Source organism: Rhizobium sp. CCGE 510 (assembly GCF_000292525.1).
GTDB lineage: Bacteria > Pseudomonadota > Alphaproteobacteria > Rhizobiales > Rhizobiaceae > Rhizobium.
Map to the genome: position 1 here is coordinate 616,054 of NZ_AEYF01000044.1, position 54,457 is coordinate 670,510.

Below are 54,457 nucleotides of genomic sequence, written 5' to 3' on the forward strand. Positions count from 1 at the left end.
CGACGGCGACCACCGGCTTTCGCGGCCGAGCGATATCGCCCTTCTCCTTGGTGCCGTCAGAGGTATCATCCGTTCATCGACAAATGTGCAGATGCCGGTTTGAACGGCACCGGCCGATCAATCCCCCCGAAATCAGTCTCCGACCCGTTGCATTTTAACCATGTCGGCGGGTCGCAAGGTGCTCCCAAGAAGTAACGATTGACTCTTCTCGGCCCTCTCCATTAACACTTTGTTAATAAATAAGGGGCGATGCAAGGAAAGAGCGGGCGTGCGGATCAAGGGTATCTTTGTGGCCATGATGGCCATGTTTGCGATGGCGACGGCCGCCATACCGGCCCCCAGCAGAAATGCTTCCATGGTGACAGGCAATGCCACCTCTCAGCCGATCGGCCACTATGATTTCTGTCAGATCCACCGCAGTGAATGCGGTGCAAACCGCAATTCTGGCCCGGTCGAGATGACACCGGCAAAGTGGTCGCTGGTGCGTGCGGTTAACGCCACGGTCAACCGCACGATCACGCCGATGACCGACAAGGAAATCTACGGCAAGGATGAGGTCTGGGCCTATCCGACCACTGCCGGCGACTGCGAGGATTTCGCGCTCCTGAAGCGCCGCATGCTGATCCAGCGTGGCTTTTCGGCTGCCGATCTGCTGATGACCGTCGTGCGCAAACCGGATGGTGAAGGCCATGCCGTGCTGACGTTGCGCACCGCCGAGGGCGATTTCGTGCTCGACAACCTCGCCGCCGACGTCAAGCCGTGGTTTGGAACGCCCTATTCCTTCGTCAAGCGCCAGTCGAGCTACAATGCTGGCCGCTGGGTCACCATCGAGAACGGCCGCGACGTTCTGGTCGGCGCGCTGCGGTAAGGGTGCAATAGAGAGTATGGAGAGGCCGGCGATTTGCCGGCCTTTTGCTTTTTGGGTCTCTCCGCTCGCACCAGGTCAATTTTTGGAGGAGAGGTGTCCCACTTACTTGCCTTTCGCTGCGCTCAAGGCGTTCGTCGCTATCGCTCCTCACCCCCCTCATCTGCCCTGGCGGGCATCTTCTCCCCGCTGGGGAGAAGCGGGAGCAAGACGTACGGTGGTCGTTCCGATAGCAAAGGTCTCAAGGGGAGCGAGGCGCTGCCACGACTCCGCTTCTCCCCAGCGGGGAGAAGATGCCGGCAGGCAGATGAGGGGGTGAGCGGCGAAGTCGCGAATGCACGGAGCGCAAGCGAAGGGCATGGAGCGCTTTTGATGCCGAGTATGACGCACCGTCTCCCGGCCCTTCGCTTCAAGCTCAGGGCGTTCGTCGCTGCAATCGATTCACTGGATCGATTGCTCGGGCTGCGCCCGACCGCTCCTCACCCATTCCCAATCAGGATCCCCGCACCGAGCACCAGGCCGCCGCCGAGCACCACCTGGAAGGCGGCGCGTAGGAAGGGTGTTTCCATGTAGCGGTTCTGGATGAAGGCGATGGCCCAGAGTTCGAAGAAGACGACGATCGCCGCGGTGATCGTTGCCGTCCAAAAATGCGGAATCAGATAGGGCAGCGCGTGGCCGAGGCCGCCGAGCGCCGTCATGATGCCGCAGGCAAGGCCGCGCTTGACCGGTGAGCCTCTGCCGGAGATCTTGCCGTCGTCGTGGGCGGCCTCGGTGAAGCCCATCGAGATGCCGGCGCCGACGGAAGCCGAAAGGCCGACAAGGAAGGTCTGCCAGGTATCCTGCGTGGCGAAGGCGGCGGCGAAGATCGGCGCCAGCGTCGAGACCGAGCCATCCATCAGCCCGGCAAGACCCGGCTGGACATAGGTCAGCACGAACTGCCGATGCACCGTCGCGTTCTCGTCATGCTTGACGTCTTCGGGCGTATGTTTGTCGCCCAGCATGCGGGCGATGTCCTCATGCCCCTGTTCGGCGAGGGCGAGATCACCGAGAAGCTCGCGCGTCGAGGCATCCGAGGTTCGCTTTGCCGCTTCGACATAGAAACGATAGGCCTGCTCCTCCATCGCCTCGGTTTCCCGCCGCATCGCATCGAGGGTAAGATTTGCCCTGAGCCAATCCGGCTTGCGTTCGTAGAAGCCCTCGACATGTTCGCGCCGGATCAGCGGAATGCGTTCGCCGAAACGCTGGCGATGGATTTCGAACAACGACTTGCGATGCGTGTCCTCGACCTCGGCCATATCCTCGAAGACTTTGGCGGAGGCCGGAAATTCGTTGCGCAATCGGTCGGCATAGGCGAGATAAATGCGGGCATCGTCTTCCTCGGAGGCGATCGCAAGCGCAAGAATCTCCTGCTCGGACAGCGATTCGAAAGATCGTTTCGAGGATCTGAAAAACCGCGCCAGCATGACTTTCTCCAAATTTAGAATTATTCTAAATCTAAAGAACGAAGCAATGACGGTCAAGTGCCTAGGATTGGTGAGGCGAACCGGCTGACAGATTGCCGCAATCGGCACCGACGAGTTTGGCACGCGGCCATGAAGGCCTATATGAGGGCTGCTGCATCACGCAGCGCCGGGATTATGATGGACAATGAGATTCAGGGACGCCCTGCCCATATTGCCGCGATCCGCGAAAGGGCGGAGGCCGAAATGCGGGAAATGGGCGTCGACGCGGCCTTCATCGACAGGTTGGTCGAGACTTTCTACGCCCGCGTACTTGCGCATCCCGATCTCGGCCCGGTGTTCGACGCCAGGCTCTCTGGCCGTTGGCCAGAGCATATGGCGAAGATGAAGAGCTTCTGGTCGGCGGTCGCCTTCCGCAGCGGCGCCTATGGCGGCAAGCCGGTGCAGGCGCATACGGGCGTCCAGAACCTGACGCCTGATCTCTTTCCGAAGTGGCTGTCGTTGTTTGCCGCGACGCTCGACGATATCGCCCCAACGCCGGAGGCCAAAGCCTGGTTCATGGCGACGGCGGAGCGGATCGCCAAAAGCCTGACTCTGTCGCTGTTCTACAATCCGGCGCTCGACGATCCCCAGCGCAAACCGGTCTGATCTCAATTATAGAGACGGCATCACCGGAAAACCGCTGACACTTTTAGAGCGCTTCGGCTTTTCATGGAAACGCAGAACCGCTCTACCTCTTGTTTTGACGCAATTCCGGACGGAAAAACCGCTTCGCACTTTTCCTGGAATTGCTCTAGCTCTTCGCCGCCGAGGCGGTGGCGCCGGCGCTGGCCGCCACCACCAGCGCCGTACCCAGTATCTGCAGCGCGGTCATTGGCTGAGCCAGGATCAGAAAACCGGCGAGCGCGCCGAGCGCCGGTTCGAGGCTCATCAGGATGCCGAAGGATGACGACGGCATGCGCCGCAGCGCCACCATCTCCAGCGCATAAGGCAAAAGCGGCACGAGGATGGCAAGGCCGAGAACCTCCGCCAGTCCCTTCAACGTGAAGGCGCCGCCTGTCTCGGCAAGGCCGAAGGGGGTTGCGACGAGGCCGGCAACGATCAGCGACATCGAGAGGCCCTCCAGCCCCTTGAAGGCGGCGCCGACCTTCTTCGTCAGCAGGATGTAGACCGCCCATCCCACAGCAGAGCCGAGGGCGAAGAGGACACCAGGGAGATTGCCGACCCAGCCTTCGCCGTCATGGGCGAGGAAAAGGATGCCGGCCGCAGCGATCAACGGCCAGAGCAGGCGCCAGGTCAGGCCGTAGCCGAAGACGGCGACCGAGAGCGGCCCGAGGAAATCGATGGCGATCGCCAGGCCGAGCGGCAGCCGCTGGATCGCCGCGAAGAAACAGAGGGTCATGGCGGCGGTCGTCGTGCCGAGCAACAAGGTCGCCCGCCACTGGGCGCTGCTATAACGCAGGAGGGAAGGCCTGACGACAACGGCCAGGATGATCGCCGCGAAAGCAAGCCGCAGCCAGGTGGCGCCGGCAACGCCATAGGTGGCAATGGCTGAGGAAGACAGCGCCGCGCCGAACTGGATCGAAGACATCGACATCAGGCACATCGCAACCCCGGCCGCCAGCCCGCCCGAAGACGACGGCATGCCTGGCTGCGCAATCAAGGCTGCGCCGTCCATCCCGGTCTCGATATTCTTGATGTCCATGTGGCTCCCGATCCTGCGGCGGTTCTACGCCGAAGACAGGGGAGAACCAAATTCAAACTTTTCATGCCGGGATCAAGAGCGCTGATGCGGCGCCAAGGAACGGCCGGCGAGCCCCTCATCGCCTGCCGGCACCTTCTCCCCGCAGGCGGGGCGAAGGGGGATAGCCGCAACCTCTCCGTCCCTCTCGCGCCTCTCGCAGGGCACGTCCCCTCTCCCCGTTTTTAACGGGGAAAGGGCTAGGGTGAGGGGCAGCCATCGGCGCGAACCGGCCAAGCAAAAGCTCGCACGCGATATCAGCGACGGCCGGAGAGGATCACCTCCTCGGCGTCTTCGAAGCTCATCTCGAAGACTTTCCTGCCGATCTCGAAGCTGAAACCGTTGCGGGCGAAAGCGGAGAGCTCCTTGGCCTTTCGCTTGTCGTCGAGTTCGACCCGGCGGAAAGGACCGAAGGCGCGCTTGCGGGCAAATATCGCGGCGGCATAGAGGTCGTCAGCCCCCTCGAGTGCCGTCTCGACCTTGTCGCTGGAGACGCCCTTTGCGGTCAGTTTCTGAGCGATCGCACGCTTCGATTTGCCGCCGCGCACGGCAGAGCGCGTGCTGATTTCGGCAAAGGCGTTATCGTCGAGCACTTTATTGTCATAGGCAAATTTGACGGCGAAATCGGCAACGGCCTTGAGTTGTGCCGCGCCGATATCCTCGAACTTCTCCTTGGCCTTGCGGGTGATGGCGTCAAAGAGCTGCTTTTCCGTCATCATCCGCCGCTCCAGGCGATAGATGGCGGAGTTGCGCGCCCAGCTCAGCATGCGTGGTGTCGGGATATCGGACGGAACGGTCTCTTCGGTCATCTCAGTGATCAGCTCTCGAGACCTTTCAGCACATTGGCAACGTTGAGGCCGATTTCCGGCACGCCGTAGCCGCCCTCCATGCAGACGAGCACCGGCAGGCCGGCGGCGGAGATCATCTCTCCCATGCGAATGAAGTCATCCGATTTCAGCTGGAAGAAGGAGATCGGATCGCGTTCGAAGGTATCGACGCCGAGCGCCACGACGATCGCCTCGGCGCCGAAGGCCTTGATACGGGCAAGCGCATCGGCAAGGGCCGAAGACCAGGCCTCCCAGGGCGTGCCCGGCGGCATCGGATAATTGCGGTTGGCGCCGGTGCCCGCCCCCTCGCCCTCCTCGTCGGCATGGCCAAGGAAATAAGGAAAGGCATGCATGGGATCGCCATGCAGCGAGGCGGTGAAGACGTCGCCTCTGTGATAGAAGAGATCCTGAGTGCCGTTGCCATGGTGGAAATCGACATCCAGCACCGCGACTTTCCTCGCACCATGGTCGAGCAGCCGCTGCGCCGCGACACCTGAATTGTTGATGAAGCAATAGCCGCCGAAGAGATCGATGCCGGCATGGTGGCCGGGCGGGCGGCAGAGCGCGAAGGCAAAGCGATTGCCGGCATTCAGCCAGTCGGCGCCGGTGATCGCGCAGCGCATGGAAGCGATCGCCGCCGCGTAGGAACCCTTGGTGATCGAGGTGTCGGCGGCATTGGCATAGTGGCCGATCGCGCCGACGATATTCTCGGGCACGCGCTGGCTGGTGCGGCGAACGGCGAAGGAATTGGCGATCGCCTCGCCGGTGAAACCGGCCGCCACCCAGCGGTCCCAAACGGTGGCGAGAAAATCCAGATAGGCGGGATCGTGCACCTTCAGCGCCGTTTCCAGTCCGTGCGGATCGGGTGCCACGACATCGGCAAAGCCGACCTGCTTGACCGCCGCCAGGATCCATTCGGCGCGAAACGGCGCCTCGAAGGGCGTCACCAGTTGGCCGGCATGCAGCTCGGTCTTGGCATCGCGCAGCTTGTGATCTTCGGAATAGATGACGCGCATTTCAGATCCTGCCTTTGATTGACAATGGAGATTTACACGGCTCGGCCCTGACAAAAAAGCGGTGCGGGCTCTTGATCGTCTGGAATAATGACGCCACCTTCGCCGATGTTTTGAGAACGAGGAATTTTTCCGCATGAAAGTGCTGATGGTCGATGTCGACGGCGTGCTAATTCATGGTCGTCCGGCCGACGGGCTGCCGCATTTCACCTATCTGGAGCGTGATCTCGGGCTGCGTGTCGAGCTGCTGCAGCAGGAATTCTTCCAGACCCACTGGGATGACATCATCGTCGGCCGCGAGCCGATGGAGCCACGGCTTGCCAGCGTGCTCGAAAAGATCGCACCGCATCTCAGCGCCGAGACGCTGATCGACTACTGGTTCGAAAACGATTCCCGTCTCGACCGCGCTCTGCTGGACGCGCTCGCCGCGCTGAGGCAAAGCGGTATCACTCTCTTTCTGGCGACCAACCAGGAGCATAGGCGGGCGGGCTATCTGATGGAGGAGGCCGGCCTTGACGCGCATTTCGACGGGATCATCTATTCCGCAGCGCTCGGACACCGCAAACCCTCGCCTGAGTTTTTCCGGCTGGCGACCGAGCGGGCCGGCGCCCTGCCCGGCGAGATCGCCTTCATCGACGATATGGCGGAAAATATCGACGCGGCGCGGCAGTTCGGCTGGAACGCGGCGCAATGGACGGCGGGTGCGACGCTTGGCGCCACACTTCCTGCCTTCGCCAGACCGGCCTGAGCGGCGCCGGCACACTCAGGCGATCTGTTTATAGAACAGCGTGGTGGCGCAGAAGCCGCCTTCCGGCCACAGCGCGTAATCGGGAATGACGCCGACACGCTGCCAGCCGAGGCGCGGATAGATCGCCTCGGCATCGCTGCCGGTTGCCGTGTCGAGCACCAGCAGGGTTTTGCCACGCTTTGCCGCCTCGCGCTCGGCGGCATCCATCAGCAGCCGGGCAAGGCCACGGCCGCGGGCGGAGCGGTGCACCAAGAGCTTCTTCAGATCGCCGCGGTGCGGCTGGTTCGGCATCTGCGCGGCGCCCACCTGCACCGTGCCGACGATCCGGCCCTCCAGTTCGGCGACCAGCAGCAGGTTGCCGCCGGTGGCGACCGCATCGGCGACATCGCGCCAATAGGGCTCGGCATCCTCTGGCCCATAGGGCTGCATGAAGCCGACCGAGGCGCCGCCCGCGACGCAATCGACAAGCACCTCTGAAAGGGCAGGGATGGCGGCGCGCGCCTCCTCGGCGGAAAGGGTACGAATGTCGACCATGCTGTTCTCCTGAAATGAGCTGTTAGCGGCCGCCGCGATCGAGCACGACGCAATAGCGCGCCGGGGCATGGCCGGGATTGTGGAAGACATGGCCCTCGCCGACGGGCATGAAGAGACAATCGCCGGGGCGCAGCCGATAGACCACCTCGCCCGCCGTCATCTCCAGCTCGCCGTCGAACAGCCATACATGCTGGGTCATGTCATGCGCGCTGGCATGCGGGGGAAAGCTGACGCGGGCGCCCGCGGGAAATTCGACTTCGACGATATCGACACCGGAGGCTGTGCCCGGCGCCGAGACCGACCGTCTGAGATAACCGGTCTCCGGGTCGCGCCAGACCTGTTGCTCCTGCCGGCGGGCAAGCGGCGAGGCCTGCTGTCCCTCCTCGGCAAAGAAGGCCGACAGCGACAGGCCGAGGGCAGCGCAGATTCTCGCCAGCAGCGAGGCGGTCGGGCTCGCCTCAGCCCGCTCGATACGCGAGATCATCGCCCGGCTGACCCCGGAAGCCGTGGCGAGATCGTCAAGGGTCAATCCTTTGTCCAGCCGCAGCTTGCGGATACGGATGCCGATCGCCTGTTCCAGTTGCTCTTCCATTTTCCGATCCCGATTCTATTATAAGAGAATTACATGATCCGATGATGGAATCAACCCCTGCTAGGCGGGCGGCGCCATCCTTGCTTTCGCCACAGCCTCGCCGATATATGGCAGCGCAATTCAGATGGGAGAGAGTGATGGACACCAGCACGCAGAGCACCGAACCGACGGCAAGCTTCACGGCCGCCGCCTGGGACAGGATCGCGCCGGTCATGGCCAAGATCGAGGTCTTGCCGCTTCTCACCCGCCTGTCCGACGGTACGCTACCGCCTGAAGTTTTCCGGCACTACATCCTCCAGGACGCGCTCTACCTGAAACATTATGCGCGCTGCCTGGCGATCGTCGCGGCCAAGGCGCCCGACAATGCGCAGGTGCTGCGCTTCCTCGGTTCGGCGCAGAAGGCGATCACCGTCGAGCAGGGCCTGCATGCCGGCTTCCTGACCCAGTTCGGCATCACCTCTGCGGATGTGACATCAGCCGAACCCTCGCCTGCCTGCTTTGCCTATACGAATTTTCTGCTCGCCACGGCCTATCACCGCTCCTACGCGGTGGCGCTTTCTTCCATCCTTCCCTGCTTCTGGATCTACTGGCACGTCGGCGAGGCGATCAAGAGCCGGCCGGCAATCGAGGGCAATGCCTTCCAGGCCTGGATCAACACCTATGGCGATCCGCAATTTGCCGCCGGTGCCCGCGAAGTGATCGCGCTGACCGACATTGCCGCCCGCGCCGCATCGCCGGTGGAGCGCGCCGAGATGAGCGATGTCTTCGTGCGCGCCTCGCAATATGAATGGATGTTCTGGGATTCGGCCTGGCGGCTGGAGACGTGGCCGGTCTGATCCGAGCCCGACCGGCTGACAAAATAGCGTAAACAGCGGGATAATTACCGCTTTGCGGCAGGGGGCGGCGCTGCTATATGGCGCGCATGAGCACCAATTCGACCATTCCGCTGTCCCATATCCGCAACTTTTCGATCGTGGCCCATATCGACCACGGCAAATCGACGCTGGCCGACCGGCTGATCCAGACGACGGGCGGCCTTGCCGAGCGCGAAATGTCCGAGCAGGTGCTCGACAATATGGATATCGAGCGCGAGCGCGGCATCACCATCAAGGCGCAGACCGTGCGCCTGCATTACCAGGCGAACAATGGCGAGAAATATATTCTCAACCTGATCGACACGCCCGGCCATGTCGACTTCGCTTATGAAGTCTCTCGGTCGCTGTCGGCCTGCGAGGGCTCGCTGCTCGTCGTCGACGCCAGCCAGGGCGTCGAGGCGCAGACGCTTGCCAATGTCTATCAGGCGATCGACAACAATCACGAGATCGTCACCGTCCTCAACAAGATCGACCTGCCGGCCGCCGAACCCGACCGCATCAAGGAGCAGATCGAGGAAGTGATCGGCATCGATGCTTCGGAGGCCGTGCTGATCTCGGCCAAAACCGGTCTCGGCATTCCCGACGTGCTGGAGGCGATCGTCCACAAGCTGCCGGCGCCGAAGAGCCCCGGCGGCGATAAAGCGCCGCTGAAGGCGCTGCTCGTCGACAGCTGGTACGACACCTATCTCGGCGTCATGGTTCTCGTGCGCATCATCGATGGCGTGCTGACCAAGGGCCAGACGATCCGCATGATGGGCACCGATGCGAAATACCAGGTGGAGCGCGTCGGCGTGCTGACGCCGAAGATGGTCAATGCCGACAGCCTCGGCCCCGGCGAGATCGGCTTTATCACCGCCTCGATCAAGGAAGTCGCCGATACCCGCGTCGGCGATACGATCACCGAGGACAAGCGGCCGACCGCCCAGGCGCTGCCGGGCTTCAAGCCGGCGCAGCCGGTGGTGTTCTGCGGCCTGTTCCCAGTCGATGCCGCCGATTTCGAGGACCTGCGCGCCGCCATGGGCAAACTTCGCCTCAACGACGCCTCGTTTTCCTTCGAGATGGAATCGTCGGCCGCCCTCGGCTTCGGCTTCCGCTGCGGCTTCCTCGGCCTGCTGCATCTCGAAATCATCCAGGAGCGGCTGGAGCGCGAGTTCGACCTCGACCTCATCGCCACCGCACCCTCCGTCGTCTACAAGATGTTCATGACCGACGGCACGGAGCGCGAGTTGCACAACCCGGCCGACATGCCCGATGTCGTCAAGATCTCCGAAATCCACGAACCGTGGATCCGCGCGACGATCCTCACACCAGACGATTATCTCGGCGGTATTCTGAAGCTTTGCCAGGACCGCCGCGGCATCCAGATCGAACTCACCTATGTCGGCACGCGCGCGATGCTGACCTACGATCTGCCGCTCAATGAAGTCGTCTTCGATTTCTACGATCGGCTGAAGTCGATCTCCAAGGGCTACGCCTCCTTCGACTACACGCTGACCGACCACCGCGAGGGCAACCTGGTGAAGATGTCGATCCTCGTCAATAGCGAGCCGGTCGATGCGCTGTCGATGATGGTGCACCGGACGGCTGCCGAAAAGCGCGGCCGCGATATGTGTGAGAAGCTCAAGGAGCTGATCCCGAAGCACATGTTCAAGATCCCGATCCAGGCGGCGATCGGCGGCAACGTCATTGCCCGCGAGACGATCTCGGCGCTGCGCAAGGACGTGACCGCCAAATGCTACGGCGGCGACGCCACCCGCAAGCGCAAGCTGCTCGACAAGCAGAAGGCTGGCAAGAAGCGCATGCGCCAGTTCGGCAAGGTGGAGATTCCGCAGGAAGCCTTCATCGCCGCATTGAAGATGGGCGACGAATAACGCTTCTCAAGCGCATCTCATGCGCATATGATCTGCGCATGAGATGCAGGAGATCGTTATGGCCCAGCAGGCAAGAAAAGCAGCGAACCTGTCTCTCGATGAAGGTCTCGTCTCGCAGGCGCGCGAGCTGAAGATCAACATATCCAGGGCGGCGGAAGATGGAATCGCGAAAGCCATAAAGGCGGAACGCGAGCGGCTGTGGCGTATCGAGAATGCCGAGGCCATCCGGCTGGAAAACGAATATGTCGAAAAGCACGGCTTGCCGTTCGCCAAGTACCGCCAATTTTAATGGCTCGCTTCCACGTCTATCGCCTTAAGAGCGGGAATATCCTTGCCATCGATCTTCAAGCCAATCTGCTTGATGACCTGCCTTCGCGTGTCATGGTTCGCATCCGGTTCAAGAGCTGAACTGGTCGATCTCGCGACTGAACCCGCGCTTCTCAATCGAGGGTGAAATCTATGTCATGGCCACCCAGCGCATGGCGTCGATCCCGACCGCGGAAATAGGAAAAGCGGTCGCAGACCTATCTGGTAAAAGCGATGCCATCACCAGTGCCCTGGACTTTCTCTTCCAAGGCTTCTGAGTTCACTGTCCGGCCATATACTCCTTCACCAGCCCTTCATAGGCCGCCATCTCGGGCAGCGCCTCGTAGCTGTGCACCGCGCCGGTCTCGGCGAATGACAGCTTCTCGCTCGTCCATGTCTCGATGAAGGGCGTGAACCAGCGGAGATCGTCGAGCATGGTGACGCGCAAATTGACGAACCAGTCCATGCCTTCCGGGCGGGTGAACATCCAGCTCATGCAATGCGGGCAAAAATAATGTTTCGTAACGCCGTGCAGGCCGCCGATGACCGGCTCGCCTTGCGTGATCTCAAAGCCCTCGCTGGGGATAGCGGCGCTCAGCGAATAGGCGCTCGCGGTCATCCTCCGGCAGCCTGTGCAATGGCAGGCCATGGTCAGCAGCGGCGGCGCGCTGATCTTCAACCGCACCCGGCCGCAACGGCAGCCGCCTTCCATGGATAAAGTTCGCTCGCTCATGATGTCCTCCCGGTTTTGCCTTCTGATCTAGTGGAGCTTTCGTCGCTGTCGAGGTGGCGAGTCATCGCGGAATGGGCGGCCTTGCCAGCGTTAGCGAACGCGCGCCGGGTTGCCGACCACGGTAGCGCCCGCCGGCACGTCTCGTGTCACCACGGCGCCGGCACCGACAATCGCACCATCACCGATCGTGACACCGCCGAGGATGATGGCGCTGCCGCCGATCCAGACGTCGCTGCCGATAACGACCGGCCGGGCGATCTCGATGCCCTGGCTGCGAACTACGGGATCCTTATGATGTTCGGCGCAATAGATCTGCACGCTGGGGCCGAACATGCTGCGGTCGCCGATGGTCACCCGGCCGGAATCGAGGATGGTGCAGCCGGCATTGAAATAGACCCGCTCGCCGAGAGTGATGTTGATGCCGTAGGAGCAGTGAAACGGCGCCTCGATGAAGACATTGGGCGACGCCTGCGCAAAGAGCGTCCTCAGGGCCGGCGCCATCGCGCCGCGCTCGTCCGGCGGCAGCGTGTTGTGCGCATGGACGGCCAGGCGCGCCTGCCGGCGCAAGAGATCGAGCTCGTCATCGAGGCAGCAATACCATTCGCCTGCCGCCATCTTCTCGCGTTCGCTTGCCGGCATGACCTCGCCTCTCACGCCGAGGCCTCTGACAGCATCTCGATCTCGTCTGCTTCAATCAGGCTGACCCAAGCGCGGGCGATGGCAAGGCCCGCGGCATCGGCGCCACGCCCATGTCTTGCCGCCAGTTCGGCATGGCTCTCCAGCCAGCCAGGCGCGATGCGCTCGATCGTATCGGGGAATTCGGCCTTCCATTGCTCGACGACCGCGGAATTGGCCTCGAAATGGAACTGGGTGCCATAGACGGCGCGGCCGATGCGGAACGCCTGGTTCTCGGCGACGGGGCTTGTCGCCAGACGCACCGCACCGGCTGGCAGGGAAAACGTATCGGCATGCCATTCGAAGATGGTGAATTCGCCGCCCAGCGCCGACAGCAGCGGGTCGGCCCGGCCCTCCTCGGTGACGCCGATACCGTGCCAGCCGAATTCGCGGGCGCTTCCTAAGAAATTGTCGCCGCCATAGGCGCGGGCGAGGATCTGGCTGCCGAGGCAGATGCCGAGCACCGCCTTGCCGGCATCGCCGAAGCGACGCGTCAGCCGGACAAGATCCGGCAGGTAGGGATGCGTTTCGTCATCCAGCGCGCTCTGCTCGCCACCAAGAACGACAAGCGCGTCATGGCCGGATATATCCGGCGGCAGGATGCCGTCCTGCCATGCCCGAAACCATTCGATCTCCGCTCCCGCCTCATCGAGCGCTAGAGCAAGCGCGCCGAGGCCGGTGTTCCTCATGTTTTCGATGACTGCTATCCGCATGGGCTTTTCCCGGTATGGCCGATAAGGGGAAGAGACCATGACGGCGGGTGGCGCGCAAGACGCTTGGAGGCGATTGCGCGCGCCAATAACAGCGCTTAAACCAATGCAAACGAAAGGAAATTGCCATGACCGAAAAAGCTCGCGTTTCGATCCTCTATTGCACCCAGTGCAACTGGCTGCTGCGCACCGCCTGGATGGCGCAGGAGCTGCTGCATACTTTTTCCGACAGTCTCGGCGAAGTGGCGCTGATCCCCGGCACCGGCGGCAATTTCGAGATCCGCGTCAACGGCGATCTGATCTGGGAGCGCAAGCGCGACGGCGGCTTTCCCGGGCCGAAGGAACTGAAGCAGCGGGTCCGCGATATCATCGAGCCCGGCCGCGATCTCGGCCATGTCGACCGCGCCTCGCTGGAAAGCTGACGACGGCGCTCAGCGATAGGGCGAGCGGCAGGTCTTGTAGATGCCTTCATAGGTGAGGAAACGGTCCGTCCGCGGATCGTAGGAGCGGTATTCATTGCTGCACCAGGCGACATGGCTATTCCTGTCAACCGCCTTCGGCTGCAGTCGGCGCACCGGCGGCGGCTCATAGGTCAGCTGCGGCCGGCCGGCCGCACCCGGCTGATAATAGGTCGGACCCGTCGCGCCGCGCGGGCGGTAATTCGGCTGGACATAGGCGGGTCGATGCCATTGCTGCGGCCCGAAACCGAAGCAGCCGCGAAAATCACAGAGCGTCGATCCGGTGTTGAGCGGCCCGACCCCCGGCTTGCCCAACTTCAGCGAATCGGCCCCTGCCGTGACAGGCGCGAGAACGGCGAGAAGACCGGCAAACACTATCATGCGGACAACGGGCATGAGCGATTCCTTTCGATATTTCCTTAATATAGGGCGTAGCAAGCGAAGCGCTATGCCCGCCTTCCGGCCACTCCCGCTCAGATGACCAACTGTTTTTCGCCAACTGTCAGAAAAACTTCAAAAACCCGGTTGACAGTCAGGAGCCGCCCCCTTACATCGCTCTCCGTCGCCCAGATGGCGGAATTGGTAGACGCGCCAGCTTCAGGTGCTGGTACCCGAAAGGGTGTGGAGGTTCGAGTCCTCTTCTGGGCACCATTCCATTCTTGATCAATACCAAGATCAAGGAGTTAAGCCTTTAAAATTTGCGCATTTCGTGAATGTAAGCAACACTGCGCCTGGGGCGTCCATTCGATAGATCCCCAGACCTCTAAATCCATATATTTCTAGATGCGTATTCGGGCCGCTGACAGCGCCTCCATTGACTTCCTTATTCGCGAATGGAACATAAAGCGAACATGATGGAGTCCTGCAATGATCCGATTCGCCACATCCGTAGCCAGCAACCCCGAGCCTGCAAAGGCGCGCCAGGCGGCAGCGGCCAAGCCAGCCATTGAGATGGCTTCGCCCAAACAGGTCATTGATGAATCCTCGACCGGTGTGGTCCTTGCTGCCTATCCGCCGCTGGTCGGCTCCGAGTCAGACGAGCTCGGCTCCGACACTCCGCCGAAGATCACGAAGCCACCACGTCGTGCGGCAAAAAATCGGAAGCCTAAAGTCGCCGAAGCAGCCAGCACTCCACTCCAGCTTGATCTCGAGGCCTAACCGTCTCTCCGGGACAAGAATTGCCGGCAATTCCGGGAACTCCTCCCATAATCTATATAGCACTTCGGAATCCCGAAATTGGTTGCGGGCTTGAAATCATTCGATGTTTCCCCACGACAACACCTCACAAAACCCGGCGGATTTCGGAATCCCGAAGCGGCGGAATTTCGGGATTCCGAAGTGAGGTTTTTTTCGTGACGACGGGTGCGTCTGTGATAGTAGGCGGCCGGCAAACCGATATCCCGCGGGAGCCATCAGCAGAGCTTTCCCTTATCGGGCGGTTCGCAGCATGTGCATCTCGCGCGTCAGCGCGGCGTTGGCCGGCGCATGATGGAGTGGTTGATGGCCTTCATGCGGCCATTTCGGCCTTCGTTTTCCTGCTGTCTGGAATAACGGTCAGAACCCCCATGCCGGCTTCTCTGGCGGCGCTGAGAAGCAATTCCCTCAGTTTGTCCATCCCCGCTTGCCCCATGACGGCATCGGCGCAAGCCTTCACCGCCGCGACATACTCCTCGCCGTCCTCAAACGGCCAGTCCACCATCAAAACTTCGGCCGCGTCGTGCAGCGTCCTGACGATCTTGCGCTTGTGCTCGCCGCCGAGAAAGAGAACAAGAGGCGCAAAATCCGCCGATGTGTTCCATTGCATGGCACTTCCTCCCCAAGAGTTAGAATATTAGTAACAATGCAAGAAGCATGCCGCGGAGGCGGAAGGGGGTTGCGAGGGCTCGAGCCATTCTCCTCAGATCGTCGGCGGGTGGTGTCGCAAGGGCTGAAAGGTGTTCAACTCGACCGTTCTGGAATGTTTGACGTCATCTCTTTTACGGTCGCCGAGAGCAGTGGTTCATAGAAAGGGCTGGCGATGGATATCAGCGCTTTGCACATGTGTGAAACACGCTAAGACCGGGTGGCGGCGACGCTGATCGATCTTGCATCGACGCGGATCTACCACGACAGCACGGTGCTGCAGCAGTCGGCCTGAGATTGATCCTCACCGCACCGGCTGATAATGGCCGCGCAGCGGCACCTTGTCGTCCATCGAGATGAAGCCGTCGCGTTCGCAGACATACATCAGCGTTGGCATACCGCCCGAGCGGAAGATCTCGTCATAGCGGCGGCGGATCTGGACGGTTTCGGTGCGGCAATTATAGGATTCTTCCTCCTTCTTGTCCGGCTGCGCCTTGACGCCGGGCAGACCCTTGTAGGGGTAGAGGGGCTGAACGCCGGAATCGACCGACTTCGTCCAGTCGACGGCAACGGCGGACGCGGGCGCCAGGCTGGACACGGCAACGAGCGACATCAGAAGCATCATTATAGGCCGCATGGGAATTCTCCTGCCAGCAATCGGGCACACCGGATGTAGGAAAACCGGGGACCGTCATCAAGCGGCTGTGGCGGGCGATTTCCTGAAATAACTTCTGATGACCGGATGGCCGAAGAGGCCGGCGAGGATCGCAAAGGCGGCGCCGACGACGAAACCGGCGAGAAGACCGCCGATGATGCCGGCGACCAGCAGGATCTTCTTGCCCGGGCCATCGGCCTTCACCGGCGGCTCGGCCGGCGAGATGACGCGAATGTTACTCTGGTTGAGGTTCTGCTCCTCGCTGGTCTGGCTGGAGCGCTTCAGCACGGTCTCGTAGATATCGCGCGCCGCCGTCGCCTTGCGCTGCAATTCGTTCAATTCCACCTGCTTGTCCGATGTGCTTGCCTGCAGCGCCTTCTGTACGGCAAGTTCCTTGGCGATGCTGTCCTCGGCGGCCTTGGCCTGCTGGTATTCGCCCCTGGCCGAAGTGGCCAGACGCTGCAATTCGCCCTTGATTTCACCGGCAATGCTTTGCAGCGAAGAGCGGGCCGCCTGCAGGCGCGGATGCCGCGTGCCCATCTGGCTTTCGAGGCTGCCGACGGCAGCGGCCTGGGTGGCATATTGCTGACGCAGGCTGACCAGCGGCGAGGTGACGCCACCCTCCGCCTGGTTGCCGGCGACGATATCTTCGACGCGGAGATTGGCGACAGAATCGGCGCGGGCCTTCGCCTGAATGGTCTTATCCTGTGCCGTCACCAGCAGCGTGTTCAGCGAGACAAGCCGCTGATCGGAGATCAGATTGCCTTCGGTGGCGGCCATGTCGTTGTCGGCGCGGAAGGTTTCGACAGCCTGCTCAGCCCCCAGCACTTTCTGGCGCAGATCGTCGAGCCGTCCGTCGAGTGTCGAGGAGGTGTTTTCGTAGATGCCGTTCGAGGCGCTGTTCTCCTCCTCAGTGAAGGAGGTGACAACCTGGTTGGCGAGCCTTGCGGATTTCTCCGGATCGTTGGTCGTGGCGGCCAGCGAAACGACATAGGTAGTGGCCTGGCGGGTGATGACCAATGCCTTCTGCAGGGTGCCGATCACGGCGGCGCCATCGGTGCGGCCGCCGGTGAATTCCGGATCCTGGTCAAGCTTCATGGTCTCGACGACGCGGCGCAGCACATTGCCCGAGGTCAGGATCTGCACCTGGCTGTCGATCAGCGCCGAAATCATTTCCGGCGACGGGCCTGAGGATTGCCCACTTGCGTCGGCAAGGCCGATCTGGCGCGGATCGAAATAAAGGCTGCTGACGGCGGTGAATTTCTGGCCGATGGACGGGGCCACCGCCCCGCCGGCAACGGCGCCGAGCAGCGCCAGACCAAGCACGACCAGTCGTCGGCTCCAGATCGCCGCGACGCTTGAGCGGAGATCGACAAGCGGTGCGGCAGGCGCGGACGCCGCGTCCACGGCTGGCTGTTTCAAAGATGCGGGCGGGGGCGCCGGGCGCTCGGACTGGCGGGGTTCCGCGACACTTGCCGGTGGCGGCACAAAGGCAGGAGCGGTGGGGGCAGGAGCGGCGGGTTCGGGCACCGGAGGCACAAAATCGTCCGGACGGACGACGGGGCTGCGCATGCGCACGCCTTCCGCCGCAGTCTGAGTCGACTCATAACTGCGCCAGCCAGGGAGCCGGCTTACCCTGTTCCTGTCATACTGGTTCATACGCGCACTCGTGTCCCGCCCAGCGTGAAAGACTGAAGCCGAGGTGCAGAGACTTTAGAAATTCTTAGCTAACGGACCGTTAAAATAATCTCATCGACGCCGATGTTGCGATTTGCCGCGATTGCGAGGAGAGCCATGAAGACGAGACGACATCTGACGGCGCTGCTGCTTGCGGCCGCTCTCGTCACGTCGCCGGCCCTGGCCGCCGACGCGCCCTGTTTTCGCGGCGTCAATCTTTCCGGCGGCGAATATGGCGAGCGCGACGGCACCTTCGGCACGAATTATACCTATCCCAGCGAAGACACCATCGGCTATTTCGCCGAAAAAGGCATGACGATCATCCGGCTGCCGTTCCGCTGGGAGCGGCTGCAGCCGGCGCTCGGCGGGCGGCTGGACGAGGACGAACTCAAGCGGATCAAGGATACCGTCGGGCTGATCCGCAAGCACGGCATGGCCGTGCTGCTCGACCCGCATAATTTCGGCTACTACGACAAGGTGCAGGTCGGCATGGCGCCGGCGACGGATGCGGCCTTCGGTGAGTTCTGGGCAAGGCTCGCGGTCGAATTCGCCAATCAGGACGGCGTCCTCTTCGGGCTGATGAACGAGCCGCACGACATCAAGGCGACGGACTGGCTCGATGCTTCCAATGCGGCGATCCGCAGCATCCGCGCCGTCGGCGCCCGCAACCTCATCCTGGTGCCCGGCACCGCCTGGAGCGGCGCGGGAAGTTGGGAAAAGGACGTGATCGGCGGCGCCAACGGCACGGTGATGCTCGGCGTGCGCGATCCGCTCGACTTCTACGCCTATGAAGTCCACCAGTATCTCGACGCCGATTCCTCCGGAACCCACCCAACCTGCGAAGGTGCCACCGCCGCCGTCGAGGCAATTGCCGGCGTCACCGCCTGGCTGAAGAAGAACCACAAGCGTGGCTTTCTCGGCGAATTCGGCGCCTCCGCCGACAAGGACTGCATGACTGGGCTGACCGAAATCTACGCCACCATGTCGAGGAATAGCGACGCCTGGCTCGGCTGGTCCTATTGGGCGGCGGGCGAATGGTGGCCGGCCGACGAACCGTTCAACGTTCAGCCGCAAAAGGGCACCGAGCGGCCGCAGATGCGGCTTCTCGCGGCCTCGGCAAAAGCCAAAGCCGGCGCCTGCGTCACCGTCAAGCCAGCGGGGAATTGACAGTGGCGGTCCTCGATCAGAAGGCAACTTTCTCTGTGGCGGGCAGTGTAGGCGGTCAAGCGTCACGGATCGATTATCCGGTGCTCTGGCTCGGCTTGCTGTCGGTGCTCTACAACGGCATTCTCGCCTTCATCAACCACAACATCATGCCGCTCTCGATAACCCATGTTGCCGCCAGCGAGGGGCTGATCATGGCGAGCGCCATCCTCTACATCTTGCACAAAGGGATCTACGAGACCGACCTGCCGGCCTTCTTGTTCCTGCTGTTTACGCTTGTCGTGACGATCTATGTGAGCGTGCTCAACCGCATGCTGTTCGTCGACCATTTCCGCAACGTGCTGATCATCTTCTGCTTTGCCGGGGTCGGCGGCTGGAGCAACGAGAAGACCATGAAGCTCGCCTTTCGCTGGGCGAGCCTTGCCGTGATGATCTTCCTGATCTTCGAGATCGTCAGCGTGCCGTTCTATGTCAGCATCGTGCATCCGTCCGACTATTTCGCCAATACGCGCGGACTGCTGCCGCTGAGCTACAACACGACGGGCCTGTTCCAGAACGCGCTCGGCTTTCCCGAGCGCTTCTCCTTCGGCATCATCGATCACCGCTCGTCGTCGATCTTCCTCGAACAGGTGTCGCTCGCCAATTTCTGCGGCGTGATCGCGATCTACCTGATTTCCATGTGGGAAAGGACAGGCCGCTGGGACCGGCTGCTCATGATCGGCACGGCGGTGCTGATCCTGGTGACCAACGATACGCGCACGATGCTGATCTTCTGTTTTGCCTGCATCGGCGGCTATTTCGTCTTTCCGAAGATCCCGAAGAATTTCAATCTGGCGCTCATGCCGCTGATCGTCGCCGCCGGTTTCCTCGTCTATACCCTGAAACCCAATGCGACGGGCGACAATTTCACCGGCCGCATCAACCTGACGATGAAGAAGGTGATGGATCTCGATCCTCTCGCCATTCTCGGGCTTTCCGTCGACCGGGTCGCCGAATTTGCCGACAGCGGTTATGTTTATCTGATCTACGCGGCGACGATCTTCGGCGTCATTGCCTTCTGGCTGTTCGTCTGCCTCTTTCCCGCCGGCCGCACGGCGGCGCAGCGGCGTTGCGCCCATTCACTTTCTCTTTTCATTTTTCTGAATATGATGATCGGGGGGACCGCAGTTTTCTCGATGAAGATCGCCGGTCTCCTGTGGTTCGTCGTCGGATATATGCGCTTCCACGACAGCCCGCGCATCCGGCGGGATTGTCCCGCAGATGTTAAGAGTTGACCGCAGCGGCATGGCTGAGACCGGCGACCCGCCGCGAGCCCTAGAACGGGATGATTTTAGGCCCGCTCGGCCTAAAATCTGAATCCTGTTCTACATCAAAGAAATAGAGCATGATGTCGTCCGAAAACCCGCCCACACTTTCGGCATCATGCTCTGGGGAGCAAGACGCTTGATGCTTGTCCAGCTTCAATATCTGCGCGCCATCGCGGCGCTGATGGTCGTCTATTTCCACGCGATACTGCAGCTTGCCAAGGTCAATCCCGCCGTAGACGCCACCGCCTTCGTCTATGGCGAAACCGGCGTCGACATCTTCTTCGTGCTCAGCGGTTTGGTGATGTGGCTAACGACGAGCGGGCGGGCGATGAGCCCGATGGATTTTGCCCGCCGGCGGATTAACCGCATCGTACCGCTCTATTGGCTGGCAACGCTGTTTTCAGCTGTCGTGGCGCTGGCCGCCCCGTCATTGCTGAAATCGACAGTGTTCGACCTCCCGCATCTCATCGCCTCGCTGTTCTTTCTCCCATGGGCCAATGCCGCCGATCCGAGCACGATCACCCCCGTCGTCGTGCCGGGCTGGACGCTGAATTACGAGATGATGTTCTACCTCGTGTTTGCGCTGCTGCTGCCGCTCCAGGAGATCCGCCGAATTCCAGCAATGTTTGCCGTCTTCGCCGTCATCCTGATCGGCTGCCGGCTGCTGCCGGAAACGTCGGCCACCCGGTTCTACGGCGAGCCGATCATCCTGGAATTTCTCGCCGGCGTCGTGCTCGGCTGGCTGTACGGGCAGAAGCTGCTGCTGTCGAACCGCTGGGCATGGGCGGCACTGGCCCTGGGGTTCGCATTCCTCTTCATCAACGAGGCGCTGATGCGGCCGGAAAGCCGGTTCTACGCCTGGGGGATTCCAGCGATCTTCATCGTCTACGGCGCGGTCTCCATCGATTTTTCCAGGCTGCCTTTTATCGGCTCGCTGAACTATCTCGGCGACTGCTCCTACAGCATCTATATCACCCACGCCTTCACCTTGGCTTTCCTGAGGGTCGCCGCCGACCGCCTGCCGATCGGCATCCTGAAGCAGCCGGTCCTCTTCGTGATCCTGGCGCTGGTGCTCTCGTCGATCGGCGGCGCCATCATCCACGAAATCACCACGCCCCGCCGCAAGGTCGCGGTGGCGAGCCGCCCCCCGGCCTGAGATTCAGCCCTCGAAGGCGAGAATACGCATCCCGGCGGCGCTGGCGGCACAGTTTTTCGCGCAACTTCTCCTAAGCTATGTACGAGGTGAGAGAACTTGCAGAAACGTGGCGGTTCATCTTGCAATTTGTCGCATGAATGAAAGTGCGCCGGCCTGTTCGCCGCCGGGGCTTTGATCTAAGCACGGCGGCGGTCTTGAAGAGGGAAGAGCGAGAGACATGAGAAGCTATGTATTGACGGTATCCTGCAAGTCGACGCGCGGCATCGTGGCGGCGATTTCGAGTTATCTGGCCGACAAGGGCTGCAACATCATCGACAGCTCGCAGTTCGACGATCTCGATACCGGCAAGTTCTTCATGCGCGTCAGCTTCATCTCGGAAGAGGGCCTTTCGGGCACCGAAATCGGCGCCGATTTTCCGGCCGTCGCCGCGCCCTTCGCGATGGATTACGAATTTCACGACAGCGAAAAGCGCATGAAGGTGCTGCTGATGGTGTCGCGCTTCGGCCATTGTCTCAACGACCTGCTCTACCGCTGGAAGATCGGCGCGCTGCCGATCGACATCGTCGGCGTCGTCTCCAACCATTTCGACTACCAGAAGGTCGTGGTCAACCACGACATCCCCTTCCATCATATTCCGGTCACCAAGGCCAACAAGGTTCAGGCCGAAGCCCGTATCATGGAGGTGGCCGAGCAGACCGGCACCGAGCTGATCGTGCTCGCCCGCTACATGCAGATCCTGTCGGACGAGATGTGCCAGAAAATGTCGGGCAAGATCATCAACATCCACCATTCCTTCCTGCCGAGCTTCAAGGGCGCCAACCCTTACAAGCAGGCCTACGGCCGCGGCGTCAAGCTGATCGGGGCGACGGCGCATTACGTCACCGCCGATCTCGACGAAGGCCCGATCATCGAGCAGGACACGGCGCGCATCACCCATGCGCAGTCGCCCGACGACTACGTCTCGATCGGCCGCGATGTCGAAAGCCAGGTGCTCGCCCGGGCCATCCACGCCCATATCCACCACCGCACCTTCATCAACGGCAACCGCACCGTGGTCTTCCCGGCAAGCCCAGGCAGCTACGCCTCCGAACGCATGGGTTGAACGCGACCGAGACCCACATCTCTTTTGCTGGCAAACGACAATCTCCCGTTGCCTGCCAGCAGCAAGTATTTGATTATCACCTTCAATAGGTAATCGAATCATGCTGCGGGAGGGGTGTCATGACCGACGAGGCGCTTGTTGATCGCATGACACTGCCGCGTCCCAACGTCACCGTTGCCGACGCGGAAGAGATCCTGCTTGCCCATTACAGCCTGTCGGGCACCGTTGCCGAACTCGGCAGCCAGCAGGATCGGAACTTCCGCGTCGATAGCCATCGCGGTCGCTACGTCCTGAAGATCTGCCATGCCGTCTACGAGACCCGCGAACTCCAGGCGCAGAATGCCGCGATCCATCACCTCAAGAACAGGCAAGATGCGCCACGCGTTCCCAATGTGATCGCCACGAATGACGGGCGGGAGATCCTCGTCCTGACCGTGCGCGGACAGGGCTACCAAGTCCGGCTGCTCGAATATCTGGAAGGCCAGGGGCTGACGGAACTGACCTATCTGGCGCCGGCTTCGGTCGCAGCACTTGGTGCGCTCTGCGCGCGGCTGGCGCTGGCGCTTGCCGATTTCAATCATCCGGGCCTCGACCGCAGCCTGCAATGGGATCTCAGGCGCGCCGGGCCGGTCGCGGTGCAGTTGCTTTCCGTCATCACCGACAGCGCCGCGCGCGACCGGATCGCCAAGACCATGGTGATGGCGGTCCGGCGCATCCAGCCCTTGGCGCCGTCGCTTCGGCTGCAGGCCGTGCATCACGACGTTACCGGCGACAATGTCGTCGGTCACCGCAATGCCCACGGTCATATAATCCCCGACGGGGTAATCGATTTCGGCGACATCATCCGCGGCTGGCTGGTCGGCGACCTCGCCGTCACCTGCGCCTCGCTGCTGCACCATGCCGAGGGCGACCCTTTTCATATCCTGCCGGCCGTCACCGCCTATCAGGCGATCTATCCGCTGACCGAGGAAGAACTGAAGGCGCTCTGGCCATTGATCGTCGCGCGCGCGGTCATTCTCGTCGCCAGCGGCGAGCAGCAGATTTCGATCGATCCTGAGAATGATTATGTCCGCGGCAATCTCGACCTTGAGCGGGCGATCTTCGATACGGCGATGTCCGTGCCCTTCGATCTCATGGAAGCGGCGATCCTCAAGGCAGCCGGCGCCGATGTCGCCGCCCCGGAAACATCGGGATGGCTGCCGCTGCTGCCTGACATCGAGGCCGACGGGATCGCCTATGTCGATCTTGGGGTCCGGAGCCCGCATTTTTCCGCCGGCAACTGGCTGGATGCCGACATGGACTGGCGGCTGCTTGCCCGGGCTGCGACCGAAAACGGCACGGCAGCGACGCGCTACGGCGAATACCGGCTCTCCCGGGCGGGAACCGCCAGGGGACAGGCGACCTGCGCCCTGCATATCGATATTTGCCTTGCCGCAGGCAGCGCGGTTGCTGCGCCGTTTGCCGGCCGTATCGGCTGGAAAGACCAACATCTGACCCTGACCAGCGACAGCATGACCCTGCACCTCGACGGGCTCGACCTCTCGGTCGAGAATGAAGCCGAGGTTGCCGGCGGCGATCCCCTCGGAACCGTCGTCGGCGAGCCTTCGTCGCTCGGCGGGCTGCGCGTGCAGCTTTGCAGCGTCGCGGGACTGGAGCCGCCGCTCTTTGCCACGCCGCGCGAGACGGCGGCCTGGTCGGTGCTCTGCCCTTCGCCCTCGCTGCTGCTCGGCCCTGAAGCCGACGCGCCGAAACCTGAAACCGCCGAGCTGCTCGCCAGGCGGCAGGCGCATCTGGCAAGGGCGCAGAAGAATTATTATGCCGAGCCGCCGCAGATCGAGCGCGGCTGGAAGGAGCATCTGTTCGATATCGAGGGCCGCGCCTATCTCGACATGGTCAACAACGTCTCCATTCTCGGCCATGGCCATCCCAGGCTTGCGGCGGCGATCAACGCCCAATGGCTGCGGCTCAACACCAATTCACGCTTCCATTATGCGGCGATCACGGAATTTTCCGAGCGGCTCGCCGCGCTTGCACCGGATGGGCTCGACGCGGTCTTCCTCGTCAATAGCGGCTCGGAGGCGAACGATCTGGCGATCCGGCTGGCGCAGGCTCATAGCGGCACGCGCAACATGCTCTGCCTGCTCGAAGCCTATCATGGCTGGTCGGCGGCAAGTGACGCCGTTTCCACCTCGATTGCCGACAATCCGCAGGCGCTGACGACCCGACCGGACTGGGTGCATACCGTCGTGTCGCCAAACACCTACCGCGGCGACTTCCGTGGTCCCGATACGGCAGCGGATTATCTCGGCATGGCGACGCCGGTGCTGGAGGCGATCGACGCAGCGGGCGAAGGCCTTGCGGGCTTCATCTGCGAATCGGTCTATGGCAATGCCGGCGGCATTCCGCTGCCGGACGGATATCTCAGCCAAGTCTATGCGCAGGTGCGCGCCCGCGGCGGCCTTTGCATCGCCGATGAAGTCCAGGTCGGTTATTCCAGACTCGGGCATTATTTCTGGGGTTTCGAACAGCAAGGGGTCGTGCCAGACATCATCACCGTTGCCAAGGGCATGGGCAACGGCCATCCGCTCGGCGCCGTCATCACCACGCGAGAGATCGCGCAATCACTGGAGAAGGAGGGGACGTTCTTTTCCTCCACCGGCGGAAGTCCGGTCAGTTGCATCGCCGGCATGACGGTGCTCGACATCATGGCCGAGGAGATGCTGCAGGAAAATGCCCGGACGGTCGGCGATCATCTGAAAGCGCGGCTTGCCGCGCTGATCGACCGCCATCCGATTGCCGGCGCCGTGCATGGCATGGGGCTCTACCTCGGTCTCGAATTCGTCCGCGACAGAACGACGCTGGAGCCGGCGACGGAAGAGACGGCGGCAATCTGCGACCGGCTGCTGACCCTCGGCGTCATCATGCAGCCGACCAGCGATCACCAAAACGTGCTGAAGATCAAGCCGCCGCTCTGCCTCAGCATCGAAAGCGCGGATTTCTTCGCGGACATGCTGGAGAAGGTGCTCGACGAAGGCTGGTGAGCGGGCTCTTTCCACATTAACCAAATCGGTCATTTCGAGGCATTCCGATTTTTAACGATATGGCCCATTGCCTGATTTAGCTGGGCTTCCTATGTCTGCTGCTGCGGCGATCGATCGAACGCTGATTCTGTCATGTGAATTTTACGAAGAGCTGATATGTTTCTTTCCGTAAGTTTCCACTTGGATGGAATGAAATTTTTCGGATCGTCGATTTTTTGACACGTTTCGGAATATGTTTCTGACAGGCTGTAGGGTAATCTCTACTAAGTTGGTAGATTATCAAAGACAGCCATCGCCGGCTCCGGGCTCTTCCGGGACCTCTCAAGCGCAACGCCAACGCAAGGAACGAGCATGATAAATATCGATATTCTCGCCGATCTCCTTGGGCGATCTGTGCTTGGCAATGACCGTCCGGGCGCCCTCTCCCGCCCGAACTGTCGAATGTGACGTTCGTCCTCCTTTCAACGGTACCAGACAAGTCAATTCGCCATGGCTGCGCATGTCGCGCAGCAGGAGTTCTATCTATGAAGAAGCAAGTTATCGAATATGCAGGCGTTCCCGTCGGGATCGTCATTCCCGATGAAGACCGGCTGAAGTTCATCGCCGTGAAATTTCATGTGCACGACCTCGACGAGCAGCGTTTCGGCTCGCCGGACGAGGTGCGGCTGGCCATCCACAACCTGATGACCCGCCGTCATCCGAAGCCGCTTCATGCCTAAGGGCATGAGGCCGGCGCTCGCATTCACGGCTCTTACCGATGTTCGACCGGTCCCGGCATTTGGGGCCGGTCTTGTTTTTTGAGGGCAATTGCAGTCCTATCGGCAGCCTTTCCGCCTAAGGATCCGCCCGTGCCCGATCTTCTCAACCTCATCACCGACATCGATGGCGTTTCCGTCGGCCATGCGACCGACCTTGCGCTCGGTTCCGGCGTCACGGTGATCGTCTTCGACGCGCCGGCCGTCGCCTCCGGCACCGTGCTCGGCGGCGCGCCGGGCGGGCGCGACACCGGCCTGCTCGATCCGTCGATGACCGTCAACGCCGTGGATGCCTTCGTGCTCTCCGGCGGATCGGCTTTCGGGCTGGATGCCGCCGGCGGCGTGCAGGCGGGATTGCGCGAACTCGGCCGCGGCTTTGCCGTCGGGCCGGTGCGCATACCGATCGTGCCCCAGGCGATCCTCATGGACCTGCTGAACGGCGGCGACAAGGATTGGGGGCTGCACTCGCCCTATCGCGATATGGGTTACACCGCCTTGAAGGCGGCCGCCAAGGGCGCCTTTGCGGTCGGCACCATTGGCGCCGGCACGGGTGCGACAACGGCCACCTGCAAGGGCGGGCTCGGCTCGGCCAGCGCCGTCAGCAGCGCCGGCCACCGCGTCGCAGCGATCGTCGCCGTCAATGCGCTCGGCTCGGCAACGATCGGCGACGGACCGCATTTCTGGGCGGCACCCTTCGAAAAAGACGCAGAATTCGGCGGGCTCGGCATGCCTAAGGCGGCCGATCACAGGATGCGGCTTAAGGGCATGGACGGGCCTGCGACGACCATCGGCGCAGTGGTGACCGACGCGCAACTGACCAAGGCCGAGGCGCACCGGCTGTCGCTCGCCGGCCATGACGGGCTTGCGCGGGCGCTGCTGCCGGCGCACCTGCCGCTCGACGGCGACACCGTCTTTGCCGCCTCGACCGCCAAGCGTAAAAGAGACGACATGGCGAGCCTGATGGAGCTCTGCCACCTTGCCACCATCGTCATGGCGCGGGCGATCGCCCGCGGTGTTTACACCGCCACCGCGCTGCCGGCCGAGGGCGCGCAAAAGGCCTGGCGCGACCGCTATCCTGACGGTCATTGATTGAATAGGGTCGCAACCTGGGCAGAATGGCGGAGAGACGTGAATGCAGATCCGGGCGCTGATGTATTTCGACGAGCTGGTCAGGACCAATTCGATGCGCCAAGCGGCCGAAAACCTCAATGTCGCGCCGACGGCGATCAGCCGGCAGATCGAAAACCTCGAATCCCATTTCGGCGCGCCACTTGTCGAGCGCAGCGCCCGCGGCGTCAAGCTGACGGCTGCCGGTGAACTGCTTGCCGCCCGCGCGGGCCGCACGCTGCGCGAACTCGATCACGTGCAGCAGCTGATCGACGACCTGAAGGGACTGCAGCGCGGCCATGTCAGCATCTACGCCAATGGCGCCACCGTCACCAATCTGCTGGCTCCAGTTCTGGCCAAGTTCAGCCTGGAATATCCGCAGTTGCGCTTTAGCGTGACGATCACCAGTGCGCGGCAGGCGGTCGATGCCGTCAACAGCGCCGAGGCGGATATCGCGGTGACGCTGTTTGCACCACCGATGTCCGGCACCAAGGTGCGGCTGCGCTCCGAGATTGTCTATGACCTCATCGCCACGCCTGAGCATCCAGCCGCCGCGCATGCTGAAATCCCGATCAGGAAACTCACCGACTACGCATTGGCGCTGCCGGAGAAATCCTTCGGCTTCCGCCAGGCCTTCGACACCCTATTCGAAAAGGAGGGGTTGGACCTCGATCCCGTCTTCGTCACCAGTTCGCTCGAAATGCTGAAGGAACTCGTGATCAGCGGCGCCGCGGTCACATTGCTGCCGGCGCTGACCGTCCGCCGCGAAATCGAAGCGGGCCAGCTTCTGGCTATTCCGCTCTCCGGCAAGACCGGCATTCGCACCCACATCGATCTCTGCGTTGCCCCGGATCGGCAGCTATCCTTTGCGGCAACGACGCTGCTCGACTTCATCGAAACCTTCATGCGCGAGCACACGGACAGCCGGACCGCGAGGAAAGGCTGACGTTCCTGCTTGCAATGGCGTCGGATTTACTGTGTAGCTATTTCGGCTACACTGAGCGCATAAAATCGTCATTTTGTGCGCACTGGATAGCGACATTTTATCCGCAGAGGTCGTCGCCGTCGAGCGCGAGATAGGGAACTGGATGATCAAGGTTTCGTTGGTGCCTTCGGCGCGTTTCGTCCGCCGGCTTTGCCTCGGTGCCGGGATTTCTGCCGGACTGGTGATAACCGCGATGACGCAGGCGCATGCGGCAAGGACCACCTTGAACATTGGCATGAGCGTCGAGCCGACCGGCCTCGACCCGACGATTGCGGCACCGGTGGCGATCGGCCAGGTGACCTGGCAAAACGTCTTCGAGGGTTTGGTGACGATCGACCAGACGGGCAAGATCCAGCCGCAGCTGGCAAAAAGCTGGGTGATTTCGCCCGATGGCCTGACCTACACCTTCAAGCTGCAGACCGGCGTCAAATTCCACGATGGCGAGGCTTTCGATGCCGCCAGCGCCAGGTTTTCGCTCGAGCGCGCCCGCGGTGCGGATTCGTTCAATCCGCAGAAACGCTTCTTCGCCTCGATCGCCTCGATCGATACGCCCGACGCCGAAACCCTGGTGCTGCATCTCTCGGCACCGACCGGCAGCCTGATCTATTGGCTCGGCTGGCCGGCCTCTGTGATGCTCGCACCCAAGACCGCTGCCGACGACAAGACCATGCCGGTGGGCACCGGCCCGTTCAAATTCGCCAGTTGGGCGAAGGGTGACAGGGTCGAACTGGAAAAAAATGCCGATTATTGGAACAAGGATGCGGCCGCCGAGCTCGACAAGGTGACCTTCCGCTTCATCGCCGATCCGCAGGCGCAGGCAGCTGCGCTGAAATCCGGCGATCTCGATGCCTTTCCGGAATTTGCCGCACCCGAGCTGATGAGTTCCTTCGACGGCGATGCGAGGCTGGTCACCAGGATCGGCAATACCGAGCTCAAGGTCGTTGCCGGCATGAACAATACCAGGAAACCGTTCGACGACAGACGCGTGCGCCAGGCGCTGATGATGGCGATCGACCGCCGGACGTTGATCGACGGCGTATGGTCCGGCCTCGGCACGCCGATCGGCAGCCACTACACGCCGAACGATCCGGGCTATCAGGACATGACGGATGTGCTGCCCTATGACGTCGAGAAGGCGAAGGCGCTGCTTGCCGAAGCCGGCTATCCCAGCGGCTTCACCTTCACGATCAAATCGCCGCAGATGGCTTATGCGCCGCGTAGCGCTGAGGTGATGCAGGCGATGTTTGCCGAGATCGGCGTAACGATGACTATCGAGCCGACCGAGTTCCCGGCGAAATGGGTCCAGGACATTATGAAGGACCGCAACTTCGACATGACGATCGTCGCCCATGCCGAACCGCTCGACATCGACATCTATGGGCGCGATCCTTATTACTTCAACTACAAGAACCCTGCTTTCAACGCGCTGATACAGAAAGTCCAGGAGACGGCCGATCCCGCCACGCAGAGCGCGATCTATGGCGAGGCGCAGAAGATCCTCGCCAAGGATGTGCCCGCGCTCTACCTCTTCGTCATGCCGAAACTCGGCGTCTGGGACAAAAAGCTGAAGGGGCTGTGGGAGAACGAGCCGATCCCTTCCAACGTGTTGTCCGGGGTTTCGTGGGAGGAGTGAGGCGGGCTCCGAAGGATTGAGAGGCATCGAGATGAGCGAAGAGAAGCCGGACAGCGAGTCGTTCAATGCCGGTTGCTGCCCTCTCCATCCATCATTCCTGTGCTTGTCACAGGAATCCAGCGCGCCCAAGTCCTTGGGCGCAGGAGACTCTCTTGCCTCGGTCGCAGTCATTCACGGCGCAGACGCGCCGTGGCTGGATTCCTGTGACAAGCACAGGAATGAGGGAGGGTGGGGTGACCGTCGCATCACCTCGAAAGCCTGGCGACGAGGCCATCCCCTAAAAGCCGCCCCGGCAGCGTGGCTCGCATGATCGCACTTCTTGCCCGCCGCTTCGCCGGTCTCCTCGTCACGCTTCTCATCATCTCGCTGCTGATCTTCACCGTCATGGACCTGCTGCCCGGCGATCCCGCCTCGATCATGCTCGGCACCTCGGCAAGCCCGGAGACGCTGGCGGCGCTGCGCCATGATCTCGGGCTCGATCAGCCGCTCATCCTGCGTTACGGGCAATGGCTTGCCGGCGTGGTGTCAGGCAATCTCGGACAGTCCTACACCTATGGCGTACCGGTGGTGGGATTGATCGTCGAGCGGCTGGCGGTGACGCTGCCGCTGGCGCTGATGGCGATCGTGCTTTCGGTGGCGATTGCCCTGCCGCTCGGCGCGCTGGCCGCTTCGCGCCGCGGCGGAGTCTTCGACATCATCGCCACGCTGTTTTCGCAGATCAGCATTGCCGTGCCGGCCTTCTGGGTGGCGCTGCTGTTGATCATCCTGTTTTCGACGATCCTCGGGCTGATGCCGGCCGGCGGTTTCCCGGGCTGGAGCGCCGGCCTGATGCCGGCATTGCAGGCGCTGGTGATGCCGGCCGTCGCTTTGGCGATGCCGCAGGCGGGGGTGCTGACGCGGGTGGCGCGTTCAGCGGTGCTGGAGACGATGCATGAGGATTTTGCCCGCACCGCCACGGCCAAGGGGCTTTCGCGCAACGCCGTGCTGTGGCGGCATATCGTGCCGAACGCGCTGATCCCGATCCTGACGCTGATCGGGCTGCAATTCACCTTTCTCGTCGCCGGCGCGGTGCTGGTGGAAAACGTCTTCAATCTGCCCGGCCTCGGGCGGCTGGCCCTGCAGGCGCTCGCCCAGCGCGACATCATCGTCATGCAGGATGTCGTACTGTTCTTCGCAGGCCTCGTCATCCTTGTGAATTTCATTGTCGATCTCTCCTATCTGGCGATTGATCCGAGGATGAGAAAGGTGGCTTGAGGCATGGCTCCCGTCGTTTCCGGCGCCGCTGTCAGCCGCCAGCTCTTTAAACCTAGCCGGAGAATGAACCTGGTTTCGGGAGCGGTGATTATCGGCCTGCTGGTCGCCGTCGCGCTGCTATCGCTCGTCTGGACGCCGCTGCCGCCGGCAAAAATGCAGATCATCCACAAACTGCAGCCGCCGCTCGCCTTCGGCCTGCTCGGCACCGACCAGTTCGGCCGCGACGTGCTGTCTATGCTGATGGCGGGATGCTGGAATTCGCTGTCGATCGCCATCACCGCTGTTGCCGTCGGCGGGACTCTCGGTTCGATCGCCGGTATTTCGGCGGCGGCGATCCGCGGTCCGTTCGAAGCGCTGCTGATGCGCATCTGCGACGTCATCTTCGCGCTGCCGCCGATCCTGTCCGCCATGGTGCTCGGCGCCTTTCTCGGCCCGGGGCGGTTCACCGCGATCACCGCGATCGCCGTCTTCATGATCCCGGTCTTTGCCCGCGTGACGCTTGCGACCTCGCTGCAGGCCTGGAGCCGCGACTACGTCACGGCGGCGCGCGCGCTCGGCAATACGCGCCTGGCCATTTCGCTGCGCCATGTGCTGCCGAATATCATCAGCCAGATCATGGTCCATGGCGCCATTCAGCTCGGGCTGGCGATCCTGACCGAAGCCGGTCTCAGCTTCCTCGGGCTCGGCATGGCACCGCCGGCGCCGAGCTGGGGCCGGATGCTGGCCGATGCACAAACCTATCTGGCGCTCGCCCCCTGGCTAGCGGTCCTGCCCGGCCTTGCCATCGCGCTCAGCGTTTTCGGTTTCAACATGCTTGGCGACGGCTTGCGCGATCTTCTCGACCCGCGCGAGGCGCACCGCTGATCAGCCGGCCGGGCGGCGGTAGCCGGTCGGCTGCTCGTAGAGCCAGCCGATACGCTTGACGGCGGCCTCGAAATTCTCGTGCGCCACCGTCATGCTGTGGCCGTTGGCGTGGAGGATGGTTTCCGGATCCTCGAAGACGGCGACATGGCCCTTCCAGAACACCAGGTCGCCGCGGCGGATTTCGGCGCGGTCGATCGGCTGGCCGAGGCCGGCTGCCTGCATGTCGGTATCGCGCGGCGCAGCGCTGCCGGTCATCAGCATCGCCAGCTGGACGAGGCCGGAGCAATCGATGCCGAGGCCGGAGCGTCCGCCCCAGAGATAGGGCGTCTCCAGGAAACGGGCTGTGATTTCGACGTAGTCGGCGCCATCGAGCGCGCCGATCGGCTGGACGTGCTTAGCAAAGATCGCCGTCCCGTCCTCGAGCACGACGTAGCGATTGCCGCGCGCTTCCGCCTCGCCGGCGACATGCACGCGGCTTCCCATCGACAGGATGGCTTGGTGCGGCTTGCGCAATTCCGGCTCCGGATAGAGGAATGTACGCTGGACGGTGACGATATGGGTCGGGGCCATCAGGCCCTCCGACAGCGCCTCTTTGGGGACATAGCCGACATAGCCGTCCGAGGCGGCTTTCACCCAGCACCAGCCGCCGGCGCGATCGAACACCGTCACGCCCTCGCCGAGAAGTAGTTCGGTATCGATGCCACGCAAAAGGTCCGGTTCGGGGCGCAGGCCGACGACCGGAACGGCGACACGCGCCGGGGTGCCGTCCACGAAGCGCAAAGCCTCCACCTTGCCTTCGAGCCCCGCTTCGGCGAGATCGGGCCGATAGGCATGCAGCCGGCGGTCGAGCATCGTCATTGGCATTCCTTTCAAGTGGCCTTTCAAGCGGCCCTTCAGTTGGCCTCTCAGAGCGGCAGCCGGCGGGCCTGATCACGGACTAGGTCGCCGAGCTTTTCCAGATACAGCGCACCGCCGACGGTGCGCTTGATGATCACGCTGCGCCGATCGGCATCGTCGCGCACGCGGTCGACCAGGCCCATCTCGCCCATCGTGTCCAAGGCGCGGGTAATGACCGGCTTTGTGACCTCAAGCGTCGCGGCAAGCCCGCGCACCGTATGCGGCGGCGGCACCAGATAAATATGCAGCAGGATCGCCATCTGGCGCAACGTCAAATCGCGGTCATCGTGGCGGACCTGATCGAGCGCCACGCCATGCCAGAGCCCCAGCGCTTGCGAGGCGGTCAGTTCGATCGGCACGGCCCCTCCGGAAGATCGTTACGCTAACGTTTCATTTTCCGGCAGTTGGCATGGACATGCAAGAGGCGGCAGGAATTGCCGCCCGGCAGGGTGAATAAAATTTTAACGATCGGCAGCGAGGGCAGCGCATGAACAGGTCACACGATGCGCCCCGGCTCCAGCTGGCTATGGCGTCAGCGCAGGCTCTCGCGGATATGATGGAAGAGCGCGCGGATCGCCTGCGCTTCACCACCGCCCGGCGAATGCGGTCGCTCGGATTGCGCCCAGCCGTAAATGTCGAAATGCGCCCAGCTCTTCGCCTTGCCGACGAAACGCTTGAGGAAGAGGGCGGCGGTGATCGCCCCCGCCATGCCGCCGGCCGGCGCGTTGGTGAGATCGGCGAACTTGGTGCGGATATCCTTTTCGTAACCGGAATAGAGCGGCAGGCGCCAGATCGGATCGTCTGTTTCGAGGCTCGCTTCGGTCAAGTCATGCGCCAGATTGGCGTCATCGGTGAAAAAGGGCGGGAGATCCGGACCGAGGGCGACACGGGCAGCACCGGTCAGCGTCGCCATGTCGATCAATAGGTCGGGCTCTTCCTCGTCGGCATAGGCGAGCGCATCGGCAAGGATGAGACGGCCTTCGGCATCGGTATTGTCGATCTGGACGGTCAGACCCTTGCGGCTCTTATAGATGTCGCCGGGGCGGAAGGCATTGGACGAGATGGCGTTTTCGACGACCGGAACGATGACGCGCAGGTCGACCTTCAGCTTGGCATCCATGATCATCAGGGCAAGCCCCATGACATTCGCCGCACCGCCCATATCCTTCTTCATCAGCAGCATGGAGGCGGCAGGCTTGATATCGAGACCGCCGGTATCGAAGCAGACGCCCTTGCCGACGAGCGTCACCTTGCGGTGGCCCTTTTTCCCCCAGCGTAATTCGAGAAGGCGCGGTGCATCGGCGCTGGCGCGGCCGACGGCATGGACCAGCGGGAAGTTCTGCTTGAGCAGGTCGTCGCCTTTGATAACAGACATCTCTGCCTTGTAATGTGCGGCCAGGCTGCGGAAGGCCGCCTCGAGCTGTTCCGGCCCCATATCATTGGTCGGCGTGTTGATGAGGTCGCGGGCGAGAAAGACGCCGGCGAGCTGGCGCTTGATGTCGGCACTGTCGGCATCGCGGGGGATCATCAGCGTCGCCGCCGGCGTTTTTTCGGACTTGTAGCGGTCGAAACGGTAGCTACCGAGGCCAAAGCCGAGAGCCAGCCGATTTGCCGTCAGCGGTGCAGTCTCGATGTGCCAGTCGCCGGCCGGCAGCGCCCGGGCGAGCCGGCCGGTAATGTAAGGCTGCTCGGATGGATTGGTGCCGAGGCCAAAAAGCGCGCCGCCGAGATGGCCTTCGGCCGTCGGGATCAGCAGCAACGACCCGCTTTCGGCCTTGTAGCCCGCCCTGCGCGCCCAATCGAGCGCGATCGGATCGATCGTGCCGGTCTCGATATGGGCGGGGGTGACGGCAAAGATCGGCAGCGTCGAACCGCCCTTGGTGTTGAAAGGGGTCGCTCTCTCGATGAACTGATAGGGGGCCATGATTGTCCTTCGGCGGTCGTAAGGAATCACTCCTTAACGGTCTGTTAGGGTTAACAGACTATTGCTGGAGCGAAGATTGCGTCAAACCTTTCCCTGTTCCGCTTCGAGGTCAGGCGCCGATTTCGGAATTCAGGAACGCGTCATGCCCGCCTCGCTCACCACCACATTCACGAATCGTATCCTCCAGGGCGCTGCGGCATCGCTCATCGTCCTGGCGCTCGCCGGCTGCTCGACAACCAAGGACCGAATGACGACGGGCTCGGTGCCGAAGCTTACCAAGCCGGTTGAAGAGATGGACGCGACCGAGCTGCGCTCGGCGACCGACCGGCTCGGTCAGGCCTATGAAAAGAACCCGCGCGATCCCGTCACCGGCGTCAGCTATGCCAATCTGCTGCGCATGAACGGCCGTGACACGCAGGCGCTCGCCGTTATGCAGCAGGTGGCGATCAGCAATCCCGCCGACCGCAACGTGCTCGCCGCCTACGGCAAAGCGCAGGCGGCGGCCGGTCAGTTCCAGCAGGCGCTCGACACGATCGGCCGCGCCCAGACACCCGACCGTCCGGACTGGAAGCTGATCTCGGCCCAAGGCGCGATCCTCGACCAGATGGGCCGGGCAAGCGATGCCCGGCAGCGCTACCGTGACGCGCTCGACATCCAGCCGAACGAGCCCTCCATCCTTTCCAACCTCGGCATGTCCTACGTGCTGACCGGCGATCTGCGCACCGCCGAAACCTACCTGCGCTCCGCCGCCAGCCAACCCACAGCCGACAGTCGCGTCAGGCAGAACCTTGCCCTCGTCGTCGGTCTGCAGGGACATTTCCCCGAGGCCGAGCAAATCGCCCGGCGCGAACTTTCGCCACAACAGGCCGATGCCAATGTCGCCTATCTCAGAGGCATGCTCTCGCAGCAGAATTCCTGGCAGAAACTTGCCGCCAAGGACAAGACGCCAGGTGCCGCGGAGGCCAGCAATACCAACTGACCGATCAGGATTATGTCGTCAGCAGTTCGGCCTTCTTTAGCGGGCGCTTAGGCCCGACAGAATAAGACGAAGACCGAGGCCGCCCATGACCGCACCGGCGGTCCGGTCTATCCAGCTCTTCGCAGCGAGATAGAGCCGCCGCGGATGGCGGGCCGAGAAGGCGAAGGCCACGATCGAATACCACCCCGCTTCCACCGCAAAGACCCCGAGCGGCAGCGCGATCATCAGATCGAGCTGCACCGTTCTCGGTAGAAGCGCAGCAAAGAGGCTGGCATAGACGATGATGGTCTTCGGGTTGCTGAGCTGGGTCAGCAGCGCGGTCGTGAAGCTCCGCATCGGCGCGGGTTGGCTATCGCTGGCGTCGGATACCTCCAGCGGCTGCGCAGCACCTCTCCAGATATTCACGGCGATATAAATGAGGTAGGCGCCGCCTGCGACCTTGAGCAAGACATAGAGCCATTCGAACTGGGACAGCAGCGCCGTCAGCCCAGCGAGTGCCAGCACGGCAAAAACCACACCACCGGCGCCCATGCCGAGTGCGGCCGCAAGACCGTCCAGCCGCGACCGCGAAATGGCAATCCTGGAGACGACGACGAAGCTCGGGCCGGGGCTCATGGCGCCGACGGCCAGGGCTGCCATGATGCTGATGAAAACGCCTGCAGAAGACATCAAGGAAACCCTCGTTTTGAAATCGAAGGCTACCGCATAATTCCTCAAATCGGAATCGATTTAAGCGGCGCAAGCATCAGAACTTGTCGGACACCTGGATGCCGGCCGGGCCGAGAATGACGGCGATCAGCACCGGCAGGAAGAACAGGATCATCGGCACCGTCAGTTTCGGCGGCAGGGCGGCTGCCTTCTTTTCCGCTTCGTTCATGCGCTCGTCGCGGCCTTCCTGGGCGAGGACACGCAGCGCCTGCGCGACCGGCGTGCCGTAGCGATCGGCCTGGATCAGCGCCTGCGTGACCGAGCGCACCAGCTCGATCTGCGTGCGCGTGGCAAGATTTTCAAGCGCCATGCGGCGATCCGGCAAGAAGGATAGTTCAGCCGTGGTCAGCACCATCTCCTCGGCGAGCGCCGGCGACTGCTCGCCGAGCTCTTCCGACACACGCCGCATCGCGGCCTCGATCGAAATGCCGGATTCGACGCAGATCAGCATCAGGTCCAGCGCATCCGGCCAGGCGCGTTTGATCGAGTGCTGGCGTTTGCCCATGCGGTTCGAGATATAGATGTTCGGCGCGTAGAAACCGACATAGCCGATGGCGATGACAGCGAACATGCGGATGGGCATGCCCCTTTCGGCGAGATGGCCGAGACCGAAGACCCAGAACACGGCAAGCGCCAGGAAGAGGAAGGGCAGCAGGAACCGCGCTACGAGGAAGGTATTCAGCGCATTCTCGGAGCGAAACCCGGCAGCACGCAGCTTGTTGACGGTATTCTCGTCGACGAGCGCCTTGCGCAGGTTGAAGCGTTCGACGATCTGGCGGACCGAACGATTGTTCTGGTTTCTGAGCGAGGCTTTGCCGGTGCCGGTTTCGGCGTTCATGCGGGCGCGTTCGCGGGCGCGGATCTGCTCGCGCTCGGTCGAGACGGCCTTCATACGCTTGTTGAGATCGCCGCGCTCGAAGAAGGGGGTGGCGATCGTGTAAAACGTGGCGAAGACGGCGATAGCCACGAACAGCGCGATCAGCATGCTCGGATTGGTCAGGGTTGCGGCAAGGTCCTGCGACATGATGCGTCCTTCCGGCTAGATGTCAAAATTGACCATGTTGCGCATGACGAAGATGCCGATCGACATCCAGATCGCCGATACACCCATGATGAAATGGCCGCGCGGATCGGTGAAAAGGATCATCATGTAGCTCGGCGAGGTGAGGTAGACGAGGGTCGCGACGATGAAGGGCAGAGCGCCGATGATGACGGCGGACGCCTTGGCTTCCATCGAAAGCGCCGAGACCTTGGCCTTCATCTTCCTGCGCTCGCGTATCACCTTGGAAAGGTTGCCGATCGCTTCCGACAGATTGCCGCCGGCTTGCGACTGGATGGCGATGACGATGGCGAAGAAGCTGACTTCCTGGAGCGGCATATGGGTCGTCATGCGGGCGCAGGCGTCGGGGATGCTGAGGCCCACCTGCTGTGCCTCGATCACGCGCCGGAACTCGCTCTTGACCGGCTCGGTGCCTTCGGTTGCGATAAGACGGATCGCATCGTTGAGCGGCAGGCCCGATTTGATCGAGCGGGTGATGACGTCAAGCGCATTGGGGAGTTCGTTGAGGAACTTGTTTTGGCGGCGCTTGATCAGGAAGCCGACGATCCAGCGCGGCAGGCCGAGACCGGCGACCACGGCGATACCGATTATCACCATCAACGATACACCGATGATGAAAGCCATGAGCAGCAGCACGCAGGCGAAGACGGCGCTGATGAGATAGAATTTCCCGACCGTGATGGTCAGGCCGGCCTGCACCAGCCGGGATTTCATCGTCAGGGTCTTCTTGGTCTTTTCGTGCTGGCGCTTTTCCAGATCCTTCAGATTGTCCTGCACCGATTTCCGGCGCTTCGACATTTCCTGCACCCGGTCGCGGGCGGCCTTGACCTTGACCCGGTCGCTTTCAGCCGATTTGACGCGGTTGATGCGGCTTGCCGATTTCTTGTCGGCCTCGATCCGAGAAAACATCAGGGCATAGGCGACCGCCGCCGCGGAGATGGCGGCGAGGACGACGATTGCCAACACTATCGGATCGAACCCGAACATCTCGCCTAATCCTTCGTTTTCGCTTCCATCGCGTCCAGGGCAGCGGCAAGACGCTTTTCCTCGTTGAAGTAACGGGCGCGATCCCAGAAATGCGGCTTGCCGACGCCGGTCGACATGTGCCGGCCGACCAGGCGGCCGGCCGCATCCTCGCCTTCGATTTCGTAGCGCATCAGGTCCTGGGTGATGATGACGTCGCCTTCCATGCCGATCACCTCGGTGATCTGGGTAATGCGGCGCGAGCCGTCGCGAAGACGCGCCGCCTGGATGATCACATCCACCGAGCTGGAGATGATCTCACGCACCGTCTTTGCCGGCAGGGTGAAGCCCCCCATGGCGATCATCGATTCGATACGGCTCAGACATTCGCGCGGCGTGTTGGCGTGGATCGTACCCATCGAGCCGTCGTGACCGGTGTTCATCGCCTGCAGCAAGTCGAAAACCTCAGGTCCGCGCACTTCGCCGACGATGATACGCTCGGGACGCATACGCAGGCAGTTCTTGACGAGATCGCGCATGGTAATCTCGCCCTCGCCTTCGATATTCGGCGGGCGCGTTTCCAGACGCACGACATGCGGCTGCTGCAGCTGCAGTTCGGCGGTATCCTCGCAGGTGATGACGCGTTCATCCCTGTCGATATAGTTGGTGAGGCAGTTCAGCAGCGTCGTCTTGCCCGAGCCGGTGCCACCCGAAATGACGACGTTGCAGCGCACGCGCCCGATGATCTGCAACACGGTCGCGCCTTCCGCCGTGATCGCACCGAAACGGACGAGCTGATCGAGCGTCAGCTTGTCCTTCTTGAACTTGCGGATGGTGAGCGCCGGCCCATCGATCGACAGTGGCGGCGCGATAACGTTGACACGCGAGCCATCGGGCAGGCGGGCGTCGCAGATCGGGCTCGATTCGTCGACACGGCGGCCGACCTGGCTGACGATGCGCTGGCAGATCGAGAGAAGCTGCGCATTGTCGCGGAAGCGGATTTCCGATTCGATTGTCTTGCCGCCGACTTCGATGAACGTCTGACCGGCGCCGTTGACCATGATGTCGGCGATATCGTCGCGCGCCAGCAAAGGCTCCAGCGGACCGTAGCCGAGGACGTCGTTGCAGATATCCTCAAGCAGCTCTTCCTGCTCGGAGATCGACATCGCATAGTTCTTGATGGTGATGATGTCGTTGACGATGTCGCGGATTTCTTCGCGCGCGCTTTCACCGTCGAGTTTGGAAAGCTGCGAGAGATCGATCGTATCGATCAGCGCAGAAAAGACCTGCGCCTTGGTGTCATAGTATTCATCGGTACGAGCAGGGCGCTTGCGCTGCGGCGTCTGCATCGGCGGCGGCGTCACCTGCTGGCGTGCAGGCTCGCGCGCGGGTTCGACCAGAATCGAGGGAGAAGAAGCCGCAGGGGCAGCGGCCGGAGCCGGCGGCGGGGGAGCAATCGCCCCTCCAACCTTTCCGGAACCTTCGTTTCCGCGTTTTCCAAACATGCCGCTTAATCCAATCTGCTTGTTCTACTTGCGCTTCAGGAGGCCCAGCAGTCCGCCCTTCTTCGCCTTCTTGATCGCGACACGGCCGGTGACGATGTGCGATATCTGCGAAAAGGTTTCCGCCGTCGGCGACTTCGGGTCGACTTCCGAAATCATCCGGCCGCTATTGGCGGCATTGCCGAAAAGATGGATGTCGAAGGGGATGATGGCGATCGGATCGATCTCCAGCGGCTCACAGAAATCCGACGGTGAAATCTCCGGACGTTTCGGCATGCCGACCTGATTGAGGATGAGATGCGGCGGCTTGTCGTTCGGCCGCATCTTGCGCAGCGCATCCAGCATGTTCTTGGCGTTGCGCAGATTGGCGAGATCGGGAACCGCCGTGATGACCACCTCGTCGACGCTCGACAGAAGCGAACGCGTCCATTCCGACCATGCATGCGGAACGTCGAGCACGGTGACGGGGGCGCTGCGCTGCAGGACATCGAGCACCGGCTGGAACGCCTGGCCGTCGAAATCATAGGCGCGGTCGAGCAGCGAGGGTGCCGCAAGCAAGGAAAGATGCTCGGAGCATTTCGTCAGCAGGCGGTCGAGAAAGACCTCGTCGAGACGATCGGGCGCGAAGACCGCTTCGGCGATGCCGAGCGCCGGATCCTGATCGAAGTCGATGTTCGCCGTGCCATAGGGCAGGTCGAGATCGGCGAGGATCGTCTCGGATGAGAAGAGGTTGGAAATGCCGAAGGCGCAATTATGCGCGATGGTCGAGGCGCCGGTACCGCCCTTCGAGCCGATGAAGGCGATGCTGCGGCCGAGCGGCTCGGCTTCCGGATCGACGAAGATCGCGGCCATCGCCGCCAGGATATCGGGCATGTCAACGGGCTGGACCATATATTCGGAGATGCCGTTGCGGATCAGGTCGCGATAAAGCCCGATATCGTTGTAGTGGCCGATGATGACCACCTTGGTCGTCGGATCGCAGACGGCGGCGAGCGGCGCGAGTTCGGCGAGCAGGTTTCCGGCATTCGCCTTGGTCTCGAGGATGATGAGGTTCGGCGTCGGGGTGCCGGAGAACATATTGGCAGCAGCGGCGATGCCGCCGCTGGTGATGCGCATGCTGACCTTGGCCACGCGCCGATCATTGGCGCAGCGTTCCATGACCTGCTGCAGAGCCTCGCTCTCACAGAAGGCATGCACGGAGATGCGTGGCAGCGGCCGCATGTTTTCCAGATCCGCCATGCGCACCGCCTCCTCGGCGTGGCGAAGCTCGTTTTGATTCTTGATTTCGTACTCTATCGCGCTCATCGTGCCGTTCCGCCTCAGAAGCTGCTGTCGCTGCCGGCGACTTCTTCAATCGTCGATGTCGTCGTCCGATATTCCTGGATCGCATTGTTGCGGCGCTGCGCGTCGATCGGGGTCATGCCGCGGGGCGCCACCAGATCCTCAGGATTGGCGATCTGGGCGGCGAGGTTGTTCTGCGAGGCGCAGCCGAAATTATAGTAGTTCTGGTTGGTCAAATCGTTCGAGATGTCCTTCGGCCACTGGCCGCATTGCGTGGTGATCGCGGTTGTGCCGGTAAAACTCAATCGGATCGGCGCCGCATCGCCAGGGCCGACCGCGGCGTAGGAGGTGTTGACGATTTTCGAGCTTGCGATCCCCCTCCTCGCCAGCTCGCCACGGACCTGATTGCGCAGCTGATAGGCTGCCGCCGAATTGGGCGAACCTTGCGGCGACAGCACGTAGACCGGGCCTGAGGCGCGCGCGATGTAGTTTGCGGCAAAACCGCGAATGAGGTCGCGCTGGGCGTTGGTCAGGCGGCGATCGGTGGAGGCGACGGGAATGTCCACCGTCTGCTCCGCTTCGGTCACGATGATCGGATGACGAGCGCGATAGTCGTCGGGAATACCGCCGGTCGTCAGCTGGTCATGTGGGCCGGCGCATCCGGAAAGGGCGGCCAGCGACATGGCAACCGTGGCAAAAAGCGCCTTCGAGATTCCGAGGCGGTGTGTCGTCGAATTGATATGGGCCATCACCTGATCCCTGTTCTCTTCCATTGCTGCCGACCGTGCGCCGCTCATTTGTAGATGAACCCAATTGAGCCGTGGAACTGCGCGTCGGCAACGGGCGCCTCGCGGCGGCCATAGACTTTGTTGACTCGGTTGAGGAAGAAGGTTGCACCGTCATTCTCAGGGCTGAAATTGTCGTCCGGCCGGTTGAGTTGATTGCGCGCCACCGGACGCACCAGATAAGGCGTTGCGATGATGACGAGCTCGGTTTCCTGACGCTCGAAACCCTTTTGGCGGAAGAGGGTGCCGAGCAGCGGGATCTTCGAGACACCTGGCGTGCCGCCCATCGTCTGAGAAACGTTGTCGCGGATCAGGCCGGCCAGCGCGATCGAGCCGCCCGAGGGCAGTTCCACCGAAGTCTCCGCCGAACGGCGCTGATACGTAGCGCTGCCGCTGCCAGCAACCGGTTCGGAGACATTGGTCTTGATCTGCAGGCTGATGCGTCCCGATGACAGCACGACCGGCTTGAAAGCGAGGTTGATACCGTAGTTGAAGGGTACAACGGTGACGTTGCCGTTGCTGTCGGTCGTCGAGTAAAGCTGTTGGCCGCCGGAATTGAAGGTTGCGGCCTGGCCCGATATTGCCGTCAGCGTCGGCTCGGCCAGCGTCTTGACCACCTTGGCCTGCTCCAGCGCGTTGAGGTAGGTCGAAATGTCGTATTTTCCGATCGTGCTCTTGAACAGCGCCGCCAGCCCGCCGCCAACCACCGATGTCGCGCTGTCGGCGCTGGGGCTGCCAAGCTGGGCGACCGTCATGCCGGAGGAATTGGAAACCAGATTGTCGAAGCCGAGCTGCTTCAGCACCTCGCGGCGGACCTCGGCGATCGTTACCTTGAGGGTGACCTGGTCCTCGCCCTCGATCTGCAGCAGGTTGACGACCTGCGAGCTCTGACGGGCTTCGGCAAAGAGCGCCACCGAGCTGTCGCCGCCGGTGCCCGATGCCGTCTCGCTTCTGGTCGTCGCTTCGCCGCCCTTGAGGAAGACCTGCGCCAGATCGGCCGCCTGTGTGGCATCCTGCGGGGTGCGCACGGTGCCGGTCAGCACGATGTTGTCGGAGACGATTTCGACGTTGATGTTGGAGTCTGGAATGAAGCGGCGGAGATTGACTTCGAGGCCGGAAACATCGCGCTCGATCTCGATGTCGAGATTGACGATTTCCTGCCCACCGGCGCCGAAGACGAAGATATTCGTCTGGCCGACCTTTTTGCCGAACAGGTAGATGCGCCGCGAGGTGCGGGTCACAGCATCGGCCATGGTCGGATCGGACACGAGAATATCATGCGCATCCTCGGGCAGATCGACGACGACGGCCTTGTTCAACCCGAGTTTCAGCCGGCGATGGGCATCGGGGCCGGTCTGCGAGATGCGGACCATGCTTTCGGAATCGGCGCGTGCCTCGCCGGATACAAGAAGCAGCGCGAAAGAGGCCGGCACGATAGCGGAGACGGCGACTGCCAGAGAGAGGCAGCCTGTCAGGAGAAGTCCGGCGCGCCGCGAAGAATTGCCCATTTGCACGTCCTTTTACTCCGCCTTCGGCGCTGCGCTGGCATCGGTGACGATGGCGCCCGATTTGATGACCTGGATGATCGAACTGCCGTTGTCGCCACTCAGCAGATAGTCGGCGGCACTGGTATCCTGCTCCTGCGCATCGGCGACGGAACGCAGTGCGAGCGACAGCCGGTCCGCCATCTGCTGGGCGACGGCCAAAACCTTCGTTTGATCGGGCGTCAGCTCGAGCGTCGCGGTGGTGCCGACCACGGCCTTCGAGCCGTCGTCCTTTTCTTGAATCTGCTGGTCGATGGCCAGAACGCGGACATTGCTCAGTACGGTCTCGGTGATGAGCTTATTGGCCTCAGTGCCCTTGCGGACCATAATGACGTCGACGCGGTCGTTCGGCAGGATGAAGCCGCCGGCACCTGTTGCCACCGATATCTCGGTGGCGACGGCGCGTTTGCCGGCCGGCAACAGCGAGGAAAGGATGCGGCTGCTGGAATCGGCGACCTTTTCCGGCCGGATCGGTTCGCCTTCGAAGATCGGCAGCCGCACGACGGCACCCTGCAGATCCTTGATCGCATCCGGCTTGTCGGCTTCAGTCATCAGGCCCGGGACAACGGCGCCCTGCGGCCAGGCCATCCAATGAACCGACTGGTCGCCCAGCCTCTCGCCGACCGCCAGATTGGCGCTCGAGACCAGGACGTTGACGGTCGGTTCCTTCTCGATGACCGACTGGACCTGGGTAACGACACTGCCACTGCCTGCCATGCGCATCGCCAGGAGGCCGGCGAGGCCGGCTGCCACCACGGCGACAGCAAGAATTATAAGGCGGGCCGGTTTCATCGATCATTCCTCAGGGCACGATAGGTTCGCCCTGCAGAATGCTCAGCAATTGGTATAATTATGGTTAATGGAACGCTTACATTTTAAGTTAACGGGCATTTAAGATGCCGTTATTTCAAGCCTTCCAGCGCGGCGAGGAAGACCGGCGAGGACGGGAAGGCCATGAAGCCACCGATCGCGATGGCGATGCCGTAGGGGATCTTCTTGGCCAGCAGGACCGAATTCGGCACCGGCAGGCCGATGGCTAGGATGGTGTTCGCTTGCGCTCTCACCAGCAGGATTAGCAAGGTTATCAGACCGCCGATCATGGCGACGTCAACCATCAGGAAGGCAAGAGATTGGTTGAGACCGAACCAGAGCGCGGTGGCGCTCAGCAGCTTGGCGTCTCCGCCGCCCATCACATTGAAGGCGAAAAGCGCGAAGCAGGCACTGAAGACGATTGCCGCACCGGCAAGATGCATGCCGATCATCTCCCAGCCCAGGCCGGAGAGCGGCGCGAGGATGCAGAAAGAGGCAATAAGGATCAGAGAAACGCGGTTCGGGATCGTCATGGTGAACAGATCGGAAAAGGCCGCCATGGAGAGGCAGAGTGGCAATATCACAAACACTGCAGTGGCGATCATGCATATACCCCGTCATAACGAGATGCGAAAAGGCTCACGGCCGTTCAGCCTGTGAGCCCGCTCGATAGATCAGTCGGAGCCGATCCGGCCGTATAATATGGGCGCCAAGTGGCTGCCCCTATTTTAGTTCGACGCCGTGACGCCGGTGTTCATCTTGGTGCTCAGATTGTTGAACGTGGTGCTGATGCTGTTGCCGAGCGCCGTTGCGCCGGTGATCAGCGCTACGGAAATGAGGGCAGCGATCAGGCCGTATTCAATTGCGGTCGCGCCGGATTCGTCCTTCAGAAAACGGCTAAAAAGCTTGGTCATGGTAACTCCTAACTCCAGTTGATGTTCAGCACGTCCGCCAACTGTTTGCCGTTGATCGGATGACTGCAACGTAGCGAATGGGCGTTTCCATCGGCTTAAAGAAAAGAGTTAACGAGGAGTCAACGAGACACCAGCCCCTTGCAGGGTAAGTATTTTCTTATGCGACTACTTCAATATTTAACAATCTTCCCGGAATAACCGCTGGATTCATCCGATAATAGCACAGGTCTTACTTCCAACCCGAGCGTGTGCGGTCCTGAAGCCGTGCCAAATCGGATCATTTCGCCTCATCCCGGAACAGGCAGGCGAGCTTAAGGCTTCGTTCACCATTTTTTTCCATTCTATGCGGATATTGCGCTGTGATCATGAAAGAGGACCAAATGTCATCGAGCGGCAAAACAATTTTCTTTGCCGGCATGATCGCCGTTTTCGGTGTTTCGGGAATTTCCGCGGCCGCAGACGATGACATGCTGCGCGTCTATATGGATCACGCGCGCGTATTGAAGCTCGACCGCCCTGTCAGCAAGGTCATCGTCGGCAATGCCAAGGTTGCCGATGCGACCGTCGCCGATGCCAAGACCATCGTTCTCACAGGGCGCAGCTTCGGCACCACCAATCTGGTGCTGCTCGATGCCGATGGCAATGCGATCCTCGACGAGCGTATTCTGGTGTCGATCGATGAGGGCAATACGGTGCGCGTCTACCGGCAGACCGAACGCTCCGTGCTGTCCTGCACGCCGAACTGCGAGCAGCACGCACAGCAGGCGGCGACCGCCACCACCTCACCCTGATTGGTTTACCTCTCTTCTTCGGCCAATCGTTAAAATCGTCGCGTCAAACTGAAACGGAAAATCAACGAACGGACCCTAGTGTGGCGGGCAGAGAATGTCGCTCGGGTCCAGGCAATGACGGTAATTGATCAGAAGACGGATAAAGCGCGCGTCTCGGCGCTGTTCCGTTTTTCACGGTTTCGCGCGCTCTGCCGCTCGCGCGAGGGTTCCGCGGCGATCGAATTCGCCTTGCTCGCCATTCCCTATTTCCTGGTGATTTTTGCAATCCTCGAAACCTTCGTCGCCTTTGCTGCCGAGGAACTCGTGTCGAATGCCGTCGATACGATGAGCCGCAAGATGCGAACCGGGCAGATCACTTATAATCTCGGCCGCACGACGGATATGAACCAGGCGCAATTCCGCCAGGCTTTCTGCGATGAGATTTCGATCCTGATCCGCTGCTCGACGAGCGAAGTGGCTACGCCGAGCAAGCTCTACCTGGATGTACAGACATTCAGCAGCTTCTCGGCCATTCCGACGACAATTCCCAAGCTTTCGACCGACAGATATGCCGACCTCAACACGGCGGCCTTCAAATATGCGCCAGGCGGCGCAGGCACCATCAACATGGTCCGCGCCTACTATCGCTGGGAAATCACCGCGGATCTGGTCCGGCCCTATATCACGACGATACGTCCCTCCGACGGTTCGATGCCGAGGGAATATCTGATCGTCGCGACCGCGGCCTTGCAGAACGAGCAGTATCCATAATGGCGTTGCGCAACCCGTTCAGCAGACTGGTATTGACGGCGCGGCGGCTGGCCCGAAACCGCAAGGGCGCCGGAGCGATCGAATTCGCGATCCTCTTTCCCGTGCTCGTCATGCTCTATATCGGCGCTTTCGAGATCACGATCGGCCTCAGCGTCAGCAAGCGGTTGACACGCGCCGCAGGCACGGTGGCCGACCTCGTCACCCAGCAGCAATCCGTCACGAAGAGCACGCTTGCACAGATGCCGTCGGTCGCAACCGCGATCTTCGTGCCTTACAACAACACGTCGCTGACGCTGAAGATCACCGGAATTACCATCGACGCCAGCGCCAATGCAAAAGTGCTCTGGTCTTGGGCGCAGGACGGAACCGCGCCCTATGCCAAGAACACCGCCGTGAGCAATGTGCCGTCTGATATGAAGACCGCCAACAGCTTCCTTGTTCGCACCGAGCTCAGCATCCCCTATACGATGTTCCTGTTTGCGCCGAACTTCCTGCCGGACGGCATGCGCACGATCACCATCAGCCGCAGTTATTTCTACCGCCAGCGGCAAGGCGACTCGATCGCCTGCAGCGACTGCTGACGCATCGTGATTTGCGCGTCTGATGAGACGCGCGGCGGCGCAGGAACGCCCCCTTCCCTCTTCTCGAATTTGCCAAGCCGGCCGCAGCATTATATGCCTGAGGCTCTGCCGCTCCGACGTCCCTGGGGCCGGCGATCGGCTCTCTCGGGTGTAAAATGGCGCGTGCCTTTCTTTTCGTTCTGGATTCTTTCGGCGTTGGCGGAGCGCCGGATGCGGCGGCCTATGGCGACGAGGGCGCCGATACGCTCGGCCATATCGCCGAGTTCTGCGCAGCCGGAGCCGCAGACCGTGCCGGATTGCGCAGCGGGCCGCTTTGCCTGCCCAACCTGTCGGAACTCGGGCTGATGCAGATCGCCCGGTCGGCATCGGGCCGATTCCCAGCCGGCATGCCCGTTCCCGAGAAGGTCTACGGCATTTATGGCGCCGCCACCGAAATCTCCCGCGGCAAGGATACGCCATCAGGTCATTGGGAGATCGCAGGAACACCTGTCAGTTTCGATTGGGGTTATTTCCCGATGGAAGGCGAGGCCTTTCCTGCCGAATTCATCGAGGCATTGTGCAGGGAGGCCGATGTGCCCGGCATTCTTGGCAACTGCCATGCCTCTGGAACGGAGATCATCGCCCGGCTCGGCGAGGACCATATCCGCACCGGCAAACCGATCTGCTACACCTCCTCGGATTCGGTCTTCCAGGTCGCAGCGCACGAAGGGCATTTCGGCCTCGATCGCCTGCTCACTTTCTGCCGTCTGGCCCGCGGGATGCTCGATCGCTATAGTATCGGCCGCGTCATCGCCCGGCCCTTCATCGGTCAGTCCCCCTCGACCTTCCAACGCACCGGAAACCGGCGCGACTTCTCCGTGCTGCCGCCGGAGCCGACGCTGCTCGACCGGCTGATCGAACACGGCCGGCATGTGCATGCAGTCGGAAAGATCGGCGACATCTTCGCGCATCAGGGCATTTCCAGGGTCATCAAGGCAAATGGCAACAATGCGCTGATGGATGCATCGCTCTCAACCATCGACGAGGCCGAGGACGGCGATCTCGTCTTCACCAATTTCGTCGATTTCGACATGATTTACGGCCATCGCCGCGATGTGCCGGGTTATGCGGCGGCGCTCGAAGCCTTCGATGCCCGCTTGGCCGAAGTCCACAAGAAGCTGAAGCCAGGCGATCTCGTCGTGCTCACCGCCGACCACGGCTGCGACCCGACCTGGCGCGGCACGGACCATACGCGCGAGCGCGTGCCTGTCATCGCCTATGGGCCTGGCATCCGGTCGCGTTCGATCGGCGTGCGCCGCAGCTATGCCGATATCGGTGAAAGCTTAGCGCGCCATCTCTCCATTCCGGCCGGAGCGCATGGAAGGAGCTTTCTGTGACATCGCATTTGAAAAAGGTCGAACTGCACTGCCATCTGGAGGGTGCGGCACCTCCGGTTCTGACCGAGGCGCAGGCGCGCAAGTATGGCGTCGATATCAGCGGCGAGCTTCGCGGCGGCGCCTATATCTGGCATGATTTCGCAAGCTTCCTCGAATGTTACGACAAGGTTTCCGAGGTCTACAGGACCGAGGAGGACTATGCGCTTCTGACCGAAACCTATCTCGACCAGCTCGCCGGCATCAATTCGATCTACAGCGAACTAATCGTTTCTCCCGACCACGGCAAACGCATCGGTCTCGGCGCCGACGCCTATATATCGGGCATCTGCGAAGGCATCCGGCGGGCCCGGGAAAAGACCGGCATCGAGGCCCGGCTGATCGTTACCGGCGAGCGGCATTTCGGTCCGGAGAGCGTCATCGGTGCCGCCGAATACGCGGCTAAGGCCGGCAATCCTCTGATTACCGGCTTCAACCTTGCCGGCGAAGAGCGGATGGGACGCGTCGCCGACTATGCCAGGGCCTTCGATATCGCCCGCGATGCCGGCCTCGGGCTCACCATCCATGCCGGCGAGGTCTGCGGCGCCTTCAGTGTCGCCGACGCGCTCGATGCCGTGCGCCCCTCACGCATCGGCCATGGCGTGCGCGCCATCGAGGATCTCGATCTGGTGAAGCGGCTTGCCGATCTCGGCACCGTGCTCGAGATCTGCCCGGGCTCCAATATCGCGCTTAAGGTCTTTCCCGATTTCGCTTCGCATCCGCTGCGCCGGCTGAAGGAAGCCGGCGTGCGGGTGACGATCAGCTCGGACGATCCGCCGTTCTTTCATACCTCGCTTGAGCGGGAATACGAACTTGCCGCCGAGGCTTTCGGCTTCAGCGACGACGAGATCGATGCCATGACGCGCACGGCGATCGAGGCGGCCTTCGTCGACGAGGAGACACGCAAGGCCCTGCTCGCTCGGCTTTGAAAGCTAAATGTGGAGCGAGGTGGGGATGATCGGCGCAAATTGGCCGCCACTCTTGCAGTCGGGCCGATTTCCGTGAAAGAAACAGTCGATAGAAAGAATGAAAGGCTTACCCATGGACGGCGTCACGGTCATCGATCACCCGCTGGTGCAGCACAAACTCACCATCATGCGGCGCAAGGAGACATCGACGGGAAGTTTCCGGCGGTTGCTGCGCGAAATCTCGACGCTGCTCTGTTACGAGGTGACCCGCGATCTCGAACTGACGATGGAAACGATCGAGACGCCGTTGCAGACGATGGAATCGCCGATCCTCGAGGGCAAGAAGCTGGTCTTCGCCTCGATCCTGCGCGCCGGCAACGGGCTTCTCGAAGGCATGCTTGATCTCGTGCCGTCCGCTCGCGTCTCGCATATCGGCGTCTACCGCGACCACGAAACGCTGCAGCCGGTCGAATATTATTTCAAGGCGCCGGAAGACGTGGCCGAGCGGCTGATCATCGTCGTCGACCCAATGCTTGCAACCGGCAATTCGTCGATCGCCGCGATCGACAAGCTCAAGGAACGCGGCGCCCACAATATCCGCTTCCTCTGCCTGCTTGCCGCCCCGGAAGGCATCCGCAACTTCCGCGCTGCGCATCCCGATGTTCCGGTATTCACCGCCTCGATCGACAGTCATCTCAACGAAAAGGGCTATATCATGCCCGGTCTCGGCGATGCCGGCGACCGCATGTACGGCACCAAGTAATTTCAGCTTTCGTTTACCCAATCGCAAGACTTTAAGGCCCGGTGGTTCATTCCGGGCCTTTTCGTTGGTGATATTAGCAACTTGTCAGCACTTGAGGTTTAGCAATCCTGAAGCATGAGGCCCCACATGAAGCGGGGTTTATACAGGAAGGATTTCTGTTTCATGCTCGTGCGTACCGTCCTATTCGCCAGCATCGCCGCGGTGCTCGCAACACAGGTGCCTTCCTTCTTCGGAGACACCGGCCAGCAGTCTGCTGGCGCTCTTTCCGCCAATTACCTATCGACCGAAAGCGACAAGCCCGCGGCACCCGCACCGGTCTCCGGCAGCAATGCGATCCGTCTGCAAGCGGATGCGCAAGGGCATTATACCGGCGGCTTCAAGATCAACGGCAAGCCGGTGCAAGGCCTGATCGATACTGGCGCCACCTATGTCGCGCTCAACGAGACGCTCGCCCGCCGATTGGGCTTCACCGCCAACCAACTCGATTTCCGCTACGGGGTGAACACCGCGAACGGCCAGACGAAGGCGGCACACGTGATGCTCGACCGGGTCGAAATCGGCGGTATCCGTGTGCGCGACGTCGAAGCGTTCGTCCTCAAGGACGAAGCGCTGACGACGACGCTGGTCGGCATGAGCTTTCTGCAAAAGCTCGCCTCCTATTCCGTCGCCGACGGTTCGCTCAGCCTGAAGCAATAAACCATCAGATCCGGGTCGAAATCACCGGCTCCAGCTCCGGCTTTTCCTCGGTGATGCGGCAGTGCGCGGCAAGTGCCGCCACTGCCCGGTCCGCAGCTGCTTCATCGGCGGCGTGAACCAGCGCGATCGGTTCACCGGCGCTGACACGGGTGCCAAGCGGCAAGAGCTCGGAGAAGCCGACGCGATGATCGATCCGGTCGGCCGGATGACGTCTTCCGCCGCCGAGATCGATGACGCTGATGCCGATACCGCGCGTATTACAGGCGGCAAGCCAGCCGGACCGAGGGGCGAGAACAGGTTTTTCCACAGGCGCCCTGGCCAGATATTTGCCGGGGTTTTCGATGAGATCGGCCGGGCCGCCGAGCATGGAGACCATGCGGGCGAAAACCTCTGCCGCCCGTCCGGATGACAGGGCCTTGCGCGCCATCCCCTCGCCTTCATCAGCGGAAGGTGCAACGCCCGATTTCACCAGCATTTCGGCGGCGAAGGCAAGAACGACGGTTTCGAGCCGCGTGTCCGTTTTTCCACCCGTCAGGAAATCCAGGCAGTTGCGCATCTCGACCGTGTTGCCGGCGGCATCGGCGAGCGGCTGGTTCATGTCGGTGATCAGCGCCGAGGTGGTGACACCTGCGCCATTGGCGACCTCGACCAGCGACTGCGCCAGGATCTCCGCCTGGGCACGGTCTGTCATGAAGGCGCCGTTGCCGACCTTGACGTCGAGCACCAGCGTCTGGAGCCCGGCCGCAAGTTTCTTCGACAGGATGGAGGCGGTGATGAGGGGAATGGAATCGACGGTGGCAGTCACATCGCGCACGGCATAGAGCCTGCCGTCGGCAGGCGCCAGAGCCCCGGTCTGACCGATGATGGCGCATCCGGCTTCCTTGACGACCTTGTGGAACAGGTCGGCATCCGGAGTGATCATATAGCCGGGAATGGATTCGAGTTTATCCAGCGTGCCGCCGGTATGGCCGAGGCCGCGCCCTGAAATCATCGGAACGGCGAGGCCGCAGGCCGCTGCGATCGGCGCCAGCATCAGCGAAACATTGTCGCCGACCCCTCCGGTTGAATGTTTGTCGGCGATCGGGCGGTCGATATCGGCCCATTGCAGCCGGTCGCCGGAGTCTGCCATCGCCAGCGTCAGGGCGACGGTCTCGGCCCGCGACATGCCCTTGAACCAGACGGCCATGGCGAAGGCGCCGATCTGGCCTTCCGACATTTGTCCAGCAGCGAGGGCCGCGATGAAGGACCGGATATCGTCGGGGTCGAGTTCGTCGCCATCGCGCTTGCGCCGGATGATCTCCTGCGGGATCATCTCAATAGCTCGACGCCGCAGCCGATGCAGACTGTGTTCCGCTCAGAACCGCCAGGATATCGTCAAGCAGGCCGGAAGCGCCGAATCGGAAGGTCGACGGCATCGCCCAGTCGGGCGCCATGATGGTTTCGGCAAGGCTGAGATAGAGCGCCGCATCGGCCACCGAACCGATGCCGCCGGCCGGCTTGAAGCCAACCTTGCGGCCGCTCTCGCGAATGGCGCGGATCATGATGTCGGCGGCTTCCAGCGTCGCGTTGACGGCGACCTTGCCGGTAGAGGTCTTGATGAAATCGGCGCCCGCGTCGATCGCGAGTTCGGAGGCGCGGCGGATCAATGCTGCATCCTTTAACTCGCCGCTTTCGACGATGACCTTCAGAAGGACAAGGCCGACGCATTCGGCGCGCACGGCCCTGACCATGTCGGTCACCGCCTTCTCATTGCCGGAAATCAGCTTGCGATAGGGGATGACCAGATCGATCTCGTCAGCGCCATCGGCAATCGCCTCGCGTGTTTCGGCGGCGACGTCGGCCACTTCCATATCGCCGGAGGGGAAGTTGACGACGGTGGCGATGCGCACGGCATGGCCGGTACCGAGGATATTGCGGGCCTGAGCGACGAAGCGCGGCCAGATGCAGATTGCAGCGCTGTTGCCGTAGGGCGTCTGCGCGCGGGCGCAGAGCACATCGATCTGCGCCTCGGTGCAATCGTCCTTCAAATTGGTGAGATCGAGCAGGGAAAGGGCGACAGCCGCCGTTTCCCGGATGGAATGGCTATTCATCTTCACTTCCTCTGGAGCATGATGCCGAAAAGTGTGGGCGGTTTTCTCATGACATCATGCTCTAACTATATCATTTAGAACAGGATTCAGATTTTAGGCCGGCCCGGCCTAAAATCATCCTGTTCTAGCCGCAATCATGTCTTTCAATATGGCGGCGAGACGGGCGCCGCCGATGGGCGCCATGTCCTTGGTTTCTTCATGGCTGAGCTCATTGCCGGTCATGCCTGCCCCATAGTTGGTGATAACCGAGGCGGCGGCAACCCTCAGGCCCAGCATTCTTGCGATGATCACCTCGGGCACCGTCGACATGCCGACGGCATCGGCGCCGAGGATGCGGGCCATGCGGATTTCGGCCGGCGTTTCGAAGCTCGGGCCCGAGAACCACATATAGACACCGCGCGCCAGCTCGATTTCGAGCTTTGCCGCTGCCCTTTGCATCGCCGCGGCGAGGCCTGCATCATAGGCATTGGTCATGCCGACGAAACGATGATCGCTTTCCTCGCCGATCAGCGGGTTCATGCCGGAATAGTTGATGTGATCGGTGATCTGCATCACCGACCCGGGCGGCAGGTCGTCGCGCAGCGATCCGGCAGAATTGGTCAGGATCAACGCTTCGACGCCGAGCGCCTTCAGCACCTCGATCGGCAGGCGCATGGCGCCGGCATCGCCCTTCTCATAATAATGAACGCGGCCGGAGAGCATGACGACAGGCACGCCGCCAAGGCGGCCGGCGACGACTTCGCCTGCATGGCCGGAGACGGCACTGACGGGAAAGCCCGGCAGGTCGCGATAGGGAACGCGGACGGCGCCGTCCAACTGGCCGACGAGGGAGCCGAGACCGGAGCCGAGCACGATGCCGTGGCGCGGCTTGATGCCGCCGAGCAATGCGGCAAGCAGGTTGACTGTCGCCTTCATCCGAGTTCGGTCTCGAAGCTGAAGGGAAGCAGCTCTTCCATCGTCATGGTCTTCTGCACGCCAGTCTCATCGCAAAGATAGATCCTCGTCTCCTTGGAGGCGAATTCGGAGATTTTCTGGCGGCAACCGCCGCAGGGCGGGCAGAGCGGCAGCTTCTCGGCAATGACCGCCATTTCGACGATTTTCTTGGCGCCGCCCATGATCATGGCGCCGATCGCCGTCGGCTCGGCACAC

58 protein-coding genes, 1 tRNA gene and 1 pseudogene (2 of these 60 running past the window's edge) are annotated in these 54,457 nt (G+C 61.9%); 30 read left to right on the forward strand and 30 right to left on the reverse strand.

Annotated features, from left to right (window positions below; translation table 11 throughout):
* Positions 1 to 103, forward strand: partial view of an alpha/beta hydrolase gene (locus RCCGE510_RS23075; protein WP_007633990.1) — the 3' portion only. It extends 737 nt beyond the left edge of the window; the window shows 103 of its 840 coding nt (coding positions 738–840); the start codon falls outside the window, past its left edge; its stop codon occupies positions 101 to 103.
* Between the two features lie 165 nt (positions 104 to 268).
* Entirely contained in the window at positions 269 to 868 is a 600-nt protein-coding gene (locus tag RCCGE510_RS23080; RefSeq protein WP_037079450.1) for a transglutaminase-like cysteine peptidase, read from the forward strand.
* 476 nt (positions 869 to 1,344) lie between these two features.
* On the opposite strand, the gene mbfA is transcribed toward RCCGE510_RS23080, so the two are convergent.
* Positions 1,345 to 2,328 carry an iron exporter MbfA gene (gene mbfA, locus RCCGE510_RS23085; RefSeq protein ID WP_007633994.1) on the reverse strand — a complete coding sequence of 328 codons (984 nt, stop codon included), beginning with the start codon at positions 2,326 to 2,328 and terminating at the stop codon, positions 1,345 to 1,347.
* Positions 2,329 to 2,505: 177 nt separating this feature from the next.
* Between mbfA and RCCGE510_RS23090 the strand changes: the two genes are divergently transcribed.
* The gene (locus RCCGE510_RS23090) at positions 2,506 to 2,973 is read left to right on the forward strand and encodes a truncated hemoglobin (protein WP_007633995.1); all 468 of its coding nucleotides are present in this window, start codon (positions 2,506 to 2,508) and stop codon (positions 2,971 to 2,973) included.
* A 145-nt stretch (positions 2,974 to 3,118) separates the two neighbouring features.
* On the opposite strand, the gene RCCGE510_RS23095 is transcribed toward RCCGE510_RS23090, so the two are convergent.
* The 3 genes from RCCGE510_RS23095 to RCCGE510_RS23105 form a co-directional block, all read right to left on the reverse strand.
* Positions 3,119 to 4,030, reverse strand: coding sequence for an EamA family transporter (locus RCCGE510_RS23095; RefSeq protein ID WP_007633996.1), 912 nt, complete (start codon positions 4,028 to 4,030; stop codon positions 3,119 to 3,121).
* Between the two features lie 293 nt (positions 4,031 to 4,323).
* Complete coding sequence (recX, locus tag RCCGE510_RS23100) at positions 4,324 to 4,875, reverse strand: recombination regulator RecX (RefSeq protein WP_007633997.1); 552 nt, start codon at positions 4,873 to 4,875, stop codon at positions 4,324 to 4,326.
* An 8-nt stretch (positions 4,876 to 4,883) separates the two neighbouring features.
* A complete protein-coding gene (locus RCCGE510_RS23105) occupies positions 4,884 to 5,909 on the reverse strand; it encodes a histone deacetylase family protein (protein ID WP_007633998.1) in 1,026 nt (341 codons plus the stop codon).
* 133 nt (positions 5,910 to 6,042) lie between these two features.
* Here RCCGE510_RS23105 and RCCGE510_RS23110 point away from each other — a divergent pair, with 133 nt between their 5' ends.
* Complete coding sequence (locus tag RCCGE510_RS23110; protein ID WP_007633999.1) at positions 6,043 to 6,654, forward strand: HAD-IA family hydrolase; 612 nt, start codon at positions 6,043 to 6,045, stop codon at positions 6,652 to 6,654.
* Positions 6,655 to 6,669: 15 nt separating this feature from the next.
* On the opposite strand, the gene RCCGE510_RS23115 is transcribed toward RCCGE510_RS23110, so the two are convergent.
* Together RCCGE510_RS23115 and RCCGE510_RS23120 are read right to left on the reverse strand one after the other, a co-directional pair.
* Positions 6,670 to 7,188 (reverse strand): GNAT family N-acetyltransferase, encoded by a 519-nt coding sequence (locus RCCGE510_RS23115; protein WP_007634000.1) that lies wholly within the window; start codon positions 7,186 to 7,188, stop codon positions 6,670 to 6,672.
* 22 nt (positions 7,189 to 7,210) lie between these two features.
* On the reverse strand, positions 7,211 to 7,780 hold the full coding sequence (locus RCCGE510_RS23120; protein ID WP_007634001.1) for an XRE family transcriptional regulator: 570 nt from the start codon (positions 7,778 to 7,780) through the stop codon (positions 7,211 to 7,213).
* 137 nt (positions 7,781 to 7,917) lie between these two features.
* Here RCCGE510_RS23120 and tenA point away from each other — a divergent pair, with 137 nt between their 5' ends.
* The 4 genes and pseudogenes from tenA to RCCGE510_RS23140 all read left to right on the forward strand — a co-directional run bounded on the left by tenA (position 7,918) and on the right by RCCGE510_RS23140 (position 11,110).
* Complete coding sequence (tenA, locus tag RCCGE510_RS23125; RefSeq protein ID WP_007634002.1) at positions 7,918 to 8,616, forward strand: thiaminase II; 699 nt, start codon at positions 7,918 to 7,920, stop codon at positions 8,614 to 8,616.
* Positions 8,617 to 8,693: 77 nt separating this feature from the next.
* Positions 8,694 to 10,526 (forward strand): translation elongation factor 4, encoded by a 1,833-nt coding sequence (gene lepA / locus RCCGE510_RS23130; protein ID WP_007634003.1) that lies wholly within the window; start codon positions 8,694 to 8,696, stop codon positions 10,524 to 10,526.
* A gap of 58 nt (positions 10,527 to 10,584) precedes the next feature.
* Positions 10,585 to 10,815 carry a type II toxin-antitoxin system CcdA family antitoxin gene (locus tag RCCGE510_RS23135; protein WP_007634006.1) on the forward strand — a complete coding sequence of 77 codons (231 nt, stop codon included), beginning with the start codon at positions 10,585 to 10,587 and terminating at the stop codon, positions 10,813 to 10,815.
* Positions 10,815 to 11,110: pseudogene (locus tag RCCGE510_RS23140) on the forward strand (CcdB family protein). The gene RCCGE510_RS23135 and the pseudogene RCCGE510_RS23140 overlap by 1 nt, the downstream one beginning before the upstream one ends.
* A 2-nt stretch (positions 11,111 to 11,112) precedes the next feature.
* On the opposite strand, the gene RCCGE510_RS23145 reads toward RCCGE510_RS23140, so the two are convergent.
* The 3 genes from RCCGE510_RS23145 to RCCGE510_RS23155 form a co-directional block, all read right to left on the reverse strand.
* Positions 11,113 to 11,565 carry a GFA family protein gene (locus RCCGE510_RS23145; protein WP_037079453.1) on the reverse strand — a complete coding sequence of 151 codons (453 nt, stop codon included), beginning with the start codon at positions 11,563 to 11,565 and terminating at the stop codon, positions 11,113 to 11,115.
* Between the two features lie 90 nt (positions 11,566 to 11,655).
* Complete coding sequence (locus RCCGE510_RS23150; protein ID WP_007634012.1) at positions 11,656 to 12,204, reverse strand: sugar O-acetyltransferase; 549 nt, start codon at positions 12,202 to 12,204, stop codon at positions 11,656 to 11,658.
* A gap of 11 nt (positions 12,205 to 12,215) precedes the next feature.
* A complete protein-coding gene (locus RCCGE510_RS23155) occupies positions 12,216 to 12,992 on the reverse strand; it encodes a type 1 glutamine amidotransferase (protein WP_192815341.1) in 777 nt (258 codons plus the stop codon).
* Between the two features lie 86 nt (positions 12,993 to 13,078).
* On the opposite strand from RCCGE510_RS23155, the gene RCCGE510_RS23160 reads away from it, so the two are divergent.
* Positions 13,079 to 13,372, forward strand: a complete 294-nt coding sequence (locus tag RCCGE510_RS23160) for a SelT/SelW/SelH family protein (RefSeq protein ID WP_007634014.1) — start codon at positions 13,079 to 13,081, stop codon at positions 13,370 to 13,372.
* 9 nt (positions 13,373 to 13,381) lie between these two features.
* Here RCCGE510_RS23160 and RCCGE510_RS23165 read toward each other — a convergent pair whose 3' ends face one another.
* Positions 13,382 to 13,804 carry a BA14K family protein gene (locus RCCGE510_RS23165; RefSeq protein WP_007634016.1) on the reverse strand — a complete coding sequence of 141 codons (423 nt, stop codon included), beginning with the start codon at positions 13,802 to 13,804 and terminating at the stop codon, positions 13,382 to 13,384.
* A 168-nt stretch (positions 13,805 to 13,972) separates the two neighbouring features.
* Between RCCGE510_RS23165 and RCCGE510_RS23170 the strand changes: the two genes are divergently transcribed.
* Together RCCGE510_RS23170 and RCCGE510_RS23175 are read left to right on the forward strand one after the other, a co-directional pair.
* Positions 13,973 to 14,059, forward strand: a tRNA-Leu gene (locus RCCGE510_RS23170).
* Positions 14,060 to 14,275: 216 nt separating this feature from the next.
* Entirely contained in the window at positions 14,276 to 14,566 is a 291-nt protein-coding gene (locus RCCGE510_RS23175; protein ID WP_007634018.1) for a hypothetical protein, read from the forward strand.
* Between the two features lie 349 nt (positions 14,567 to 14,915).
* Here RCCGE510_RS23175 and RCCGE510_RS23180 read toward each other — a convergent pair whose 3' ends face one another.
* The 3 genes from RCCGE510_RS23180 to RCCGE510_RS23190 form a co-directional block, all read right to left on the reverse strand.
* Entirely contained in the window at positions 14,916 to 15,212 is a 297-nt protein-coding gene (locus RCCGE510_RS23180; protein WP_007634020.1) for a DUF982 domain-containing protein, read from the reverse strand.
* A gap of 342 nt (positions 15,213 to 15,554) precedes the next feature.
* Positions 15,555 to 15,887, reverse strand: a complete 333-nt coding sequence (locus RCCGE510_RS23185; RefSeq protein WP_037079456.1) for a hypothetical protein — start codon at positions 15,885 to 15,887, stop codon at positions 15,555 to 15,557.
* Positions 15,888 to 15,944: 57 nt separating this feature from the next.
* Entirely contained in the window at positions 15,945 to 17,564 is a 1,620-nt protein-coding gene (locus RCCGE510_RS23190) for a GumC family protein (RefSeq protein WP_037079458.1), read from the reverse strand.
* Between the two features lie 135 nt (positions 17,565 to 17,699).
* Between RCCGE510_RS23190 and RCCGE510_RS23195 the strand changes: the two genes are divergently transcribed.
* From RCCGE510_RS23195 to RCCGE510_RS23245, 11 genes are all read left to right on the forward strand, one after another.
* Positions 17,700 to 18,749 (forward strand): glycoside hydrolase family 5 protein, encoded by a 1,050-nt coding sequence (locus tag RCCGE510_RS23195; protein WP_007634026.1) that lies wholly within the window; start codon positions 17,700 to 17,702, stop codon positions 18,747 to 18,749.
* Positions 18,750 to 18,751: 2 nt separating this feature from the next.
* Complete coding sequence (locus tag RCCGE510_RS23200; RefSeq protein WP_007634027.1) at positions 18,752 to 20,020, forward strand: hypothetical protein; 1,269 nt, start codon at positions 18,752 to 18,754, stop codon at positions 20,018 to 20,020.
* A gap of 172 nt (positions 20,021 to 20,192) precedes the next feature.
* The gene (locus RCCGE510_RS23205; RefSeq protein WP_007634028.1) at positions 20,193 to 21,209 is read left to right on the forward strand and encodes an acyltransferase; all 1,017 of its coding nucleotides are present in this window, start codon (positions 20,193 to 20,195) and stop codon (positions 21,207 to 21,209) included.
* Between the two features lie 217 nt (positions 21,210 to 21,426).
* Complete coding sequence (gene purU / locus RCCGE510_RS23210; RefSeq protein ID WP_007634029.1) at positions 21,427 to 22,311, forward strand: formyltetrahydrofolate deformylase; 885 nt, start codon at positions 21,427 to 21,429, stop codon at positions 22,309 to 22,311.
* A gap of 119 nt (positions 22,312 to 22,430) precedes the next feature.
* Positions 22,431 to 25,352: an aminotransferase gene (locus RCCGE510_RS23215; protein WP_007634030.1), complete on the forward strand. Its 2,922-nt coding sequence runs from the start codon at positions 22,431 to 22,433 to the stop codon at positions 25,350 to 25,352.
* A 524-nt stretch (positions 25,353 to 25,876) separates the two neighbouring features.
* Positions 25,877 to 26,071 carry a hypothetical protein gene (locus RCCGE510_RS23220; RefSeq protein ID WP_007634031.1) on the forward strand — a complete coding sequence of 65 codons (195 nt, stop codon included), beginning with the start codon at positions 25,877 to 25,879 and terminating at the stop codon, positions 26,069 to 26,071.
* A 129-nt stretch (positions 26,072 to 26,200) separates the two neighbouring features.
* The gene (locus RCCGE510_RS23225) at positions 26,201 to 27,196 is read left to right on the forward strand and encodes a P1 family peptidase (protein ID WP_007634033.1); all 996 of its coding nucleotides are present in this window, start codon (positions 26,201 to 26,203) and stop codon (positions 27,194 to 27,196) included.
* Positions 27,197 to 27,239: 43 nt separating this feature from the next.
* Positions 27,240 to 28,160, forward strand: a complete 921-nt coding sequence (locus tag RCCGE510_RS23230) for a LysR substrate-binding domain-containing protein (RefSeq protein WP_007634034.1) — start codon at positions 27,240 to 27,242, stop codon at positions 28,158 to 28,160.
* Positions 28,161 to 28,302: 142 nt separating this feature from the next.
* Entirely contained in the window at positions 28,303 to 29,832 is a 1,530-nt protein-coding gene (locus RCCGE510_RS23235; protein WP_007634035.1) for an ABC transporter substrate-binding protein, read from the forward strand.
* A 306-nt stretch (positions 29,833 to 30,138) separates the two neighbouring features.
* The gene (locus tag RCCGE510_RS23240) at positions 30,139 to 31,086 is read left to right on the forward strand and encodes an ABC transporter permease (RefSeq protein WP_007634036.1); all 948 of its coding nucleotides are present in this window, start codon (positions 30,139 to 30,141) and stop codon (positions 31,084 to 31,086) included.
* Positions 31,087 to 31,089: 3 nt separating this feature from the next.
* Positions 31,090 to 31,950, forward strand: a complete 861-nt coding sequence (locus RCCGE510_RS23245) for an ABC transporter permease (protein ID WP_037079460.1) — start codon at positions 31,090 to 31,092, stop codon at positions 31,948 to 31,950.
* On the opposite strand, the gene RCCGE510_RS23250 is transcribed toward RCCGE510_RS23245, so the two are convergent.
* The 3 genes from RCCGE510_RS23250 to RCCGE510_RS23260 form a co-directional block, all read right to left on the reverse strand.
* Positions 31,951 to 32,808 (reverse strand): NlpC/P60 family protein, encoded by an 858-nt coding sequence (locus RCCGE510_RS23250; RefSeq protein ID WP_007634040.1) that lies wholly within the window; start codon positions 32,806 to 32,808, stop codon positions 31,951 to 31,953.
* Between the two features lie 47 nt (positions 32,809 to 32,855).
* The gene (locus RCCGE510_RS23255; RefSeq protein WP_007634042.1) at positions 32,856 to 33,206 is read right to left on the reverse strand and encodes a MarR family winged helix-turn-helix transcriptional regulator; all 351 of its coding nucleotides are present in this window, start codon (positions 33,204 to 33,206) and stop codon (positions 32,856 to 32,858) included.
* Between the two features lie 173 nt (positions 33,207 to 33,379).
* On the reverse strand, positions 33,380 to 34,771 hold the full coding sequence (locus tag RCCGE510_RS23260) for a leucyl aminopeptidase (RefSeq protein ID WP_007634043.1): 1,392 nt from the start codon (positions 34,769 to 34,771) through the stop codon (positions 33,380 to 33,382).
* A gap of 142 nt (positions 34,772 to 34,913) precedes the next feature.
* On the opposite strand from RCCGE510_RS23260, the gene RCCGE510_RS23265 reads away from it, so the two are divergent.
* Positions 34,914 to 35,750, forward strand: coding sequence for a tetratricopeptide repeat protein (locus RCCGE510_RS23265; protein ID WP_007634044.1), 837 nt, complete (start codon positions 34,914 to 34,916; stop codon positions 35,748 to 35,750).
* A 36-nt stretch (positions 35,751 to 35,786) separates the two neighbouring features.
* Here RCCGE510_RS23265 and RCCGE510_RS23270 read toward each other — a convergent pair whose 3' ends face one another.
* The 10 genes from RCCGE510_RS23270 to RCCGE510_RS23315 all read right to left on the reverse strand — a co-directional run bounded on the left by RCCGE510_RS23270 (position 35,787) and on the right by RCCGE510_RS23315 (position 45,317).
* A complete protein-coding gene (locus RCCGE510_RS23270; protein ID WP_007634045.1) occupies positions 35,787 to 36,419 on the reverse strand; it encodes a LysE family translocator in 633 nt (210 codons plus the stop codon).
* 76 nt (positions 36,420 to 36,495) lie between these two features.
* Complete coding sequence (locus tag RCCGE510_RS23275; RefSeq protein ID WP_007634046.1) at positions 36,496 to 37,482, reverse strand: type II secretion system F family protein; 987 nt, start codon at positions 37,480 to 37,482, stop codon at positions 36,496 to 36,498.
* A 15-nt stretch (positions 37,483 to 37,497) separates the two neighbouring features.
* Positions 37,498 to 38,505 carry a type II secretion system F family protein gene (locus RCCGE510_RS23280; RefSeq protein ID WP_007634048.1) on the reverse strand — a complete coding sequence of 336 codons (1,008 nt, stop codon included), beginning with the start codon at positions 38,503 to 38,505 and terminating at the stop codon, positions 37,498 to 37,500.
* 5 nt (positions 38,506 to 38,510) lie between these two features.
* A complete protein-coding gene (locus tag RCCGE510_RS23285; protein WP_007634050.1) occupies positions 38,511 to 39,986 on the reverse strand; it encodes a CpaF family protein in 1,476 nt (491 codons plus the stop codon).
* Positions 39,987 to 40,010: 24 nt separating this feature from the next.
* Positions 40,011 to 41,288: a CpaE family protein gene (locus RCCGE510_RS23290; RefSeq protein ID WP_007634052.1), complete on the reverse strand. Its 1,278-nt coding sequence runs from the start codon at positions 41,286 to 41,288 to the stop codon at positions 40,011 to 40,013.
* Between the two features lie 14 nt (positions 41,289 to 41,302).
* A complete protein-coding gene (locus RCCGE510_RS23295; RefSeq protein ID WP_081525786.1) occupies positions 41,303 to 42,061 on the reverse strand; it encodes a CpaD family pilus assembly protein in 759 nt (252 codons plus the stop codon).
* Positions 42,058 to 43,557 carry a type II and III secretion system protein family protein gene (locus tag RCCGE510_RS23300; RefSeq protein ID WP_007634063.1) on the reverse strand — a complete coding sequence of 500 codons (1,500 nt, stop codon included), beginning with the start codon at positions 43,555 to 43,557 and terminating at the stop codon, positions 42,058 to 42,060. The genes RCCGE510_RS23295 and RCCGE510_RS23300 overlap by 4 nt, the downstream gene beginning before the upstream one ends.
* A gap of 12 nt (positions 43,558 to 43,569) precedes the next feature.
* Positions 43,570 to 44,385 (reverse strand): Flp pilus assembly protein CpaB, encoded by an 816-nt coding sequence (cpaB, locus tag RCCGE510_RS23305; protein WP_007634065.1) that lies wholly within the window; start codon positions 44,383 to 44,385, stop codon positions 43,570 to 43,572.
* Between the two features lie 110 nt (positions 44,386 to 44,495).
* Complete coding sequence (locus tag RCCGE510_RS23310) at positions 44,496 to 45,008, reverse strand: prepilin peptidase (RefSeq protein ID WP_007634067.1); 513 nt, start codon at positions 45,006 to 45,008, stop codon at positions 44,496 to 44,498.
* Between the two features lie 123 nt (positions 45,009 to 45,131).
* On the reverse strand, positions 45,132 to 45,317 hold the full coding sequence (locus tag RCCGE510_RS23315) for a Flp family type IVb pilin (protein WP_007634070.1): 186 nt from the start codon (positions 45,315 to 45,317) through the stop codon (positions 45,132 to 45,134).
* A gap of 380 nt (positions 45,318 to 45,697) precedes the next feature.
* Between RCCGE510_RS23315 and RCCGE510_RS23320 the strand changes: the two genes are divergently transcribed.
* The 7 genes from RCCGE510_RS23320 (at position 45,698) to RCCGE510_RS23350 (ending at position 51,218) form a co-directional block, all read left to right on the forward strand.
* Positions 45,698 to 46,108 (forward strand): pilus assembly protein N-terminal domain-containing protein, encoded by a 411-nt coding sequence (locus RCCGE510_RS23320; RefSeq protein WP_007634072.1) that lies wholly within the window; start codon positions 45,698 to 45,700, stop codon positions 46,106 to 46,108.
* Positions 46,109 to 46,222: 114 nt separating this feature from the next.
* Positions 46,223 to 46,858 carry a TadE/TadG family type IV pilus assembly protein gene (locus RCCGE510_RS23325; RefSeq protein WP_007634078.1) on the forward strand — a complete coding sequence of 212 codons (636 nt, stop codon included), beginning with the start codon at positions 46,223 to 46,225 and terminating at the stop codon, positions 46,856 to 46,858.
* A complete protein-coding gene (locus tag RCCGE510_RS23330) occupies positions 46,858 to 47,439 on the forward strand; it encodes a TadE/TadG family type IV pilus assembly protein (protein WP_007634079.1) in 582 nt (193 codons plus the stop codon). Before RCCGE510_RS23325 ends, RCCGE510_RS23330 begins: the two co-directional genes overlap by 1 nt.
* Before the next feature lie 155 nt (positions 47,440 to 47,594).
* The gene (locus RCCGE510_RS23335) at positions 47,595 to 48,815 is read left to right on the forward strand and encodes a phosphopentomutase (protein WP_007634080.1); all 1,221 of its coding nucleotides are present in this window, start codon (positions 47,595 to 47,597) and stop codon (positions 48,813 to 48,815) included.
* The gene (locus RCCGE510_RS23340) at positions 48,812 to 49,780 is read left to right on the forward strand and encodes an adenosine deaminase (protein WP_007634081.1); all 969 of its coding nucleotides are present in this window, start codon (positions 48,812 to 48,814) and stop codon (positions 49,778 to 49,780) included. Before RCCGE510_RS23335 ends, RCCGE510_RS23340 begins: the two co-directional genes overlap by 4 nt.
* Before the next feature lie 112 nt (positions 49,781 to 49,892).
* Positions 49,893 to 50,522 (forward strand): uracil phosphoribosyltransferase, encoded by a 630-nt coding sequence (gene upp, locus RCCGE510_RS23345; protein ID WP_003544477.1) that lies wholly within the window; start codon positions 49,893 to 49,895, stop codon positions 50,520 to 50,522.
* Between the two features lie 126 nt (positions 50,523 to 50,648).
* Entirely contained in the window at positions 50,649 to 51,218 is a 570-nt protein-coding gene (locus RCCGE510_RS23350; protein WP_037079467.1) for a TIGR02281 family clan AA aspartic protease, read from the forward strand.
* 4 nt (positions 51,219 to 51,222) lie between these two features.
* On the opposite strand, the gene deoA is transcribed toward RCCGE510_RS23350, so the two are convergent.
* The 4 genes from deoA to RCCGE510_RS23370 all read right to left on the reverse strand — a co-directional run.
* Positions 51,223 to 52,530 (reverse strand): thymidine phosphorylase, encoded by a 1,308-nt coding sequence (deoA, locus tag RCCGE510_RS23355; protein WP_007634085.1) that lies wholly within the window; start codon positions 52,528 to 52,530, stop codon positions 51,223 to 51,225.
* 1 nt (position 52,531) lies between these two features.
* The gene (gene deoC / locus RCCGE510_RS23360; RefSeq protein WP_007634086.1) at positions 52,532 to 53,308 is read right to left on the reverse strand and encodes a deoxyribose-phosphate aldolase; all 777 of its coding nucleotides are present in this window, start codon (positions 53,306 to 53,308) and stop codon (positions 52,532 to 52,534) included.
* 114 nt (positions 53,309 to 53,422) lie between these two features.
* On the reverse strand, positions 53,423 to 54,223 hold the full coding sequence (locus tag RCCGE510_RS23365) for a purine-nucleoside phosphorylase (RefSeq protein ID WP_007634087.1): 801 nt from the start codon (positions 54,221 to 54,223) through the stop codon (positions 53,423 to 53,425).
* On the reverse strand, positions 54,220 to 54,457 hold the 3' portion of the coding sequence (locus tag RCCGE510_RS23370; RefSeq protein WP_007634088.1) for a cytidine deaminase. Its footprint extends 152 nt past the window's final position; the window shows 238 of its 390 coding nt (coding positions 153–390); its start codon lies off the right edge, out of view; the stop codon is at positions 54,220 to 54,222. The genes RCCGE510_RS23365 and RCCGE510_RS23370 overlap by 4 nt, the downstream gene beginning before the upstream one ends.

What these genes read in the sequence shown, in the direction of transcription:
- RCCGE510_RS23300 (WP_007634063.1), bottom strand. Translation starts at nt 43,557, where the DNA reads ATGGGCAATTCTTCGCGGCGCGCCGGACTTCTCCTGACAGGCTGCCTC.
- RCCGE510_RS23315 (WP_007634070.1), bottom strand. Translation starts at nt 45,317, where the DNA reads ATGACCAAGCTTTTTAGCCGTTTTCTGAAGGACGAATCCGGCGCGACC.
- RCCGE510_RS23165 (WP_007634016.1), bottom strand. Translation starts at nt 13,804, where the DNA reads ATGCCCGTTGTCCGCATGATAGTGTTTGCCGGTCTTCTCGCCGTTCTC.
- RCCGE510_RS23215 (WP_007634030.1), top strand. Translation starts at nt 22,431, where the DNA reads ATGACCGACGAGGCGCTTGTTGATCGCATGACACTGCCGCGTCCCAAC.
- RCCGE510_RS23285 (WP_007634050.1), bottom strand. Translation starts at nt 39,986, where the DNA reads ATGTTTGGAAAACGCGGAAACGAAGGTTCCGGAAAGGTTGGAGGGGCG.
- RCCGE510_RS23115 (WP_007634000.1), bottom strand. Translation starts at nt 7,188, where the DNA reads ATGGTCGACATTCGTACCCTTTCCGCCGAGGAGGCGCGCGCCGCCATC.
- RCCGE510_RS23190 (WP_037079458.1), bottom strand. Translation starts at nt 17,564, where the DNA reads ATGAACCAGTATGACAGGAACAGGGTAAGCCGGCTCCCTGGCTGGCGC.
- RCCGE510_RS23150 (WP_007634012.1), bottom strand. Translation starts at nt 12,204, where the DNA reads ATGCCGGCAAGCGAACGCGAGAAGATGGCGGCAGGCGAATGGTATTGC.
- RCCGE510_RS23195 (WP_007634026.1), top strand. Translation starts at nt 17,700, where the DNA reads ATGAAGACGAGACGACATCTGACGGCGCTGCTGCTTGCGGCCGCTCTC.
- RCCGE510_RS23325 (WP_007634078.1), top strand. Translation starts at nt 46,223, where the DNA reads ATGACGGTAATTGATCAGAAGACGGATAAAGCGCGCGTCTCGGCGCTG.
- RCCGE510_RS23235 (WP_007634035.1), top strand. Translation starts at nt 28,303, where the DNA reads ATGATCAAGGTTTCGTTGGTGCCTTCGGCGCGTTTCGTCCGCCGGCTT.
- RCCGE510_RS23220 (WP_007634031.1), top strand. Translation starts at nt 25,877, where the DNA reads ATGAAGAAGCAAGTTATCGAATATGCAGGCGTTCCCGTCGGGATCGTC.
- RCCGE510_RS23250 (WP_007634040.1), bottom strand. Translation starts at nt 32,808, where the DNA reads ATGACGATGCTCGACCGCCGGCTGCATGCCTATCGGCCCGATCTCGCC.
- deoC (WP_007634086.1), bottom strand. Translation starts at nt 53,308, where the DNA reads ATGAATAGCCATTCCATCCGGGAAACGGCGGCTGTCGCCCTTTCCCTG.
- RCCGE510_RS23155 (WP_192815341.1), bottom strand. Translation starts at nt 12,992, where the DNA reads ATGGTCTCTTCCCCTTATCGGCCATACCGGGAAAAGCCCATGCGGATA.
- RCCGE510_RS23095 (WP_007633996.1), bottom strand. Translation starts at nt 4,030, where the DNA reads ATGGACATCAAGAATATCGAGACCGGGATGGACGGCGCAGCCTTGATT.
- upp (WP_003544477.1), top strand. Translation starts at nt 49,893, where the DNA reads ATGGACGGCGTCACGGTCATCGATCACCCGCTGGTGCAGCACAAACTC.
- RCCGE510_RS23175 (WP_007634018.1), top strand. Translation starts at nt 14,276, where the DNA reads ATGATCCGATTCGCCACATCCGTAGCCAGCAACCCCGAGCCTGCAAAG.
- RCCGE510_RS23365 (WP_007634087.1), bottom strand. Translation starts at nt 54,223, where the DNA reads ATGAAGGCGACAGTCAACCTGCTTGCCGCATTGCTCGGCGGCATCAAG.
- RCCGE510_RS23265 (WP_007634044.1), top strand. Translation starts at nt 34,914, where the DNA reads ATGCCCGCCTCGCTCACCACCACATTCACGAATCGTATCCTCCAGGGC.
- tenA (WP_007634002.1), top strand. Translation starts at nt 7,918, where the DNA reads ATGGACACCAGCACGCAGAGCACCGAACCGACGGCAAGCTTCACGGCC.
- RCCGE510_RS23160 (WP_007634014.1), top strand. Translation starts at nt 13,079, where the DNA reads ATGACCGAAAAAGCTCGCGTTTCGATCCTCTATTGCACCCAGTGCAAC.
- RCCGE510_RS23290 (WP_007634052.1), bottom strand. Translation starts at nt 41,288, where the DNA reads ATGAGCGCGATAGAGTACGAAATCAAGAATCAAAACGAGCTTCGCCAC.
- RCCGE510_RS23120 (WP_007634001.1), bottom strand. Translation starts at nt 7,780, where the DNA reads ATGGAAGAGCAACTGGAACAGGCGATCGGCATCCGTATCCGCAAGCTG.
- RCCGE510_RS23310 (WP_007634067.1), bottom strand. Translation starts at nt 45,008, where the DNA reads ATGATCGCCACTGCAGTGTTTGTGATATTGCCACTCTGCCTCTCCATG.
- RCCGE510_RS23230 (WP_007634034.1), top strand. Translation starts at nt 27,240, where the DNA reads ATGCAGATCCGGGCGCTGATGTATTTCGACGAGCTGGTCAGGACCAAT.
- RCCGE510_RS23350 (WP_037079467.1), top strand. Translation starts at nt 50,649, where the DNA reads ATGAAGCGGGGTTTATACAGGAAGGATTTCTGTTTCATGCTCGTGCGT.
- RCCGE510_RS23335 (WP_007634080.1), top strand. Translation starts at nt 47,595, where the DNA reads ATGGCGCGTGCCTTTCTTTTCGTTCTGGATTCTTTCGGCGTTGGCGGA.
- cpaB (WP_007634065.1), bottom strand. Translation starts at nt 44,385, where the DNA reads ATGAAACCGGCCCGCCTTATAATTCTTGCTGTCGCCGTGGTGGCAGCC.
- RCCGE510_RS23205 (WP_007634028.1), top strand. Translation starts at nt 20,193, where the DNA reads ATGCTTGTCCAGCTTCAATATCTGCGCGCCATCGCGGCGCTGATGGTC.
- mbfA (WP_007633994.1), bottom strand. Translation starts at nt 2,328, where the DNA reads ATGCTGGCGCGGTTTTTCAGATCCTCGAAACGATCTTTCGAATCGCTG.
- RCCGE510_RS23280 (WP_007634048.1), bottom strand. Translation starts at nt 38,505, where the DNA reads ATGTTCGGGTTCGATCCGATAGTGTTGGCAATCGTCGTCCTCGCCGCC.
- RCCGE510_RS23245 (WP_037079460.1), top strand. Translation starts at nt 31,090, where the DNA reads ATGGCTCCCGTCGTTTCCGGCGCCGCTGTCAGCCGCCAGCTCTTTAAA.
- RCCGE510_RS23110 (WP_007633999.1), top strand. Translation starts at nt 6,043, where the DNA reads ATGAAAGTGCTGATGGTCGATGTCGACGGCGTGCTAATTCATGGTCGT.
- RCCGE510_RS23180 (WP_007634020.1), bottom strand. Translation starts at nt 15,212, where the DNA reads ATGCAATGGAACACATCGGCGGATTTTGCGCCTCTTGTTCTCTTTCTC.
- purU (WP_007634029.1), top strand. Translation starts at nt 21,427, where the DNA reads ATGAGAAGCTATGTATTGACGGTATCCTGCAAGTCGACGCGCGGCATC.
- RCCGE510_RS23135 (WP_007634006.1), top strand. Translation starts at nt 10,585, where the DNA reads ATGGCCCAGCAGGCAAGAAAAGCAGCGAACCTGTCTCTCGATGAAGGT.
- lepA (WP_007634003.1), top strand. Translation starts at nt 8,694, where the DNA reads ATGGCGCGCATGAGCACCAATTCGACCATTCCGCTGTCCCATATCCGC.
- RCCGE510_RS23275 (WP_007634046.1), bottom strand. Translation starts at nt 37,482, where the DNA reads ATGTCGCAGGACCTTGCCGCAACCCTGACCAATCCGAGCATGCTGATC.
- RCCGE510_RS23145 (WP_037079453.1), bottom strand. Translation starts at nt 11,565, where the DNA reads ATGAGCGAGCGAACTTTATCCATGGAAGGCGGCTGCCGTTGCGGCCGG.
- RCCGE510_RS23330 (WP_007634079.1), top strand. Translation starts at nt 46,858, where the DNA reads ATGGCGTTGCGCAACCCGTTCAGCAGACTGGTATTGACGGCGCGGCGG.
- RCCGE510_RS23240 (WP_007634036.1), top strand. Translation starts at nt 30,139, where the DNA reads ATGATCGCACTTCTTGCCCGCCGCTTCGCCGGTCTCCTCGTCACGCTT.
- RCCGE510_RS23090 (WP_007633995.1), top strand. Translation starts at nt 2,506, where the DNA reads ATGGACAATGAGATTCAGGGACGCCCTGCCCATATTGCCGCGATCCGC.
- RCCGE510_RS23295 (WP_081525786.1), bottom strand. Translation starts at nt 42,061, where the DNA reads ATGAGCGGCGCACGGTCGGCAGCAATGGAAGAGAACAGGGATCAGGTG.
- RCCGE510_RS23185 (WP_037079456.1), bottom strand. Translation starts at nt 15,887, where the DNA reads ATGCGGCCTATAATGATGCTTCTGATGTCGCTCGTTGCCGTGTCCAGC.
- deoA (WP_007634085.1), bottom strand. Translation starts at nt 52,530, where the DNA reads ATGATCCCGCAGGAGATCATCCGGCGCAAGCGCGATGGCGACGAACTC.
- recX (WP_007633997.1), bottom strand. Translation starts at nt 4,875, where the DNA reads ATGACCGAAGAGACCGTTCCGTCCGATATCCCGACACCACGCATGCTG.
- RCCGE510_RS23270 (WP_007634045.1), bottom strand. Translation starts at nt 36,419, where the DNA reads ATGTCTTCTGCAGGCGTTTTCATCAGCATCATGGCAGCCCTGGCCGTC.
- RCCGE510_RS23105 (WP_007633998.1), bottom strand. Translation starts at nt 5,909, where the DNA reads ATGCGCGTCATCTATTCCGAAGATCACAAGCTGCGCGATGCCAAGACC.
- RCCGE510_RS23260 (WP_007634043.1), bottom strand. Translation starts at nt 34,771, where the DNA reads ATGGCCCCCTATCAGTTCATCGAGAGAGCGACCCCTTTCAACACCAAG.
- RCCGE510_RS23320 (WP_007634072.1), top strand. Translation starts at nt 45,698, where the DNA reads ATGTCATCGAGCGGCAAAACAATTTTCTTTGCCGGCATGATCGCCGTT.